The 41,534-nt window shown below is 70.1% G+C and carries 41 protein-coding genes; 20 read left to right on the top strand and 21 right to left on the bottom strand.

Annotated features, from left to right (window positions below; all coding sequences use genetic code 11):
* The coding region (locus E2493_RS02430; protein WP_167737344.1) for a phage integrase N-terminal SAM-like domain-containing protein at positions 1-221 on the bottom strand (221 nt) is incomplete at its 3' end.
* Positions 222-522: 301 nt separating this feature from the next.
* Between E2493_RS02430 and E2493_RS02425 the strand changes: the two genes are divergently transcribed.
* Positions 523-2,847: a GH92 family glycosyl hydrolase gene (locus E2493_RS02425; RefSeq protein ID WP_135083344.1), complete on the top strand. Its 2,325-nt coding sequence runs from the start codon at positions 523-525 to the stop codon at positions 2,845-2,847.
* A gap of 4 nt (positions 2,848-2,851) precedes the next feature.
* On the opposite strand, the gene E2493_RS02420 is transcribed toward E2493_RS02425, so the two are convergent.
* The 5 genes from E2493_RS02420 to E2493_RS02400 form a co-directional block, all read right to left on the bottom strand.
* Positions 2,852-3,058, bottom strand: coding sequence for a hypothetical protein (locus E2493_RS02420; protein ID WP_135083342.1), 207 nt, complete (start codon positions 3,056-3,058; stop codon positions 2,852-2,854).
* Between the two features lie 2 nt (positions 3,059-3,060).
* Positions 3,061-3,840 (bottom strand): Crp/Fnr family transcriptional regulator, encoded by a 780-nt coding sequence (locus tag E2493_RS02415; protein ID WP_135083340.1) that lies wholly within the window; start codon positions 3,838-3,840, stop codon positions 3,061-3,063.
* A gap of 126 nt (positions 3,841-3,966) precedes the next feature.
* Positions 3,967-4,215, bottom strand: coding sequence for a DUF6894 family protein (locus tag E2493_RS02410; protein WP_135083338.1), 249 nt, complete (start codon positions 4,213-4,215; stop codon positions 3,967-3,969).
* A 133-nt stretch (positions 4,216-4,348) separates the two neighbouring features.
* Complete coding sequence (locus E2493_RS02405) at positions 4,349-4,966, bottom strand: flavodoxin family protein (protein WP_135083336.1); 618 nt, start codon at positions 4,964-4,966, stop codon at positions 4,349-4,351.
* Positions 4,967-5,033: 67 nt separating this feature from the next.
* On the bottom strand, positions 5,034-5,954 hold the full coding sequence (locus E2493_RS02400) for an SDR family NAD(P)-dependent oxidoreductase (protein WP_225421093.1): 921 nt from the start codon (positions 5,952-5,954) through the stop codon (positions 5,034-5,036).
* A 153-nt stretch (positions 5,955-6,107) separates the two neighbouring features.
* Here E2493_RS02400 and E2493_RS02395 point away from each other — a divergent pair, with 153 nt between their 5' ends.
* The 3 genes from E2493_RS02395 (at position 6,108) to E2493_RS02385 (ending at position 8,461) form a co-directional block, all read left to right on the top strand.
* Positions 6,108-7,556, top strand: coding sequence for a sensor histidine kinase (locus E2493_RS02395; RefSeq protein ID WP_318531671.1), 1,449 nt, complete (start codon positions 6,108-6,110; stop codon positions 7,554-7,556).
* Positions 7,553-7,939, top strand: coding sequence for a response regulator (locus tag E2493_RS02390; protein ID WP_135083331.1), 387 nt, complete (start codon positions 7,553-7,555; stop codon positions 7,937-7,939). The genes E2493_RS02395 and E2493_RS02390 overlap by 4 nt, the downstream gene beginning before the upstream one ends.
* A 120-nt stretch (positions 7,940-8,059) precedes the next feature.
* The gene (locus E2493_RS02385; protein WP_135083329.1) at positions 8,060-8,461 is read left to right on the top strand and encodes a sensor histidine kinase; all 402 of its coding nucleotides are present in this window, start codon (positions 8,060-8,062) and stop codon (positions 8,459-8,461) included.
* 28 nt (positions 8,462-8,489) lie between these two features.
* On the opposite strand, the gene E2493_RS02380 is transcribed toward E2493_RS02385, so the two are convergent.
* Complete coding sequence (locus E2493_RS02380) at positions 8,490-9,263, bottom strand: Crp/Fnr family transcriptional regulator (protein ID WP_167737342.1); 774 nt, start codon at positions 9,261-9,263, stop codon at positions 8,490-8,492.
* Positions 9,264-9,505: 242 nt separating this feature from the next.
* Between E2493_RS02380 and galA the strand changes: the two genes are divergently transcribed.
* Positions 9,506-12,025: a beta-galactosidase GalA gene (galA, locus tag E2493_RS02375; RefSeq protein WP_135083325.1), complete on the top strand. Its 2,520-nt coding sequence runs from the start codon at positions 9,506-9,508 to the stop codon at positions 12,023-12,025.
* Positions 12,026-12,115: 90 nt separating this feature from the next.
* Positions 12,116-15,337, top strand: coding sequence for a PAS domain S-box protein (locus E2493_RS02370; protein WP_167737341.1), 3,222 nt, complete (start codon positions 12,116-12,118; stop codon positions 15,335-15,337).
* A 53-nt stretch (positions 15,338-15,390) separates the two neighbouring features.
* Here the strand turns inward: E2493_RS02370 and E2493_RS02365 are convergent, their stop codons facing one another.
* On the bottom strand, positions 15,391-16,089 hold the full coding sequence (locus tag E2493_RS02365) for a pirin family protein (RefSeq protein ID WP_135083322.1): 699 nt from the start codon (positions 16,087-16,089) through the stop codon (positions 15,391-15,393).
* Positions 16,090-16,305: 216 nt separating this feature from the next.
* On the opposite strand from E2493_RS02365, the gene E2493_RS02360 reads away from it, so the two are divergent.
* The gene (locus E2493_RS02360; RefSeq protein ID WP_135083320.1) at positions 16,306-17,253 is read left to right on the top strand and encodes a 3-keto-disaccharide hydrolase; all 948 of its coding nucleotides are present in this window, start codon (positions 16,306-16,308) and stop codon (positions 17,251-17,253) included.
* 63 nt (positions 17,254-17,316) lie between these two features.
* A complete protein-coding gene (locus E2493_RS02355) occupies positions 17,317-18,384 on the top strand; it encodes a DUF5694 domain-containing protein (protein WP_225421092.1) in 1,068 nt (355 codons plus the stop codon).
* Positions 18,385-18,396: 12 nt separating this feature from the next.
* Here the strand turns inward: E2493_RS02355 and E2493_RS02350 are convergent, their stop codons facing one another.
* Positions 18,397-19,638, bottom strand: a complete 1,242-nt coding sequence (locus tag E2493_RS02350) for a glycoside hydrolase family 18 protein (protein ID WP_135083317.1) — start codon at positions 19,636-19,638, stop codon at positions 18,397-18,399.
* A 143-nt stretch (positions 19,639-19,781) separates the two neighbouring features.
* Between E2493_RS02350 and E2493_RS02345 the strand changes: the two genes are divergently transcribed.
* The 4 genes from E2493_RS02345 (at position 19,782) to E2493_RS02330 (ending at position 24,520) form a co-directional block, all read left to right on the top strand.
* Complete coding sequence (locus E2493_RS02345; protein ID WP_225421091.1) at positions 19,782-20,369, top strand: RNA polymerase sigma factor; 588 nt, start codon at positions 19,782-19,784, stop codon at positions 20,367-20,369.
* 73 nt (positions 20,370-20,442) lie between these two features.
* Positions 20,443-22,212 carry a vWA domain-containing protein gene (locus E2493_RS02340; RefSeq protein WP_225421090.1) on the top strand — a complete coding sequence of 590 codons (1,770 nt, stop codon included), beginning with the start codon at positions 20,443-20,445 and terminating at the stop codon, positions 22,210-22,212.
* Positions 22,213-22,376: 164 nt separating this feature from the next.
* Positions 22,377-23,510, top strand: coding sequence for a tetratricopeptide repeat protein (locus tag E2493_RS02335; RefSeq protein WP_135083313.1), 1,134 nt, complete (start codon positions 22,377-22,379; stop codon positions 23,508-23,510).
* 59 nt (positions 23,511-23,569) lie between these two features.
* Positions 23,570-24,520 (top strand): PAS domain-containing protein, encoded by a 951-nt coding sequence (locus E2493_RS02330; RefSeq protein ID WP_225421089.1) that lies wholly within the window; start codon positions 23,570-23,572, stop codon positions 24,518-24,520.
* Between the two features lie 33 nt (positions 24,521-24,553).
* Here the strand turns inward: E2493_RS02330 and E2493_RS02325 are convergent, their stop codons facing one another.
* Positions 24,554-25,537, bottom strand: a complete 984-nt coding sequence (locus E2493_RS02325) for a DMT family transporter (protein WP_135083377.1) — start codon at positions 25,535-25,537, stop codon at positions 24,554-24,556.
* Positions 25,538-25,612: 75 nt separating this feature from the next.
* Here E2493_RS02325 and E2493_RS02320 point away from each other — a divergent pair, with 75 nt between their 5' ends.
* The 6 genes from E2493_RS02320 (at position 25,613) to E2493_RS02295 (ending at position 32,366) form a co-directional block, all read left to right on the top strand.
* Positions 25,613-26,101, top strand: coding sequence for an Lrp/AsnC family transcriptional regulator (locus E2493_RS02320; RefSeq protein WP_135083310.1), 489 nt, complete (start codon positions 25,613-25,615; stop codon positions 26,099-26,101).
* Between the two features lie 226 nt (positions 26,102-26,327).
* Positions 26,328-28,910, top strand: coding sequence for a TonB-dependent receptor (locus E2493_RS02315; RefSeq protein ID WP_225421088.1), 2,583 nt, complete (start codon positions 26,328-26,330; stop codon positions 28,908-28,910).
* 142 nt (positions 28,911-29,052) lie between these two features.
* Positions 29,053-30,180 (top strand): ATPase, T2SS/T4P/T4SS family, encoded by a 1,128-nt coding sequence (locus tag E2493_RS02310; protein WP_167737339.1) that lies wholly within the window; start codon positions 29,053-29,055, stop codon positions 30,178-30,180.
* Positions 30,177-30,986, top strand: a complete 810-nt coding sequence (locus E2493_RS02305; RefSeq protein WP_135083304.1) for a phosphate signaling complex PhoU family protein — start codon at positions 30,177-30,179, stop codon at positions 30,984-30,986. The genes E2493_RS02310 and E2493_RS02305 overlap by 4 nt, the downstream gene beginning before the upstream one ends.
* On the top strand, positions 30,976-31,668 hold the full coding sequence (gene phoB, locus E2493_RS02300) for a phosphate regulon transcriptional regulator PhoB (RefSeq protein WP_135083302.1): 693 nt from the start codon (positions 30,976-30,978) through the stop codon (positions 31,666-31,668). Before E2493_RS02305 ends, phoB begins: the two co-directional genes overlap by 11 nt.
* Positions 31,669-31,919: 251 nt before the next feature.
* The gene (locus tag E2493_RS02295; RefSeq protein ID WP_135083300.1) at positions 31,920-32,366 is read left to right on the top strand and encodes a DUF983 domain-containing protein; all 447 of its coding nucleotides are present in this window, start codon (positions 31,920-31,922) and stop codon (positions 32,364-32,366) included.
* Between the two features lie 52 nt (positions 32,367-32,418).
* Here the strand turns inward: E2493_RS02295 and E2493_RS02290 are convergent, their stop codons facing one another.
* The 7 genes from E2493_RS02290 to E2493_RS02260 form a co-directional block, all read right to left on the bottom strand.
* Positions 32,419-32,592: a DUF465 domain-containing protein gene (locus E2493_RS02290; protein ID WP_135083298.1), complete on the bottom strand. Its 174-nt coding sequence runs from the start codon at positions 32,590-32,592 to the stop codon at positions 32,419-32,421.
* A 44-nt stretch (positions 32,593-32,636) separates the two neighbouring features.
* The gene (locus E2493_RS02285; protein ID WP_135083296.1) at positions 32,637-33,044 is read right to left on the bottom strand and encodes a hypothetical protein; all 408 of its coding nucleotides are present in this window, start codon (positions 33,042-33,044) and stop codon (positions 32,637-32,639) included.
* A gap of 5 nt (positions 33,045-33,049) precedes the next feature.
* Positions 33,050-33,577, bottom strand: a complete 528-nt coding sequence (locus tag E2493_RS02280) for a hypothetical protein (protein WP_135083294.1) — start codon at positions 33,575-33,577, stop codon at positions 33,050-33,052.
* A 13-nt stretch (positions 33,578-33,590) separates the two neighbouring features.
* The gene (gene ybaL, locus E2493_RS02275) at positions 33,591-35,261 is read right to left on the bottom strand and encodes a YbaL family putative K(+) efflux transporter (RefSeq protein ID WP_135083292.1); all 1,671 of its coding nucleotides are present in this window, start codon (positions 35,259-35,261) and stop codon (positions 33,591-33,593) included.
* A 54-nt stretch (positions 35,262-35,315) separates the two neighbouring features.
* A complete protein-coding gene (locus E2493_RS02270; RefSeq protein WP_135083291.1) occupies positions 35,316-35,627 on the bottom strand; it encodes a hypothetical protein in 312 nt (103 codons plus the stop codon).
* Positions 35,628-35,702: 75 nt separating this feature from the next.
* Positions 35,703-36,098, bottom strand: a complete 396-nt coding sequence (locus tag E2493_RS02265; protein ID WP_135083289.1) for a hypothetical protein — start codon at positions 36,096-36,098, stop codon at positions 35,703-35,705.
* Between the two features lie 79 nt (positions 36,099-36,177).
* Positions 36,178-37,065: an EamA family transporter gene (locus E2493_RS02260; protein WP_135083287.1), complete on the bottom strand. Its 888-nt coding sequence runs from the start codon at positions 37,063-37,065 to the stop codon at positions 36,178-36,180.
* A 106-nt stretch (positions 37,066-37,171) separates the two neighbouring features.
* On the opposite strand from E2493_RS02260, the gene E2493_RS02255 reads away from it, so the two are divergent.
* Positions 37,172-37,654, top strand: a complete 483-nt coding sequence (locus E2493_RS02255) for an Lrp/AsnC family transcriptional regulator (protein ID WP_135083285.1) — start codon at positions 37,172-37,174, stop codon at positions 37,652-37,654.
* Positions 37,655-37,668: 14 nt separating this feature from the next.
* Here the strand turns inward: E2493_RS02255 and sugE are convergent, their stop codons facing one another.
* The 3 genes from sugE to E2493_RS02240 form a co-directional block, all read right to left on the bottom strand.
* Positions 37,669-37,989 carry a quaternary ammonium compound efflux SMR transporter SugE gene (gene sugE / locus E2493_RS02250; RefSeq protein WP_135083283.1) on the bottom strand — a complete coding sequence of 107 codons (321 nt, stop codon included), beginning with the start codon at positions 37,987-37,989 and terminating at the stop codon, positions 37,669-37,671.
* Between the two features lie 146 nt (positions 37,990-38,135).
* Positions 38,136-39,479 carry a sensor histidine kinase gene (locus tag E2493_RS02245; protein ID WP_135083281.1) on the bottom strand — a complete coding sequence of 448 codons (1,344 nt, stop codon included), beginning with the start codon at positions 39,477-39,479 and terminating at the stop codon, positions 38,136-38,138.
* The gene (locus tag E2493_RS02240; RefSeq protein WP_135083279.1) at positions 39,476-40,150 is read right to left on the bottom strand and encodes a response regulator transcription factor; all 675 of its coding nucleotides are present in this window, start codon (positions 40,148-40,150) and stop codon (positions 39,476-39,478) included. Before E2493_RS02240 ends, E2493_RS02245 begins: the two co-directional genes overlap by 4 nt.
* A gap of 314 nt (positions 40,151-40,464) precedes the next feature.
* Here E2493_RS02240 and E2493_RS02235 point away from each other — a divergent pair, with 314 nt between their 5' ends.
* On the top strand, positions 40,465-40,749 hold the full coding sequence (locus E2493_RS02235) for a PepSY domain-containing protein (protein WP_135083277.1): 285 nt from the start codon (positions 40,465-40,467) through the stop codon (positions 40,747-40,749).
* 154 nt (positions 40,750-40,903) lie between these two features.
* Here the strand turns inward: E2493_RS02235 and E2493_RS02230 are convergent, their stop codons facing one another.
* Positions 40,904-41,461, bottom strand: a complete 558-nt coding sequence (locus E2493_RS02230) for a sugar O-acetyltransferase (RefSeq protein ID WP_135083275.1) — start codon at positions 41,459-41,461, stop codon at positions 40,904-40,906.
* Positions 41,462-41,534 lie beyond the last annotated feature (73 nt).

Raw genomic sequence — 41,534 nt, 5'->3', positions numbered from 1 at the left:
TTGACGGTGGGTGCCTGCGCCCCGCTCTCGGCCTGGTGGACCTGAAAGCGGCGGATATCCTCGGCCGTGGCGGTGTCGGGAGGCCGCCCCAGGAAAGCGGCGAAGCTGCGCACGAAGCGGATGTAGTCGCGCTGCGTGCCCTCGCGCAGGCCGCGCATCGCCATGTCCTCGAGCATACGCTGGCGGAGCGGGGTGATCGGACGGGGGATCTGTGTCGTCATCGCGTCTTCCTCTCGAGCTGAAGGGTGACCCCTCAGGCTCGGAGGACGACTCCGACGCGCTCAAGCGCTATCGATGACCCGCGGCCTCACCGCCCTCACCAATCCCGCGCGAGCGGGTTCGTGCTTTGGCGCTCAGCGGTCGCGCCGGCGCCGGTGAAGCGCCGCCGGCGATGCGGGCACGCGCCGAGGCGCGGCGCAGGCCCCGCGCCTGTCACCGGTTCCCCGCGCATCGTGCCGCCGATTGAAAAGCCGCGCCGCGGCGGGCAGGTTCGCAGCCATCGTCCTCTGCCGAAGGCCCGACATGCCCCTGCGCGCCACGCTCGCCCTCCCCGCCCTGGCGCTCGCGCTGGCCGCGGCGGCGCCGCCGCCGGGCGGCACGCTCGCCGACGTCGACCCGTTCATCGGCACCGGCGGCCAGGGGCACACCTTCCCCGGCGCGGTGGTGCCGTTCGGGATGGTGCAGCTCAGCCCCGACACCGACACGGCCTGCGTGATCCGCGCCTGTTACGATCACGCCGCCGGCTATCGCCATGACGACCCGACGATCCAGGGCTTCTCCCACACCCATTTCTCCGGCGCCGGCCATTCCGACCTCGGCGACATCCTGGTGATGCCGGTGAGCGGCGAGGCGGTGCTGCTCGAGCCGGGCGACGCCGCGAGGCCGGGCTCCGGCTATCGCTCGCGCTTCTCGCACGACGAGGAGACCGCCTCGCCCGGTTATTATGCGGTGACGCTGGCCGATGCCCGGGTCCGGGCCGAGATGACCGCCGGCACAAGGATCGGCGTCCATCGCTACCGCTTCCGGCCGTCCGACGCCGCGCACCTCGTCCTCGACCTGCGCTCCTCGCTGTACGATTACCCCGGCAAGATCCTGTGGTCGTCGCTGCGGCTGCACCCCGACGGCACGATCACCGGGATGCGCGAGACGCGCGGCTGGGCGCCGGCCCGCAAGCTGTTCTTCGCGATGCGATTCTCCGCGCCGCTCACCGGCCACGCCTTCGTCAGCACCGAGGAGGATGTCCCCTACAAGGGCTTCCAGGGGCCGGGCCGCGGCTCCGACGCCGTCGCCGAGCGGGCGGGGCGCGCCCTGGTCGCCCGGCTCGATTTCGGCCGGCTCGACCGTCCGCTCGAAGTGCGGGTGGCGATCTCGTCGGTCGACGCGGCGGGCGCGCTGGCCAACCTTGCCGCCGAGCCGGGCGATTTCGACGCGGTGCGGGCCAGGGCGCAGGAGGCCTGGTCGCGCGAGCTCGGCCGGATCGAGATCGACGCGCCCACGCCGATGCGCCGCATGCTCGCCACCGCGCTCTACCACAGCCTGATCGCGCCCTCGATAGCGGGGGATTCGGACGGCCGGTTCCGCGGTCCCGACGACCAGGTCCACCAGGCGGACGGCTTCACCTTCCGCTCGACCTTCTCGCTGTGGGACACGTTCCGCGCCGAGCACCCGCTGCTGACGCTGATCCAGCCGGAGAGAGTCAACAGCGACATCGTCCGCTCGCTGGTCGCCAGCCAGGAGGCGAGCCCGCACTCCATCCTTCCGGTCTGGCAGTTCCAGGGGCGCGAGACCTGGACGATGATCGGCTATCATGCCGTGCCGGTGATCGCCGACGCCTATCTGAAGGGCATCAGGGGCTTCGACGCCGCGGCCGCGCTCGACGCGATGGTGAAGAGCGCCCGCTACGCGCCCTATGGCGGGCTCGGCGACTATATGGCGCGCGGCTATGTCGCCATCGATCGCGAGCCGGAGGCCGCGTCCAAGACGGTCGAATATGCCTATGACGACTGGACGATCGCGCGGATGGCGCGGGCGCTGAGCCGCGGCGACCTCGCCGCCGAGTTCGACAAAAGGGCCGGCTATTGGCGGAACACGTTCGATACGCGCACCGGCTTCGTCCGCGCCCGCAAGGCCGACGGGACATTCCGGGCGCCGTTCGATCCGACCGCGATCAACTACGGATCGGACTACACCGAGGGCAATGCCTGGCAGTACAGCTGGTTCGTCCCGCACGACCAGGCCGGGCTGTTCCGGCTGATGGGCGGCGACCGGGCGGTGATTGCCAGGCTCGACCGGATGTTCGAATTCGACACTTCGAAGCTCGACTACAGCCATGCCGAGGACATCGCCGGGCTGATCGGCCAGTACATCCACGGCAACGAGCCGAGCCATCACGTCGCCTATCTCTACAATTATGCGGGCGCGCCGTGGCGGACCCAGGAGCGGCTGCGGCAAATCGTCGAGAGCCAGTACAAGCCGACGCCGGACGGGCTCTCGGGCAATGACGATCTCGGCCAGATGTCGGCCTGGCTGCTGTTCACCGGCCTCGGCTTCTACCCGGTCGCGCCCGGCAGCCTCGAATATGTGATCGGCCGGCCGTTCGTGCACCGCGCGGCGCTGACCCTGCCCAACGGCAAGAGGTTCACGATCGTCGCCGACGGGCTCGACGACAGCCGGCCCTATGTCGGCGCGGTGACGCTGAACGGACGCCCGCTCGCGCGCAGCTTTCTGCGCCACAAGGAGATCATGGCCGGGGGAGAGCTCCGCTTCCGGATGCAGGCCGCGCCGAACCGCAGATGGGCGACCGGCCCGAGCGCCCGGCCCTATTCCGCCTCCTCACCGCCGCGATGAGCCTTCACTCCTCGTGGAGCGCGGCGGTCGGCGAGGGCGCGCTGACGTCGCCGACCTTGCGCGCACCGCACCAGAGCTCGCCGCCTTCGGCGGACACCTTCGCGCCGGCGAGCCGCAGCGCCTCCGCATCGTCGAGAGCGTGGAAGTCGCTCATGCTGACGAAATGGCCGCCGCGCAGGAGGTACAAGCGATAATAAACGGGTGCGGCCATGGTCAGGCCTCGTCGTCCGGGACGACCTGCTGCGGCTTCAGCGGCGGCAGCACGCGGGCGAAATGCTCCTCCACCACCCGATAGCATTCGCAGGCGAGCTCCTCGAGCGTCGCGCGGCTGAGAACGCGGATGGTGCCGCGCTTCAGCTCGACCGCGCCGCTGTTGCTGAGCGTCTTCAGCACCATGTTGGTGGTGGTCCGCTGCACGCCGAGCATCTCGGCGAGCACCCCCTGCGTCACCGGAATGTCGTCTCCCGCGGCGCGATCGTGCGAGGAGAGCAGCCAGCGGCAGAGGCGCGCCTCCAGCGCATGGCTGGCGTTGCACGCGACCGACTGCATGACCTGGGCGAGCAGCGCATCGGAATAGCGGCAGAACAGGCTCTTGATGTGCGCGGATCGCGCCTTGGCGGCTTCGAGCTCGGCGAGATCGACGCGGATCGCCGCTCCGCCGACCTGGACGCTGGCGGTGCCGAAAGCGTGGGCCGTGCCGCAGCTGACGATGCCGCCGGCGGCGCCCTCCTTGCCGATCGTGGCGACATCGACGCGCGCGCCGTCGGCGAGATCGACGGCGAGCGAGATCTGGGTCCCGGCGCAGGGGAAGTAGCTCGCCGGGATCGCCTCCCCCGGCTGCCACAATATTTCGCCCTTCCTGAGGCTGACCGGCAGCGCCGCGCCGGTCAGCAGCGCCCGCTCGGCCGGGCTGAAGGTGGCGAGCAAGCGATTGCCCGCGAAGTTCACCTTGGCAGCGTCCCCGTCGGCACGCGCAGCGCCATTCTTGATCATGCCATTTCCCCGCCACACGAGACCTGCGGCCACGTCCCTCCCATTGAATAGCGGCTGGGGAGCGGCGAGTCTGTCCGGGAGTCGACATTCGCCGAAGAAAAATTCACCCGCCCGGAGGCGGCATCCTCAGTGCGGGGTCGAATCTATGCGGACAGCCTCGCCGAACGGCACCGTCCCCACGATCGCCGAGGCCTCGTCCGCGATCACCACCCGGCCGCCGATGCCGAGCGCGCCGCTGCCGATCTCGTCGCGCAGGATGTCCCGGATCACCTTCACCGCCGACGCGCGGGCCGCCTCGACGCTCGGCAGCTCCTGCCCCTCCTCGTCCCGGGTGATCCCGATCGCATTGTAGAGGTGGAAGAAATAGCGAGGCATCAGGCCGGCCGGTGCAGTGGAAGAGCGTGCGGATAACGCATGCGGCGCGCCACGGTGGCGCCGGTCCGTCGCGTTTCGCCGGCCGCCCGCCGCCTGTACCATCTTTGGGCATCGCGACTTTCGCCCACGCCGCTCAGCCGCCGACGCCGGGATAAGGCTGCTTCGCGAGCAAATTTGCGAGGTGGGCGGCGTTCGACGCGACCATCGCGGCGGTGGACCGCACCTTTTCCGGAACCTCCGGCAGCTCCTTGAAGTCGGTCTTGCCCATCGCCTCGCCCACCCAATAGCTGACCGCCGCCGCCGGGATCGTCCAGCCGGTATCGCTGAGGCCCTGGTAGAGATCGGCGCTGATGCCGTGCGCGCCGTCCTCGTTGCCGACGATCGCGGCGACGGCGACCTTGCCGTAGCTCGGCATCCGCCCCTGCTCGTCCGTCTCGCTGAGGAAGGCGTCCATCCGCTCGAGGACGCGCTTGGCGACGCTCGACATCTGCCCGAGCCAGACGGGCGTGCCGAAGATGAGGATGTTGGCGGCGAGGATGCGGCGGCGGATGTCCGGCCAGGCGTCCCCCTCGCCCTCGTCCGAGGTGACGCCGGGCCTGACGTCATGATCGACGATCCGGATCGTCTCGACGAACGAGACGCCGTGGGCGGCGAGCGCGCTCGCGACCAGGCCGATCATCTTGTCGGTCGACGATTGCTCGCCGGCCCGCCCCTTGAGGCTGCAGTTCAGTGCGATTGCCTTCAGCGTCACGCTTCGTCTCCTGTCCGTGGGAACGACCGGGGCCGGGCGCTTCGCGCGCCCAGGCCCCGGCAGCCCGTCATTCCGCCTCTTCCAGCGCCCTGCTCCGCCGGCCGACGCCGACGGCCGCGGCGACGCCGACCGCGGCGAGAGCGATGCCGCCCGCGATCGCCGCCGCGCCCGGACCGCCCGACCGGGCCGCACGCCGATCGTTGGGCTCGGTCATGCCGCGATGGACCCTGGCGAGCGCCGGACTCGGCAGGACGTTGGTCACCAGGCCCTGGACCTTCGTCTTGAGGCTGCCGGTGAAGACATGATGGCGATCGGCCATCAGCGCCTTGAAGGCCTGGTGGGCGACCTGCGCCGGATCGTCCTTCTTGCCCTCGCCGGCCGGAGTCTCGTCCATGCCGGCGCGATGGAAGAAATTGGTGTCGGTCGGCCCCGGCATGAAGCCGGTGACGACGACGCCGCGGTCCGCCCATTCGTTGCGCAGCGCCTCGGCGAACGAATGGACGAAGGCCTTCGAGGCGGAATAGACGCTCTCGAACGGCCCCGGCATCATCGACGAGATCGACGCGGTGAACAGGATCCGCCCCTCGCCGCGCGCCGCCATCGCCGGAAGGATCAGCTTGGTCAGATGAACCTGGCTGCGCACGTTGAGGTCGATCAGGCGCAGCTCGGAGTGAAGATCGGTCTCGGTGAAATCGCCACCGCCCATGCCGACGCCGGCGTTGGCGCAGAAGATTGCGACCGGACGCCCGCTCGCCGTCGCCTCGCGGTGGAAGCGCTCCACCTCCTCGGGACGGGTGAGGTCGGCAGCGACGGTGACCACCTCGGCCCCCTCGCCCCGCAGCGCCGCCGCCGCGGCGGCGAGCTTGCCCTCGTCCTGGCCGCCGATGACGAGATCGTAACCGGCGCGGGCGAACTCCCGGCCGAGCTCCAGGCCGATGCCGGTCGAGCCGCCGGTGATGACTGCGAGGGGCTTTTCTCCGAATTTCATTCTCATCTCCTGCATTCGGCCGACGGCCTCTGCGAACAAGACGCGGGGAGCGTCGGAGCGTTCCTCGTCCGGCGGCTTCCGCCGCAGCCCGTCGAAAGCGAAACGGCCTCCGGACCTGTCCCCGGGGCAGAGCGTTGGGCTATGATCGGCATGATGCGAGAGAGCATGGACGACGCCGCCAAAGCGGATATCGGCACGGCAGAGGCCGGCGGAGGGCCAGGGACGCCGGCGGCGCCCACCGCCGAGGACCGGTTCCGCGCGCTCGCCACCGCAGGCGCGCTCTCGGTCTACCGGATGAGCCCCGAGTGGCGGCTGATGTACCAGCTCGACAGCGACACGCTGGCGGTGACGTCGGAGGCGACCGAGGACTGGGCCGATCACTACATCCTGCCGGAGGACCGCGAGCGGGTGGGCGCGGCGATCCGGGAGGCGATCGCCACCGGGACGATCTTCGAGCTCGAGCATCGCGTCCGCCTCGCCGACGGGAGCATCGGCTGGGTGCTCTCGCGCGCCGTGCCGCTGCGCGGGCAAAACGGGCGGATTGTCGAATGGTTCGGCGCGGCGCGGGACGTCAGCGACCGCAAGCGGACGGAGGAGGCGCTGCGCGACAGCGAGGCCAAGTACCGCCGCCTGTTCGATTCGATGGACGAGGCCTATGCGGTGGTCGAGGTGCTGAAGGACGAGACCGGGCGCTGGGCGGACTTCCGCTTCCTCGAGGTCAATCCGGCCTTCATGGAGCATACGGCGATGCCCTACCCTGTCGGCAGGACGGCGACCGAGCTGCTCGGCACGCCCAATCCGCGCTGGGCGGCGCTGTACGGCCAGGCGCTGGATAGCGGAACGGCGCTGCGCGTCGAGGAGACGGAACCGGCGCTCGGCCGGGTCTTCGATCTCAACATCTTCGCCCTGGACCGCGCGCAGAACCGTGTCGCGGTGCTGTTCACCAACGTTACCGAACGAAGACGCTCGCTGAACCTTCAGGACACGCTGCTCGCCGAGCTGCAGCACCGGGTGCGCAACATCATGGCGGTGATCCGATCGATCGTCCGGCGCTCGCACGATGAGGAGAGATCGGCGGAGGATTACGTCCAGCACCTGGAAGGCCGGATCGCGGCGCTGGCGAGGACGCAGGCTCTGCTGACGCGGCGGCCCGGCGTCGGGGTCGATTTGGAGGAGATCGTGCGCGACGAGCTGCTCGCGCAGGCCGCCTCCGAGGACCAGGTCTCGATCCGCGGGCCGGACGTGGCGCTGGCGCCGAAGGCCGCCGAAGTGCTGACGCTGGCCCTGCACGAGCTGGCGACGAACGCGACCAAATACGGCGCCTTCTCGCACAGGGACGGGCATGTCGACATTGCCTGGCGGGTCGAGCCGCGCGACGGGCGGGACTGGCTGGTCCTGAACTGGGCGGAGAACGGCGTGCCGATCCTCGTACCGGGGCCGCTGCGGCGCGGCTTCGGCACGGAGCTGATCTCCAGCCGAATTCCGTATGAGCTGAGAGGCCGGGGCAGCTTCGAGCTGCGGCCCGGCGGGCTGCGCAGCGAGATCGAATTCCCGCTGGTGCCGGGCGGAAGCATCCTCGACATGGATGGCGGCACGATATGACCACCAATCCGGCGGCCGGTGTGGCGGGCGCGCGCGTGCTCGTCCTGGAGGACGATTATTATCTGGCGACCGATCTGCAGGAGGCGCTGGAGCAGGCCGGGGCGACGGTGCTCGGCCCCTGTTCGACGGCGACCGACGCGCTGCGGCTGATCGAGGAGAAGAGGCCCGATTGCGCGCTGCTGGACGTCAATCTCGGCCAGGGCCCGTCGTTCGACCTGCCCAAGGAGCTGTCGCGCCTCGGCGTGCCGTTCGCCTTCGTCACCGGCTACGAAGGGAACGTCATACCGGAAGCCTATGCGCAGACGGAGCGGCTTGAAAAGCCCGTCGGCCCTGGACAGGTCGTCTCCACCACTTCGCGCCTGCTGACCGGCGCCGGCGCCTGAACACCCCACTCGTCGGGGCGGAATGACTCCGGCGATGCAGCCTTAAGCTGTGCGGCATGGACGTCGTAGCGGACCCTCAGCGATCCCGCGCTGGTTCGGGGGTCTCTCCAGCCGTGCGAGATGCTGCCGGTGCAGCACGCGCATCCCTGGAACTGCCACTGGAGCTGCTCCGCCACCTCAAACGGGCGCCGCTTCGACGTGCAGCCACTGCCCTATCGGAGCGTCGACAATATCATCGTCGGCAGCGTGATCATCGGCTGGCACGTCAGCGGGGACGGCGCGCAGCGGCGGGTGCGGATGACCTTGGCCGAGACCGGCATGAACATCGCCGAGGACGCGCCGCGCCGACAGGGCTTCGGCACCGAGCTGATTACCCGCCGTCTCGCCTACGAGCTGCGCGGCACGAGCACGCTGGAGGTTCGGCCTGAGGGCGTGCTCTGCACGCTGGAATTCCCGCTGCTCACCGGATCGAGCATTCTGCAGACGGACGACAAGGGCGTCGCGGCGCGCGATCTTCCCTGACGGCGCGCGGTTTCGTGGCGCCGGTCGATCAGGACCCCTGCACCGAAAGCGCGGGCGTGGCGACGCGGGATTCGGGCAGACCAAGATAGGACGGATCGAACTCGGCGGCGGCGGCCAGCGCGTCCCAGTCTTCGATATGCACCTGGCCCTTCGCCAGGCTGGCGAGGCCCTCCTCCCGGAGCGCCTTCAGCGTCCGGTTCACATGCACCGAGGTGAGGCCGAGGGCATCGGCAAGCTGCTCCTGGGTGATGCGGATGGGATAGCTCCGCTCGGACGGCCGCTCGCTGCGGCTGATGCGGACGGCCAATTCGCAGATCAGATGCGCGAGCCGGCCCCGCGCCTCGCGCCGGCCGACGTTGAGCAGCCACTGTCCCATCACGTTGCCGTCGACGACGCAATCGCGCCAGAAGGCCGCGCCGACGGCCGGATAGCGCGCCGTAAGCTTGCGCAGCGCGGCGTGCGGTATCCGGAGGACCGTCGCCTTGGTCAGCGCGTGCAGCGCCGACGGCGCCTTGGGCATCATCAGCGAATAGAGATCGGCCATGTCGCCGGGACTGTGAAGGCCGATGGTCTGACGGCGCCCGTCGGAAAGCTGCGCAAAGCGCCCGACCAGGCCATCGAGCACCAGGCAGGCATGGTCCACGTCGTCGCCGAGCCCGACGATGTCGCGATGCGCCTCTACCCGCTGCGGCTGGCCGGGCAGAGCGAGCAGCGCCTCGCGCTCCTCGCCGTTCAGATCGGAACGCAGGCTGAGGCGCTGCAGGAACAGCTGCAGTCCCTGTCTTCGAGGTCCAATCTCCAATTGCATCTCCTCCACCAGCAAACCGATCTGACTATGTATCGATCGAGCATGCGCTAACATGGATTGGTTTTTTGGCGGGGCGTGGGGGGAGGTGAGCGCGGATCCACGGCAGTCGTTCGGGAACGGATCATTCCCCGGCGGAGCCCGGAGCGTCTTCCCAAGGCTCGTCCCCCGGGCACCCGCTGCCTTGACCGCTCCTTCGACCTCGGCTGAGATGGCGCGACACAAAGGACGGGGACCAGATGAATCGCCGCGACTTCCTGGCCTCCGCAGCCATTGCGGCGAGCGTTCCGATCGAATGGGATCTCTCCGCGGCCGCGGCGGCGGCGGCGGCCGGAGCGCCGCCGTCCGATTTCCCGATGCCGCCGCCGCGCGCCGTGATGCCGGTGCAGCCGTTCGAGAGCGAGCCCGGCCGCCTCACGCTGGACAAGGGCTGGCGCTTCCACGCCGGCGACCTGGAGGTGCCGCTCCCCCAGGGCCACAATGCCACGTACGAGGCGACCAAGGCGGGCGCCGCCCGAGGTGCCGCGGCGATCAAATATGACGATAGCGACTGGACGACGGTCGACCTGCCGCACGACTGGGTGATCGAGCGGCCCTTCGATCCCGAGGCGAACGTCTCCCAGGGCTATCGCCGGCGCGGGATCGGCTGGTACCGGCGGACGCTGCGGCTCGAGGAGAGCGACCGCGGCCGGTATCTCGAGCTGCAGTTCGGCGCGATCGCGACGAACGCGACAATCTGGTTCAACGGCTCGATCGTCTCGCACAATTGGAGCGGCTACAATTCCATCCATGTCGATGTGACCGATCTCGCCCGCTACGGGGATGCGCTCAACACGATCGCCGTCCGGGCCGACGCCGATCCGATGGAAGGATGGTGGTACGAGGGCGGCGGGATCTATCGTCACGTTCGCCTGGCGAAGCGGCCGCCCGTGCACATCACGACCGACGGCATCCATGCCGATCCCCGCCGCCGCCCAGACGGCGGCTGGACGGTGCCGGTCGTCGCCACCCTCGGCAACATCGGCGAGGCCGCGGCGGAGGCCGAGATCGAGGCGGTGCTGCTCGATCCCGCCGGCAAGACGGTGGCCGGCGGCCGCACCCGAGCGCAGGTGATGCCGCTCGGCCGGGCGGAAGCGCGTATCGCCCTCCCGGTGCCGGCGCCGCAGCTCTGGTCGGCCGACACGCCGCATCTCTACACGCTCGTCACGCGCCTCGTCGGCGATGCGGCGGCGGCCGACGAGCGGCGGCTCGAGCTCGGCTTCCGCACGATCCGGTTCGACGCCGAGCACGGCTTCTTCCTCAACGAGCAGCCGACCAAGCTGAAGGGCGTGTGCATCCACCAGGACCATGCCGGCGTCGGCGTCGCCGTGCCGGACGCGCTCTGGGAGTGGCGGATACGCCGGCTGAAGGCGCTCGGCGCGAACGCGATACGCTTCGCGCACAACGCCCCGCCGACCGAGGCGCTCGACCTCTGCGACCGGCTCGGCATGCTGGTGATGGACGAGAACCGGCAGTTCAACACCAGCCCCGATTATCTCGCCCAGCTCGAATGGATGGTGCGGCGCGACCGCAACCGGCCGAGCGTGATCCTCTGGTCGGTGTTCAACGAGGAGCCGATGCAGGGCACGCCGCAGGGCTATGAGATGGTGCGGCGCATGGCCCATGTCGTGAAGCAGCTCGACGACCAGCGGCCGGTGACCGCCGCGATGAACAACGGCATGTTCGCGCCGAGGACCGTCAGCCAGGCGGTCGACGTGGTCGGGTTCAACTACCAGGCCGACCAATATGACAAGTTCCATGCCGCCTTTCCGGACAAGCCGCTGACCAGCTCCGAGGACACCAGCGCCTTCATGACGCGGGGCGAGTACAGGACCGATCGTGCCCGCCATGTCATGGCCTCGTATGATGAGGAGCGGGCCGACTGGGGTGCGACCCACCGCAGCTCGTGGAAGGCGATCGCCGAGCGGCCCTGGCTCGCCGGAACCTTCGTCTGGACGGGCTTCGACTATCATGGCGAGCCGACGCCGTTCGAATGGCCGAGCGTCTCCAGCCTGTTCGGGATCATGGACCTGTGCGGCTTTCCGAAGACCGCTTTCCATCTCCGCCGCGCGCAATGGGTCGACGACACGCCCCTGCTCGATCTCGCGCCGCACTGGACCTGGCCGGGCCGCGAGGGCGATCCGATCAAGGTGATGGCGTTCACCAACGTCGAGCGGGTGGCGCTGATCCTCAACGGACGCCGCCTCTCGGAGCAGGCGGTCGACCGCTACGAGATGCCGTCGTGGAGCGTGCCGTACGCGCCGGGGCGGCTGGAGGCGATCGGCTATCGCGGCGGACGCGCGGTCGTGCGGGCCATGGTCGAGACGACCGGCGCGCCCGTCGCCCTCCGGCTCACGCCCGACCGGCCGATGATGGCCGGCGACGGCGAGGACGTGCAGCCGATCACCGTCGACGCGGTCGACGCCAAAGGCCGGCACGTGCCGACCGCGAACCTGCCGGTCGACTTCGCGATCGCCGGCGGCACGATCATCGGGCTCGGAAACGGCGATCCGCTCAGCCACGAGCCCGAGAAAGGAAGCAGACGGAGCCTGTTCAACGGACTCGCCCAGGTGATCGTCCGCGCCGACGAGGGTGCCGGGCCGCTCACCCTCGCGGCCACCGCGCCGGGTCTCCGCACCGGGCGCCTGAGCGTCAGGCGGGTGCAGAGTCCGGCGCGGCAGAGCGTCGCGGTGGTGACGGACGCCAAGGCCGGCGGCTGAGGCCTTTCGCCCCGGGGGATGCGGGCGCGCTCTATAATGGTTCAGGCGCCATGCCGCGCGCAGGCCGCGCCCACAGCAGAACGAGACCAGATGCTCCACCAGCCGCTCAGCCCATCGGAAGCCGATCACCTTCGCGAGCGCGTCCGCAGGCTCGAGGCGCTGGCGCGGGTGCAGTCGCGCCTCGCCGAGGCGGAGCTTGACCTCGACGAGTTCATGCAGCTGGTCATCGACGAGCTGGAGCAACTGGTCGGCGCGGCCGGCGTGGTGCTGGAGCTCGCCGAGGGCGAGCACATGGTCTACCGCGCGGTCAATTCCGCCTTGGCCGGGTTCAAGGGCCTGAGGATCGGGCGCCGCGGCAGCCTCTCCGGCCTGTGCGTCGACCAGGGCGAGATGCTGCTGTGCGGCGACACCGCGGACGACCCTCGGGTCGATCGGGCGGCCTGCGAGCGGACCGGGATAAGATCGATGATCTGCGCCCCTCTGGTCCAGCGCAGCCGCACGGTGGGCGTGCTCAAGATCTCCTCCGATCGGCCGCACGCCTTCGGCGAGGACGACGTCCACGCGCTTCGCCTGATCACCGCCGCGCTGGCCGCCGAGATGCACAAGCAGGTGCGCTTCGACGGCGCCAAGCGAACGCTCGCCGAGCGGACCGAGACCTCGCGCACGCTCGCCCGCGAGGTGACCGAGCGCACCGCGCTCGAAACCGAGCTGCGCGCCAAGGAACAGCGGCTCGCAGGCATCATCGGCAATGCGCACCAGGCGATCGTCACCATGACCGGAGACGGCCTGGTCACGTCGTGGAACCGCCAGGCCGAGCTCACCTTCGGATGGAGCGAGGACGAAGCGCTCGGGCAGGACATGGCCGATCTGATCGTGCCGATGGAAATGCGCGACATGCACAGCGCCGCGCTCCGCCGCTTCCTCGAGACCGGAGAGGGCCGGCTGATCGGCCGGCGCATCGAGGTCCAGGCGCTGCACAAGAGCGGCCGCGAGATCCCGGTCGAGCTCGCCATCACCGCCGCCGCGATCGGCGACGCCTGGGAGTTCACCGCGCTGCTGCACGACATCACCGAGCGCCGCAGCAGCACCGAATTGTTCGAGAATGCGTTCAACCACGCGCCGATCGGCATGGCCCTGGTCGGTCTCGACGGCGCGCTCCTCAAGGTCAACGACGCCTTCTGCAGGATCATCGGCTATTCGCCCGAGGAGGCCCAGCAGCTCGACTTCCAGTCGATCACCCATCCCGAGGACCTGGCGCGCGACGTCGCCGAGCTCGAGCGGCTGCTCGCCGGCGAGGGGCGGAGCTATCGCGTCGCCAAGCGCTACATCCGCAAGAGCGGCGGCGCCGTCTGGGTGCGGCTGTCGGTCTCGGTGGTCGATTCCGACGAGGGGCAGCCGAAGCATTTCATCGCCCAGGTGGAGGACCTCACCGCGGAGCGCGAGGCGGAGAGCCGCTACCGGCTGATGGCGGAGAATTCGACCGACATGATCGCGACCAGCGATCTCGCCGGCGTGCTGACCTTCGTCTCGCCGGCCTGCGAGCGGATCCTGGGCGTGGCGCCGCAGGCGCTGATCGGCTGCACGGCCGCGGAGCTCATCCATCCGGACGACATCGCCGGCTTCAAGGACGCGTTCCGATCGTTGCTGAAGACCGGGGTGACGAGCCGCGTGCGCTGGCGGGCGCTCGGCGCCAGGGGCGAGTGGGTGTGGCTCGAATCGAGCCCCGCCCTGCTGCTCGACGCGCAGCACGAGGGCGTCACCGGGTTCATCGACGTCATTCGCGACGTTACCGACCGCAAGCGGCGCGAGGACGCGCTCGCGGAGGCGCGAGCCCGGGCCGAGGAAGCGGTGAAGTCCAAATCCGATTTCGTCGCCAACGTCAGCCACGAGCTGAGGACGCCGCTCAACAGCATCATCGGCTTTTCCCGGCTGCTCACCGAAGCGCCCGAACTCAGCGACGAGACCAAGCGCAGGGTGTCGCTGATCCACAGCGCCGGCCAGGCGCTGCGCGGCGTGATCGACAACGTGCTCGATTTCTCCAAGCTCGAGGCCGAGGCGCTGGAGCTCAACCAGGCCGATTTCGACCTTCACGACCTCATCGGCCAGACGATCGGCCTGATGGAGCCGCAGGCCGTCGCCAAGGACCTGTCGCTCAACGTGCTGCTCGCCTCCGACCTGCCGGTCTACGTCCGGGGCGACGAAGGCCGGCTCCGCCAGGTGCTGCTCAACCTCTTGTCCAACGCGGTGAAGTTCACCCGCGAAGGCGCGGTGACGCTGAGCGCCTCGGTGACCGCGCGGTCGGAGCACAAGGCCCGGCTGCGGATCGAGGTGAAGGACACCGGCGCCGGCATCCCGGCCGACCGGCTCGACACCTTGTTCGGCCGCTTCGTCCAGGCGGGCCCGTCGGTCGCCTCGCATTACGGCGGCACCGGCCTCGGCCTCGCGATCACGCGCCAGCTGATCGAGCTGATGGGCGGGGCAATCGGCGTGCGCAGCGTTCCGGACCGGGGCTCCACCTTCTTCCTCGAGATCGAGCTGCCTCTGGCCGTTTCCGCAGGGCGGGACCAGGCGGGCCGCTCCAGCCTCGGCCCGGACTCGCTGCACGGCCGGCGCATCCTGGTCGTCGACGACGTCGATCTGAACCGCGACCTGATGCTGGCGACGCTGTCGCGCTACGGCGCCGCGATCGCGGCTGTCGGCGACGGCGAGCAGGCGGTGGCGGCGATCCTCGGCGGCGATTTCGACCTCGTGCTGATGGACTGCCAGATGCCGGTCCTCGACGGCTTCGCCGCCACCCGCCAGATCCGCGCGTCCGGAGCCCCGCAGGCGCGGATCCCGATCGTTGCGCTCACCGCCAGCGCCCAGCCCAGCCATATCGACCGGTGCCGGAGCGCCGGCATGGACGACCATCTCACCAAGCCGCTCGACGAAGCGGCGCTCGAGCGGGTGCTGCGGCGCTATCTCGCGACCGGGCACGCCGCGGCGCCCGGGGCCGCAGCCCCGCCACCGGCGCCGACGGACACCGCCCTCCCGCCCGCGCTGGAGGCGCGCTATGCCGCGCGCAAGGCGGCGGCGCTGGAGACGATCGTTGCGGTGATCGCGACCGGCGGCCTGACGGAGCGCGCGATTGCCGAGATCAAGACGATCGCCCACCAGCTCGCCGGCACTGCCGGCATGTTCGGCGATGCGCCGCTCGGCGAGGCGGCGCACGCGCTCGAGATCGGCCTCGAGAGCTGGCCGGCCGCCGACAGGTTCGAACGCGTCTGCGCGGCCTACTGGCGGCTCAAGGAGCTCGCCGGCCCGGCAGATTGAGCGAAGGCGCGGCGGCGGCGCCCGGCGTGCGCCCCTGCGCCCGCCATCGCAACCTAAGCGAGATCCAGAAGGACCAGCTCGGCCTCCGTCTCCGCCTCGATCTCCAGCAGGGTCTCGCCGGACAGTGCGGCGCCGTCGCCGGGCCGCATCTCGGTGCCGTTGAGGCCGATCAGGCCCGACGCGACCTGCACCCAATAGCCGCGCTCGGGCGAGAGGGGACGGGCGAGCGTTGCGCCCTCGTCCAGCCGTGCGACCTCGATCGCGGCGTCCTGGTGGAGGCGGAGCGAGCCGGCGCGTCCCTCGCCACTGGCCACGGTGACGAGCCGGTTGCGCAGGGCGTCGGGCGGGAAGCTCTTCTGCTCATAGGACGGCGCGAGGCCGAACTCGGACGGGATGATCCAGATCTGGAGGGCGTGCGCCTGCTCCTCGCCGCTCGGGTTCATCTCGCTATGGGTGACGCCGGTGCCTGCGCTCATCCGCTGCACGTCGCCGGCCCGGATCACCGCCTCGTTGCCGAGGCTGTCGCGATGCGCCACCGCGCCGCTCAGGACGATGGTGACGATTTCCATGTCCTGGTGGCCGTGCTCCGGAAAGCCGGCGCCGGGCACGACCCGATCCTCGTTGAGCACGCGAAGGCTCCTGAAGCCCATGTGGCGGGGATCGTGATAGTCGCCGAAGGAGAAAGAGTGGCGCGCATCGACGAGCGCACCGCGATGATGGCCGCGGGCGCCGCGGTCGCGGAAGACGATCATGCGCCTTTCGACGGCCGCGCCGCGGGGAACTCCGGCCGCTTCGCGGCCGCGGTGCGGATCTTGCGGCACGGGCAGGTGAGGTCGAGCATCGACGCTCCTTAGCACGGCCGCCGGCGCGCGACAGCCGCGGCTTCGTCCCTCGTGATCGCCTGGCGGCCCGTGCTTGTCGGCGATCGATGCACCGCATAGGGTCGCCGCCGATCGATGGGGGACATGATGATCGTGACGCGTGCCTTTCTCGCCCTGATGCTCTTGCCCGCGGCGGCGCTGGCCCAGGGTTCGACTGAGCAGGCGCGGGCCATCGCCGGCGAACCCGCCGCGACCGCGCAGCGGCTGACGCTGGCCGAGCTGCCGCAGCCGGCGGGGAAGAAGGTCCTCTTGTTCGACGGCAAGAGCCTGAGCGGGTGGCAGGCGTGGCTCGGCTATGCCGATCCCTCGATCACCTACAATGCCGGGGCCGGCGCCGTGCCGATCGGCACCGGCCGGGATACGAGCGGCGACTTCGCGGTGCGGCAGGTGGACGGACGGCCGGCGATCTGGGTGAGAGGCGAGACCTGGGGCAGCCTGGTCCATCAGGCGGACCTCCGCGACTATCACCTGCGGCTGCAGTTCAAATGGGGCGAGAGGACCTGGGCACCGCGCAAGACGGCGCCGCAGAACAACGGCCTGCTCTACCACAGCCATGGCGCGGCCGGTGAGGTGTTCGGGACGTGGCGGCCGTCGGTCGAGTTCGAGATCATGAAGGGATCGACCGGCATGATCGTCATGGTCGGCAGCAAGGTGCGGGCGCGCACCGAGGTGGCGTTCGATCCCTCGCTGATCGCGCCGCACCTGCGGTACCGCGCCGGCGGGCGGGCGATCGACATGGTGAACGGCACCCCGACCTGGAATGTCGAGGCGGCGCGCGATGCCGAGCGGCCGACCGGCGAATGGAACACGCTCGACCTCTACGTGCTCGGCGACCGCGCGATCCACGTGGTGAACGGCGTGCCGGTCGCGGAGGTCCGCGACATGGCGACGATCGCGCCGGACGGCACGCGGACGCCGCTGACCCATGGACGCATCCAGCTGCAGTCCGAAGGCGCCGAGACCTGGTTCCGCGACATCAGCATCGAGCCGATCCGCACCCTGCCCCGCATCGTCGTCTCGGGGGCGCAGAGGTAGCAAGCCGGCATTGACCTCGCTGTATTAGACACATAATACAGGCCGGCAATCGGCGGAGGGATGATGCGGGGGATCGTGATCGCGATGCTGGCGGCGCTCGGCGTCGCCTCGGCAGCCAAGGCCGGCGCCTTCGATCCGCGCCGGCACAAAGCGGAGATAGCGGGCGCGCCGACGCAGATACTGGTGCTCGGCAGCCCGCACCTTTCCGGCATGCCGCCCGGCTTCCGGGCCGAGCTGCTCGAGCCGCTGCTCGCCCGGCTCGCCGCCTTTCGTCCGCAGGTGATCACCATCGAGGCGCTGTCGGGTTCCGATTGCGACATGCTGCAGCGCTTTCCGGCGCTCTACGGCAGCGCCTATCAGGACTTCTGCCGCGGCACGGCCGAGGCGCAGAAAGCGACCGGCCTGTCCGTTGCCGAGGCGCTGGACGCCATCGACAAGACCTTCGCGACCTGGCCGGCAGCGCCGAGCGCGGCCGAGAGGCGCCGGCTCGCCGCGCTGTTCCTGGCCGCGGGCGACCGCGCCTCGGCGATGGTCCAGTGGCTGCGCCTCTCCCCGTCCGAGCGCCGCCCGACGGACGGCCTCGAGGCCGCCCTGGTCAAGATCCTCGAGCGCAAGGATGCGAAGCTCAACGAGAGCTTCGAGGTGGCGGCCACGCTGGCGGCGCGGCTGGGGCTCGAGCGGGTCCATCCGAGCGACGACCACAGCGCCGATGCGATCGTTGCCAAGGCCGACGACAGCTTCGGCGCGGCGCTGGGCGAGATCCGCGGCACGAAGGCCGCGGAAGCGGGACGGGCCGATTACGAGCGGCGGGTCGCGGCCCTCACCGACGGAGACGCGGTGCTCGGCTTCTACCGGCACATGAATGCGCCGGCGACGCAGGACGCCCTGATCGCGGCCGATTTCGGCGCCGCGGCCCGGCACCACAGCCCGGCGCTCTTCGGACGCCAGTATCTGGCGTGGTGGGAGACACGCAATCTGCGCATGGCGGCCAACATCCGCGCAGCATCCGGAACCCGGCCCGGCGCGCGGGTGCTCGCGATCGTCGGCGCCTCGCACAAGGCCTATCTCGAAGCCTATCTCGAGATGATGCAGGACGTCGCCCTGGTCGATGCCGAGGCCGTGCTCAAGTAAGGGACCGCGCGTTCAGCGCCGCTCCCCGGGACCCGCTGGCGCATCAGGGCATCGCCCTTCGACACTCGCGCGCATCGCCGGGATCAGGGTGCTGTCGTCCTGCGAGGCTTCCCAGGCGAAGATGCCGGCGAGGCCGTGGCGGATCGCCCAGCGGCCCTTGGCGCAGATCGAGCGGGGATCGTCGAACGAGAGGAAGGCCGCGCCGTCGGCGACATAAGCGGCCTCGGCGGCGGCGTCATAGCCCCTGCCCGCGCGGGCGCCGAGCTGGCGATAGGGGATGGTGCCGACGAAGCTGCCTTTGGGCGTGGCGGCGGGGAAGGTGCCGGCCGACCAGTCCACGTCCTTCCACGCGCGGGCGTAGAGCGCGGCGCCGATCACCATCTTGGCGCGCGGCACGCCGGCTTCGGCGAGGGTGCGGACCATCGCATCGGCGCCATAGCCTTCGGTGGCGGGAGAGGCGTGGAGGTTGGTGTGGTGGCCGGGCGGGCCGCCGCCGCCCGAGAAGTCGCCGCGAACGGCGAACGCTTTCTCGGGCGTGAAATCATAGGTCATCACGAACAGATAGTTGAACCAGCCCTGGGTGCCCGGCCAATCGACGCCGCGGACGCTGCGCTTATAGCCGGCGACGGCCGCGGTGAGCTGATAGGGCCGGCGATGGCGGCGGCCGAGATCGTCGAGCGTGGCGCGCAATTCCCGCGCGAGGGCGCGGAAGGCTTCCGCCTCCGCCTGCCGCTCCGCCTCGGCCAGCAGCGGACGCACATTGTCGCCGCCGCCCGGATATTCCCAATCGACGTCGACCCCGTCGAAGGGCGGGTGGGCGCGCAGGAACGACGCGACCGAGCGCACGAAGGTGGCGCGCGTCGTCGCGTTGCGGATCATGTCGGGGTAGAGCGGCATGCCCCAGCCGCCGACCGAAAGGATCAGCTTCAGATCGGGGTTGCGCGCCTTAAGGGCGGCGAGAGCGGCGAGCTCGGCGCGCGTGCCCGCATCGCCCGGCAGCGTGATCTCGAACGGGCGGCGGCCGCGGCAGTGGCGGGCGCGCTCGGCCGCCGCCTCGGCCGGGATGCCGGCGTGGCGGCCGCACATCGTCGCGAAGGCGTAGACGAGATGGGTCAGCTGCTCCGCCGGGAGCGACGCCGCCGCCTCGGCCTTGCCGCTCGCCGCATAATAGACGCCGACCACCCGCTCCGCCGGGGCGGGCCCGGCCAGCCCGAGGAGGAGAAGAGCCGCCGCGACGCGGCAGAGGGCCCGCATCGCGGAGCACCGGTTCGATAGCACCTGCCGAATTCCCGAATCGTGTCGCAACAGCGCGCATCATGCGGAGGCGGCCGGGCGAGGCAATCCTCCCGATGCCGCACGATGGCGCCGCCGCAGGGACTGAGGCACATAGGGCGAATGTGGGGGGATGCGATCAACGCGAGTGGAGGCGGAGGCTGAGGGCCGCCGGCGTCGGCGAGGATCCCGATGCGGCGCTCGTCGCGGGCGCGGTCTCGGGCGATCGCGACGCCTTCGGCCTGCTGCTCGAGCGCCATTACGACCGGATCCACCGCCTGGCGTGGCAGCTGACAGGTTCCCGGGCCGATGCCGAGGACGTCGCCCAGAGCGTCTGCTGCGCCCTGGTCGAGCGGATCGCCAGCTTTCGGGGCGAGGCGAGGTTCGCGACCTGGCTGTGCGGGATCACGGTCAACGCCTGCCGGGACCTCCATCGCCGCCGCAGATCGTTCGGAGGCCTGACGCGGCAGCTCGCGGTGATGGCCGGGCTGGCGCGCGGGCCGGACGGCCGCGACATGCACGACGCGCTGTGGGTGAAGAGCGCGATCGCCCGGCTGCCGCCCGCCTATCGCGAGACCGTTGTGCTGGTCGCCGGCGAGCAGCTCACCCACGCCGAGGCGGGCGCGATCCTCGGCGTCGCGGAGGCGACCGTCTCGTGGCGGATGCGCGAGGTGCGGCGGATGCTCGCCGACCAGGGGCGCGAGGACGCATGAGCGCGCTCCACAAAAAATCTTCGGGGCCACCCAAGGATCTCCCGGCGCGGCGCGTCGAAGGGAGGAGCGGACGATGATCGCCGCTGCAACCGAGGAGAACATCATGCCCCGTTTGTGCCAGACACTCGCCACCGGCCTGGCCCTCGCGCTGGTCGCGTCCTGCGCCCGCGGCGACGAACAGGTCGCTTCATCGGCCGAGCAGGCCGCGCCGGACGCCCTCGCCTCCGAGTCGGAGATCGTCGTCACGGGAACGCTCCACAGGAGCGCGCCGATGACGTCGTCGAACGCGATCACCGTCGTCGACGCCGCAAGAATGGCGCGGCCGTCCGCGCCCCCGCCGCCGCCACCCGTCATCGCGCAGGGGATGTTCGCCCCCAAGGGCGAGCCGGTGCGGCCTTATTATCAGGACGTCGGCCGGGACAAGTTCGCCGCCGCCGCGGAGAATGCCTTCAAGGTGGTGCGCGAGGAGCCGGTCTCGACCTTCTCGCTCGATGTCGACACCGCCTCCTATTCGTTCGTCCGCGCCTCGCTGAACCAGAACACCATGCCCCAGCCGGCGGCGGTGCGGACCGAGGAGATGATCAACTATTTCCCCTACGATTACCCGATCGCGCGGAGCGCCGACCAGCCGTTCAGCACCAGCGTCGCGGTGATGCCGAGCCCGTGGACGCCGGGGCGGCAGCTCGTCCGGATCGGCGTCAAAGGCTATGAGATCGCGGCGGCGACCCGGCCGCGCGCGAACCTGGTCTTCCTGATCGACACGTCGGGATCGATGAACGCGCCGAACAAGCTGCCGCTGGTCAAGCAGTCGCTCGCGATGCTGCTCGACCAATTGGGCGGCGAGGACCGGGTGGCGATCGTCACTTATGCCGGCAGCGCCGGCGTGGCGCTCGAACCGACCCCGGCGAGCCGCAGGAACGAGATCCTGGCGGTAATGGACCGGCTCGGCGCGGGCGGCAGCACCGCCGGGGGAGAAGGGATCCGCCAGGCCTATGCGCTGGCACGGCAGAATCTCGACCCGAAAGGCGTCAACCGCGTGATCCTGGCGACCGACGGCGATTTCAACGTCGGCATCACCGACCCGAACGAGCTCAAGGGCTTCGTCGAGCGCGAGCGGGGCAGCGGCGTCTTCCTGTCGGTGCTCGGCTTCGGCATGGGCAATTACAACGACGCGCTGATGCAGACGCTCGCCCAGAACGGCAACGGCGTCGCCGCGTACATCGACACGGCGAACGAGGCGCGCAAGACGCTGGTCGAGGAAGCGAGCTCGAGCCTTTTCCCGATCGCCAAGGACGTGAAGATCCAGGTCGAGTTCAACCCCCGGGCCGTGGCCGAATACCGGCTGATCGGCTACGAGACGCGGCTGCTCAATCGCGACGATTTCGACAACGACAAGGTCGACGCCGGCGACGTCGGATCGGGGCGGACGGTGACCGCGCTGTACGAGGTCGTGCCGATCGGAGGGCCGCGGGCGATCGGCGACCTGCGCTACGCCGAGCCGAAGCCGGTGCCCGCCGGCCCGGCGAGCGAGCTCGGCTTCATCAAGATCCGCTACAAATTGCCCAAGTCCGACACGAGCCGGCTGATCTCGGTGGCGATCGATCGGCGGGTGCAATACGCCCGCTTCGAGGACGCGCCGCAGGACGCGCGCTTCGCGGTTGCCGTTGCCGGCTTCGCCGAGCTGCTGCGCGGCGGCCGGCACACGGGCGCGCTCGGCTATGACGACGTGCTCGCGATGGCGAATGGCGCGCGCGGCAAGGACGAGTTCGGCTATCGCAGCGAGTTCGTCCAGCTCGTCCGCGCGGCGAAGAGCGCCCGGTCGATGGCGGCGCTGGCGCAATGAGGGCAGGGAGGGCCTCGCGGCGCTGCGGCGGCGCCCTCCTCCCCCGGTCGGGCGATCGTCGCTTCGGCCGGGCCCGCATTGGCTCTATAGGTGGTCGAATGTCGCCGCCTCTCCCTCCCTGCTCCGGCGCCGGCCGCACGCCGGCCGCCCTTCGGGAGCAGTGAATGGACCGGGACGAGGATCTCGCCGGCCTGCTTCCCGATCCGCCGCCGCCGCGGCCGGCCGGACGCGAGGCGGCGATCGCTCTGGCGCTGCGGCGCTTCGACGGCGACGACTCCCCGGCGACCGCGGTACCGCCCCGCCGCACGGCGGACTCGGGGCTGCGGCGAGGCTGGCGGCCGCTGGCCGCCGCGGCCTCGGTTCTGCTCGTCGCGCTGTTCAGCGTCCAGATCGCGCTGCGCACCCCCGGCGGCCCGTGGAGCGACGTCGACCGCCCCCCGCCTGAGGCGGCGAGGCCGAGCGATCCCCAATACCCTAATCCCGAGGCAGAGCCGCCGCCGCGCTGCACGGGAGCCGAATGTGCAGGCGCTCGGGCGGCGAGTCCCGCCCCTGCCGTCGAGCCCCCCGCCAAGACCAGCGGCGCGGCGGCTGCACCGTCGGCGGCGGTCCGTGCAACTCCGGGCGAGAGCCCGCCAGCGCCCGTCGCCCCCGCTTCCGATTTCGCTCCGCCTCCGCCCCCACCGCCGCCGGCTCCCGCGCAGGCGCGGAGCCCCGCGGACGCCGAGCGGGAGGCGGTCACCGTCACCGCACGCCGCGCAGCCGGGGCGGCCAGCAAGAGCTCCGCGTCGCCGGTGACGGTGATCGCGGAGGAGGCGCTCGGCGACGAGCAGATCGTGGTGACCGGGACGATGCACAGGAACGCGCAAGCGGTGAACCGGCGCGGCGACTGGAATGCCTGCACCGTCAACGATCCGGCCCAGAGTCTCGAGGCCTGCAAGGCTGCTCTCGGAACGGGGGCGAAGGGCGCGCGAGGCGAGGCCGCAAGCCATCTTTCCGCCGGGCTCACACAGGCATGGCAGCAGGATTGGCGCGGCGCGATCGCCGCGTTCGACCGGGCGATCGCGCTGCAGCCGCGGCTTGCCCTCGCTTATCTCAATCGCGGCCTTGCCTATCAGCAGATCGGCGATCCCGACCGCGCCGCCGCCGATCTCGACCGCGCCGTGCGCCAAGGCCGCTCCGCCCGCGCCTATCACAATCGCAGCGTGCTGCGGAGGATGCGCGGCGACGTCCGCGGGGCGGACGCGGACGCAGCCCGCGCCGAAGCGCTCGATCCGCGCTACCGCGCCCTGGCCGACTGACCAGGCCCGCCTTTCGCCCGATTGACCGCAAGCGGCTCTTCTGCGCCTATTCCGTTCCAATGGAGACCGCCGGGGGGGAGCTCAAAAATCGGTTGGCGGTGCCGGGGCTCGCGGGAGCCGCCGGTGCCTGCATCGTCGCGTCCCTGTTTCCCGCTGCGCCGGACACGATCCTCAAGCTGTCCGCGCTCGCGCTCCTGCTCGCCGCGGCGGTCGCAGCGTGGCGCGGACCGCAAGGCTCGGACGCGCCGCTCGAGGCGGTGCTGGAGGCGGAGGCGCGGCAGCGTGCGATCATCGACGGCGCCGGCGAGGCGATCCTGGTGATCGACGAGCGCGCCACCATCCTGACCTTCAACCGCGCCGCGGAAAGGATGTTCGGCTACGGCGCCGAGGAAATGATCGGCACCAGCCTCGAGCGGCTGATGACCGAAGGCGGCCGGCGCGCGCATGCCGCCTATCTGGCGGCGAACGGCGTCACGGCGATGGTCGAGGCGGCGCGCCTCCGCTCGGTCCACAAGGGCGTGCGCAAGCGCGGCGACGTCTTCCCGTTCGAGCTGACCATGACCGAGTGGCAGGACGGCGGGCGCCGGCTGTTCACCGGGGTGATGCGCGACGTCACCGATCACGAGCGCAACGCCGATGCCCTGCGCGAGAGCGAGGCGCGGTTCGTGGGCCTGTTCGAGAACAGCGCGCACCCCTTGTTCATCTTCGCTCTGTCCGGCGGCGGCGAGTTCGTCCTCGAGACGATGAACGAGGCGGCCGAGCGCTTCGCCGGCCTCTCCCGCTACGCCGCGGGCGGCCGGACCCCGGAGGCGCTGGCCGGAGCCGACGCGCGCGAGCTCAAGCGGGCGCTGCTCGAATGCCTGAGCACCGCCGTCGCGGTCCGCGGCGCGATCCGCTTCGCCGGCGAGAACGACCCGGCAGCGCTGCCGCTGACCTTCACCCCGATGCGCAGCGCCTCGGGCGAAATCCGCGCCGTCCTCGCCACCGGTGACGTCACCGCCGTCGCCTGATCTGCCGGGCGCCTGGCACCCGGCCTGTGTCGATCAGGCCGCCGCGGCGAGCGCCGCCGCGGGCCGGCGATGCGCGGCGAGGCAGGTGAGGACGCTCAGCACGACGAGGACGAAGGCGGCGGCCTCGAGCGGGGTCGGCAGGCGCTGCTCCCAGAGGAAGCCGTAGACCAGAGCGAACAGGGTCTCGAACAGAATCATCTGTCCGACCAGGGTGAGCGGCAGGAGCCGGCTCATCCGGTTCCACAAGGCATTGCCGCCGATCGACGCGAGCAGCGCGACCGCGAGCGAGACGCCGGCGAAGGCGGCCCAGTCGCCCGGCCCGTTGCCGCGCGCGCCGAGCAGGAACGCGGCCGGCGCCAGGATCAGCGCCTGCGCGCCGGTGACGATCCCGATCAGAAGATTCCAGTCGTGCGCCGAGACGCCGCCGAGGCGCACGAGCCAGCGGCTGTTGCCCACCGCATAGGCCGTCCACGAGACGAGCGCGCCGATCGCACAGGCAAGGCCGGCGAGCTGCGCGCCAACGGAGCCTGCGCTCGGCGCCGCGATCGCCTGCCAGCCGATGCAGACCGCCCCTGCCGCGCAGAGCAGGAGCGACGGTGCGAGGCGGCCGAGCGGCACCGCGCCGGAGTCGCGGCTGCCGATGATCGTCACCGCGACCGGCAGGAATCCGATGACGAGCGAGGTCATCGCGATACCGCCGGTCTGCACGGCGCTCGACAGCAGGATGTAGTAGAGAGTGTTGCCGGCGAGAGCGAGCCAGGCGAGCGCCCGCCACTCCCGCCCGCCGAGCTTCGGAAGAAGGAAGGCGAGGCGCGGCGCGATCAGCACGGCCGAGATCAGTCCGAAAGCGAGATAACGGCCGACGGTCAGCTCGAGCGGCCCGAAGCTGCGGACGAGCTCCGGCGCGAGGAACACCAGCCCCCACAGCGCGCCCGCACCGATCCCGCAGGCGACGCCGCGCGCCGTCGGGCTGCGCCCCGCCCCGCCATCCGCCGGTCCCTGCTCCCGATCGATCATGGCGGCGAGGATTATCATCATCGAAGCGAGCCGTGCGCTCTTGATTGGCGCCCGAGATGCAACAAAAACTCGCGAATGATCCAGAAGCGCCCCCGCTCCGCCGCCGCCCCCGACGCGTTCGATCGCGCGATCCTCCGGATCCTTCAGCGCGACAACAAGACGCCGCAGCGGACGATCGCCGAAGCGGTCAACCTCTCGGCGGCGGCGGTGCAGCGGCGGATTGCCGCGCTCGAGGAGGCGGATGTGATCACCCGCAATGTCGCGATCGTCGATCCGGACGCTCTCGCGCTGGCGATCACCGCGATCGTCGAGGTGCAGCTGCGCGACGAACGCGCGGCGACCGTCGACGCGGCCAAGGCGCTGTTCCGCGACACGCCGGACGTCCAGCAATGCTATTTCGTCACGGGAGGCGTCACCTTCGTGCTGATCATCGTCACACGCGACATGCGCAGCTACGAAGCCCTCACCCGCCGGCTGTTCGCCGAGAACGAGCTGGTCGAGCGCTACCGCACGCTGATCGCGCTCGATCGGGTCAAAGCCGACACGGCCTTGGTGATTCCCTGACCCACGTACGTCGGTGACGGAACAGCGTCGCTTTCGTGACGAAGCCATTACAGCAACAATAGCGCATATTACAAAATCCGGTTGTCACAATAATATCATCGAACACCCCTAGCCGCAGCGGCGGAGGCGGACAGCAACAGGCGGTTCCGACCTTCTCGATCTTCGCGACTCTACGGGGGAATTATCGATGCCTGCCTTCAACTTGTTTTCCGCTTCGACCTCCAACGTGGCGTCGACAACTCGCGCATGCCGCGGCAGGCGCACCCTTCTGCTCGCGGAAGCGGGCCTGCTGCTGGCGTCATGGTCCGCGACCGCGAGCGCTGAAGGCGCAAAGGAGGCTGCCGAGGAGCTGTCCGGCACGATCTCGCGCGCCGCCGCAACGTCTGATGACGGCGAAGCGGCGCCGGTGGAGGTGGCCGCAGCCGAGATCGGGAGCGTGGACGATCAGCTCGGTGAGATCGTCGTCACCGCGACCAAACGTGCGACCAACCTCCAGGACACGCCGATCGCGATCTCGGTGATCGGCGAGCAGATGCTCGAGGATCGCCGCGCCCAGAGCCTTCTCGACCTCACCGACGGCGCCGTACCGTCATTGCGCGTCGCCACGTTCGAATCGCGCCAATCGGCGCTGACGGTCGGGATTCGCGGCATCGTGCCGTTCGACGCGAACCAGACTGCCCGCGACCAGGGCGTCGGGGTCTATATCGACGGCATCTATCTGGGTCGCCAGCAGGGCCTCAACGCCGCGCTGTTCGACATCGAGCGAATCGAGGTGCTGCGCGGGCCGCAGGGCACCTTGTTCGGCCGCAACACCGAGGGCGGCGCGCTCAACATCGTCACGCGTGCGCCCACCGGCGCGTTCGGCGGCCGGGTCTCGGGCGGCGTCGGCAATTTCGGCAGCTACAATGCCGAAGCGCATATCGATCTGCCCGCGTTCGCCAACCTCGCGTTCAAGCTGGACGGCCTCGTCCAGCATCAGGGCGCCACGACGAAGAACCCGCTTCAGGGGGAGAAAGGCTGGAACTATTATCACCGCGTCGGCGGCCGGGCGGCGGCACGCTGGCAGCCGGTCGACGGCCTCACCGTCGACCTTTCGTACGACAGGGCTCGGGACGAAAACACGCCTTTCTACAGCCAGCTGATCAACTTCAATCCCAATGGCTACAACGTCGGCAGCTACGGCGGCACCAGCGGCACGCAGCTTCGCTTCAACAATGCCCCATGCAATGTCGTCGTCGCCGGCACGCTCACCAATCCGTGCATCGCACCGCTCTCGCCGCTGGTGGTGGTGAGCGGCGACCGACGCCAGAAGGAGGCCGAGATCGGCGTTCCGCAGCAGCCCAGCGTCGACGAGACGCAGGGGCTCACGGCTGCCATCCGCTACGCGCTTACCCCCGATCTCGAGCTGCGCTCGATCTCCGGCTGGCGCGAGGTGGAGACCCACCAGTTCGACAATTCGGGCGGCGCGCACCGCACCACGTTCGTCCCGAACGCCAACTTCAGCCGTTACAGCCTGTCCGAGCTTTCCCAGCGTCAGTGGAGCCAGGAATTCCAGGCGGTCGGCAGCGTCGCCTCGCTCGATTACGTGCTCGGCCTCTATTATTTCACCGAGAAGGTCCGCGAGACAGCGGCCACGCCGACCACCAATCGCTGGAATTCGGCCGGCACAGGCTACACGATCAACAGCCCCGACGTCCTGCCGCCGATCAGCTCGTCCAATCAGGGATGGCAGCGCGAGGACTGGTTCGTCGCGCGCGACAGCCAGGCGACGGCCAAGAGCTATGCGGTCTTCGGCCAGGCGACCTGGACTCCGCCGGGCCTGGAGGCGCTCCACGTCACCGCCGGCGCACGCTACACCTATGACAAGCGCGACGGCGCGCTGACCGTGTTCAACAACGTCGCGGTGAACTTCCCCTTCCGCTATCGCGAAGGACGGATCGATCCGATGGTCACCCTGGCCTTCGACGCGGCGCGCGATCTCCATCTCTACGCCAAATATGCGACCGGCTTCCGCGCCGGCGGCGCCAACAGCCGCTCGCAGACCTTCAGCGCATTCGGCCCCGAATCGGTGGATTCATTCGAGCTCGGTGCAAAATCCGAGTTTCTCGATCGCCGGGTGCGGCTGAACGTCGCCGCCTATCTGATGAATCGCAAGGGCACGCAGACCGACTTCGATTTCGTGGACGTCCGGCGCACCCTCGCCGACGGCTCGCCGAACCCGAACTTCAACCGGCATTATGAAGAGACGGCGAACGCGCCGGGGACTTCGAAGATCAAGGGCTTCGAGGCCGATTTGACGGTCCAGCCGATCGACGAGCTCCAGCTTTCGGCGAGCTACGCCTATACCGACATCAATGTGCCGCCGACGGCGAACCCGTTCCTGCCGGGCAACCCCCTGTTCCAGGTCTATACGGTGTTCACGCCGAAGCACGCGGCATCGGGCGCGATCGACTATGAAGTGCCCGCCGGCTTCGCGGACGCGAACATCCGCCTGCACCTCGACGCGAATTACGCCGGGCGGCAGTACAGCTTCCAGTCGGAGCCGGTGCGGACGGACTCGAGCTTCATCGTCAACGGCAGCCTTGCGCTGACCGACATCACGATGAACGACGGCGAGGCCCAGCTCCGGCTGGCGCTTTGGGCGCGCAACCTGCTGAACGAGACGCACATCTACCGGCGCTCGGCGGCCAATTCCTCACCGGTGATCGACTCGATCACGGGCATTCCAAGCTACAGCGGCGTGCTCGGCGATTATGGCAACCTCAACGCGCCCCGCACCTTCGGCGTGGAGGCGCGGATCAGCTTCTGACCGCCCGCATAGGGTAAGGAGATGCGAGGGGCCGCACGGGATGGTGCGGCCCCTTTGTCATCAAAGCGTCATCCGCACGTCACCTGCCCGACGCGGAGGCGCGCCACATCCGTCCTCGGCGAGACGAGGAGCGACGCACGACATGGCAGCAACGCGACCAGCGGCGATCGACGACACGCGACGCGAGAGGAGCAACCCGGCCCGCGACAGCGTCGAGGCGCTCGTCGACCAGGCCCAGAGGCGCGGTGCCTCGCACGTCCACCTCGTTCCCCGGGCCGACGGAGTCGCCGTGCTGATGCGGGTTCGCGGCGCGCTGATCGAGCATCTGCTGCTCGACCCTGGGGAAGGCGCGCTTCTCACCGCTGCGGCCCGAAGGCGCAGCAGCACGGAGGAGGCGATCCGATGCACGGCGAGCGGCGACGGTGCGCGGATCGTCATCCGCGTCGATCCGCGTCCGGGGCGGAAAGACTTGCTCGCCGGCCTCGGCATGCCGCAGACCGTGGAGCAGGTGCTCGCCGACGCACTCGATGGGGCCGGGGGCCTCGTGCTCTTTGCCGGTACCGCCGGATCGGGCCTCTCCACCTCCTTGCAGCATGCCGTCGCGGCCAGAGACGATGGCATCCGCGCCGTGCTCGAGGCACCCGGGCAATGCGGGGACGCGGTGCTTCGCGACCTCCTCGCGCTCGATCCGGACGTCCTCGCCATCGACGGCCTGGCCGATCCTGCCGCCGCGACGGTGGCCGTCGAGGCCGCACGGGCCGGGCGGCTGGTGCTCGGCGCGATCCGCACCGCCGGCGCGATCGCCGCGATCGCCGCGCTGAAGGCGATGCGTATCGCACCGTTCCACATCGCCTCCGTGCTCCGCCTCGCGATCGGCCAGCGGCTCGCGCCGAGGCTGTGCGCCGACTGCGCCGAGCCCGTCCAGGGCGACAAGGCCGTTACGGCGCGGCTCGGCTTCGAGCCCGGGACCATTCTGCACCGGCCCAAAGGTTGCGCGCGCTGTGCGTACAGCGGCTATCGCGGTGTGACACCGTTGTTCGAAGCCGTCGTGATCGACGATCCGATCCAGCTCCTGATCGATCGTGGTGGCGACGAGGCGGTGATCGCCAGTCACGCTTTCCGCGAGACGCGGAACCTCGCCTCGACCGCGCGCGCGCTCGCGCTCGACGGCACGATTACCGCTGAGGAGGCCATCCTGATCTCCCGGCCGCCGGATCAGCCCGCCCGGCCCCTCGCGGACGCAGCGCCTGCCCGGGAGGGCGGACGATGACCGGCTTCCGGCAGGAATTCGCGCCCGCCGCGGCCGCAGTCACATGGCTGTCATCCTATCCGCGCAGAAGCTGTGGGGGACTATTCGCGGAGGGCGGCATGAGCGGTGTCGGCACGCATATCGTCAAGGCGTTCAACGAGGACCTGGCATCGTTGCGCGGCGACGTTGCCGCCATCGGCGGCCTCGCCGAAGCCGCCGCGTGGGATGCCGCCGAAGCGGTGATCAAGGGCGATCCGGACCGCGCGGCCCGGTGCCGGGAGGCGATCGCATTGCTTCTGCGCAGCGCAGCGGCGGCCGAGAAGAGCGCGCTGTGCGTCCTCGCCCTGCGAGCACCGGTCGCGGGCGATCTCCGGCAGATCATGGCGATCCTCAAGATCGTCGCGCTGCTCGAGCGGACAGCGGCGCAGTCGCTGAGCATCGTCGCCGCCATCCCGCAGGTGACGAGGCCGCTGCCCTGCCCCAGGGGGTTCGGCAACCTTGCGCGCCTCGCCCGCGATGGGATGCGATGCGCGATCGACGCGTTCGTAACGGGCGACGCTTCAGCTGCGGAGACGCTTGCCGCCCTGGCCAATGACTCCGAGCGGCTTCATCTCGCCCTTCTGGAGGAATGCGTCGCCGAGATGCGGCTGGACCGTGGCGCTGCTGCCAGCGCGGTGGCCGTGCTGCTGATCTCGAGAAGCTTCGCACGCATCGCCGAACATTCGGCCGCCATCGCCGCGGAGGTTTGCGCCGCCGCGGCCGGAACCGCCTTGGCGCCAACCGCCCTTCCGCCCCTTTCCTTCCCGGAGCAGACGAATGCCGCGTAAGAAATTGCTGCTGCTGGAAGACGACCTCGGGCTCGCCCAGCTGGTCCGGTGGCATTTCGAGCGCGAGGATTTCGACGTCACCCAGACCGCCAGCGGCGAGGAAGGCCTGATCCTCGCCGAAGAGCTGGAGCCCGACGTGATGATCCTCGACTGGATGCTGGAGGAACTGTCCGGCCTGGAGGTCTGCCGAAGGCTGCGGCGGGATGCCCCGACCGCCAATCTGCCGATCATCATGCTGACCGCCCGGGGCGAGGAGGCGGATCGGGTGCGTGGTCTCGAGACCGGAGCAGACGATTACGTCACCAAGCCGTTCAGCCCCAAGGAGCTGGTGGCCCGCGTCAACGCGGTGCTTCGGCGCGTGCGCCCTGCCCTTTCCGGCGCGACCCTGCGCTACCACGACCTCGAGCTCGACACGGCCAATTACAAGGTGCGCCGCTCCGGCGGGCCGATCAGCCTGGGGCCCACCGAGTTCAAGGTGCTGCGGCACCTGCTCGAGCATCAGGGGCGGGTGTTCTCGCGCGAGCGGCTGCTCGACGCCGTCTGGGGACAGGATGCGGTGATCGAGATCCGCACCGTCGACGTCCAGATCCGCCGGCTGCGGCTGGCGCTGAACGCTCATGGCGGCAAGGAGCTGATCCGCACGGTCCGCGCTGCCGGCTACGCCCTGGACGCCGGCGATTGAGCCCTCGTCTTCGCCTCAGCCAGCGTCAGACGACGGGCGCTCGATCGCGACCGCCATGCAATCGGGCGCGGCGCGAGTCGGTGGACGCGACAGGCCTATGCGCCGACCGCGCCGACCAGGTCGGCGACCTGCTGCGAGTGATTCGGCCGGTTGCCGCCCGCTGTGGGACAATCTGTCCACTTTCCACGGCCTTGCCATGAGCGTAGGCGCGATCAAACGGCGTGCAAGTCCCGCGCGACGCGGAGTTCATGATGACCGACGAGATTGCCGAGGCGGAAGCCTGGCCGAAGCTGCCCCCTGTGCAGACCGGGCTCCGCGGGCGCTGCCCGCGCTGCGGGAAAGGCCATCTGTTCGCCGGTTTCCTGAAGCTCGCACCCGGCTGCGAGGTCTGCGGGCTGAGCTACGACTTCGCCGACCCGGCGGACGGCCCCGCTTTCTTCGTGATCACCTTCGGCTGCGTGCCCGCCGTCGTGTTCGCCGTCATGCTGCAGATCTGGGTGGACCCCCCGATGTGGGTGCATTTCGTCACCAGCCTGCCGTTCCTGGTGATCACCTGCGTGCTGCCCCTCCGACCGCTGAAGGGCTGGCTGGTGTGCAGCCAGTTCTTCTACAAGGCGCGGGAAGGACGGATCAGCGGCACCTGGCGGCCCTATGGAGACGAAGGCCCGGAGCTGAAGTCCGAGCCTCATCCCTGGTGAGCCGATGAGGCCTATGGGGCCGGCGCCCGCGACAGGCGCCGGCCCCTCCCCGTTACGAGGCGCGCGATCTGCGCATCAGCGCCGCGAGGCGATCCTTCACCGCGAGGCGCAGCTTCTTCAGCCGCAGCAGCTTGAAGCTGTCCGGCCGCCGGCGCCGCATTTCCTTGCTGATCGCGTCGTCGAGGCTGCGGTGGATGAGGGTCAGTCGATAGGTTGCAGATGACATGATGTTTCTCCGGTTGATGGTCTGACGGAGCCGCATTGCGGCGGTCAGCCCGCCGGAGGGGCGCGTGCCCGATAGGGTGCGGCTGCCCGGCCGGGCAGGCCGGCGAACGCGCCGGGCGTGAATAGTTGGCCGGGCCGCGTCGCGAGACGCTCGACCACGATGTTCGGCGAGGGCGGCGGCCCGAGCGAATCCGCATCCGCCGGTGCGGCATCGGTCCAGAGGCGGTTGCCCTGATCGCTGCGGAGCAGCGAACGCGCCGGCCCGCCCTGTCGAAGCGCGTTCGGCCGCGCCAGCGGATCGCCGGCGGCCGGGACCGTCCCCGGTCCGCCGGCCAGCATCAGGCCGAGCAGGATCAGGAGCGCGGCGAAAGGGCTCTTCCGCGCGGCGCGCGAGGAGCGCGCGGGCTCGGCGCAGGCGGGTTGCGCCGCAGCCTGGCGTCGAGGGGCGCCCACCCGTCTCACCGCATCCACCGGCCCGCGCGCGTGTCGTAGCGCCTGAGCAGCGCCGTGGCCTCACGGGCGAGCGCGTCGGCGCGATCGCGATGAACCTCCGGGAAGAGGACCGACCAGGTCGCGCCGCCATGCTCCACCCAGGTGCCGCACCCGCCGGCCGGGCCGGTCGCGCGCCGGCAGAGAACGAGCGAGCGGCCGTCGCGTCCATAGGTCACGTCGTGGCCGGCATGATCGTTGACCGAGAAGATGTGCGGCACGCCGGTCCGGTCGCGCCGCCCCGTCGCGCGCGCATCGTGGACGATCTCGAACGGGCGGTCCACGGGCCTGATCCGGACGAACAGATGCGGATCGCGAGTGTGCGCGGACAGCTCGCCGGGCGGAACGACATAGGTGCGGCCGGCGACGGCGACCGCCTGATCGTCCGGCCGATGGAGCAGCACGCCGGCGCCGGCGAGGGCGGCGGCGGCCGCGAACATGCCGGCGAGGAGGCCGGGGCCGAACCAGCGGGGCGGGTCTCGTCTCGATCGGCGCATCGCTCTCTCTCTCCTAGGCGGGAACCGGGGCGGGAACGGGGGCAGGCCGGGCGACGCTGGACAGATCGAACATCCGCCTTGCGGTCTCCCGCTCGCCCATCACGACATGATCGGCGCCGAGCCGCTCGAGATGCGCCACCTCGGCATCCGAATGGGCCCGGGCGACGACGGTCAGGGCAGGATTGAGGCGCCGGGCCCGCTCGGCGATGGCGCCGCCTTCGAAACCCTCGGGGATCGCGATCAGCAGCCTGGCGGCGCAATCCAGGCCCGCCGCGCGGAGCACCGCCTCGTCGGTCGCATTGCCCCGCACGACCCGCAGGCCGGCGGCCGTTGCCTCGCGCGCCACGTCCGGCTCGTCCTCGACGACGACCAGCGGCCGCCCATCGGCGAGCAGCCGCGCGGCGATCAGGCGGCCGACCCTGCCGTAACCGATCAGCACGACATGCTCGTCGCGGAGGCGCTGCATCCGCTGCTCCTCGGGGCTCGGCTCCGGCGTGGCCGAAGCCGGGCTGCGCCGCGCGAGCAGGGCGAAAAGGAAGGGATTGGCGCAGATCGACAGGATGGCGGCGGCGAGGATCAGGTCCCGCCCCTCATCGGGAAGGATGCCGAGGCCGGTGCCGAGGCTTGCGAGGATGAACGAGAATTCGCCGATCTGCGCGAGGCTGACCGAGACCGTGGCTGCCGTCCGGCCCGGGTGCCCGAAGGTGCGGACGATCGCGAAGGCCGCGAGCGACTTGCCGACGATGACGATCCCGACGGTGGCGAGTAGCGGCAGGGGCTGCTCGGTGAGGACCGCGGGATCGAACAGCATGCCGACCGAGACGAAGAAAAGGACGGCGAAAGCGTCGCGCAGCGGCAGCGTCTCCTCGGCCGCACGGCGGCTGAGCTGCGTCTCGCCGAGGATCATGCCGGCAAAGAAGGCGCCGAGCGCGAACGAAACGTCGAACACGAAAGCCGCCCCGAATGCGACCCCCAGAGCGATGGCGAGGACCGCCAAGCGGAACAGCTCGCGCGAGCCGGTATGGACCACCCAGTGCAGCAGCCAGGGGATCAGGCGGCGCCCGACGATCAGCATCAGGGCGACGAAGCCGGCGACCTTCAGGAACACGCCCGCGACGGTGGCGACGATCGCCTGCCCTGCCTGGGCGTCCGACGCGGCGGCGATGCCGGCGACCACCGGCAGCAGCACGAGCGCGAGCACCATCGCCAGATCCTCGACGATCAACCAGCCGACCGCGATCCGGCCCCGCTCCGTGTCCAGAAGATTCCGCGCCTGCAGCGCACGCAGCAGCACGACCGTGCTCGCCACGGAGAGCGAGAGGCCGAAGACGAAGCCGGCGAGCGGAGTCCAGCCGAGCAGCCAGGCGAGCGCCATGCCCATCACGGTCGCGGCGCCGATCTGGACGACGGCGCCGGGAACCGCGATGTTCTTCACCGCGAGCAGGTCTCGCAGCGAGAAATGCAGCCCGACGCCGAACATGAGCAGGATGACGCCGAGCTCGGCGAGCTCGCTGGCAAGGCCGGCATGGGCGACGAAGCCGGGCGTGAACGGCCCGACGAGAATGCCGGCGAGCAGATAGCCGACGATCGGCGGCAGGCGCAGCCGCTGCGCCAGGGCACCGAGCAGGAAGGCCACGACCAGACCTGCCACGATGGTTCCGATCAGGGGCGTGTGATGGGGCATGGTCGTTCCTTCAGCAGGCGCCGGCGCAGGCGGACACGAGAGTCCGCACGCGGCTCAGCGCAGGCCCGCATCCCCCAGCAGGGTGCAGGCGAGGACGATGATCAGCACGAGCGCCGCCACGACCAGATATTCCTTCGTCCCGAGGGAGAAATGATCGGAATGATCGGCGTGGAAGCGTCGCAGGTGCGGCTGCAGATCAGCGTGCGAGGTGACGAGCCATGCCTCCGCGGCCGGCCCCTTCTTGAGAAAGCGCAGGATCTCGGCGTCCTCGGCCGGCGTCACATCGGGATATCTTCTGAGAAGAGACTCGATGTGCACGCGCCGGTCGCGGGCGGGAGGATTCCGCTGCGCGATGGGCTTGTTCATTCACTCGATTCCTTGGCGGTGGGGACGACGCGTCAGGCGTCCGACGCCGCGTCCCGGGTTACCGTTGAGAGGAGATCAGAGTGAGGGAGGCGCGCGCGGAGCGAACGGCGAGACGTCCGCGCCAAGCGGGGCGAGGCGCGACGCCGACGGAGCGGCAACCGGCCCGGCCAGTGGCGCAAAAGCGACAGGCGAGAGGACGGCTGCGGGGGCGAGAGGAGGATCGTGCGGAGCCGCGTCGTCGAAGCGAGGCTCGTCCGCCGCTTTCAGCTGGGGCGACTTCTTGGCGGCGGGGGACCGGCTCGGCGCCAGCGAGACCTCGGCGGTCGCCGCGCTGAACGCCGATCCGGAGATCTTGTGGAGCGGGGAGCCGGCCGGAACGAAGGCGTGGGTGAAGATCGACAGGAGCAGGAGCCAGAGCGCCAGCCCGTGTGTCCTCGCCACGCCGTCGTCCAAGGCCCCGCGGTGCATCATCTCCGACAATCTAGGGCAAGCGCCCGCGATTGAAACCCCATTCGAGGCCCGGCGACGCCGTTTTGCGCCCGCCGGAGCGTCAGGGCTGTTCGCTTGCGGCCGCACCCTTCGTGCCCATCGCCGCGCCGACGGAGGAACAGACGATCAGGCCAACGGCGAGCCACTGGGGCGGCGACAGCAATTCGCCGAGCAGGACCATGCCCATCAGTCCGCCGATCGCCGGCTCGGCGCTGAGCAGCGTACCGAAGGTGTTCGCCGGCAGCCGCCGCAGGGCGATCATCTCCAGACCGTAGGGAACGGCGCTCGACAGGATGCCGACGGCGACCCCGAGCGCCAGGACCTCCGGGCGCAGCAGCGCCGTGCCGGCCGAGGCGATGCCGATCGGCGCCGCGAGCAGGGCGGCAATGATCATCCCGCCCGCCGCCGCAGCCGGTCCGTGGGCGTGGCCGGCGCGCTTTCCGGTGAGGATGTAGGCCGCCCAGCAGGCACCGGCGAACAGCGCGAGAAGGACGCCGCGCCAATCGAGCTGCCCGGCTCCGCCGCGTAGCGGGAGGAGCAGCAGCAAGCCTGCCACGGCAAGGCCGATCCACAGGAAATCGGCCTTGCGCCGCGAGGTCAGCAAGGCGACCGCGAGCGGCCCCGTGAACTCGATCGCGATGGCGATCCCCAAGGGGATGTAGGCGAGCGCCTTGTAGAAGCTGAAGTTCATCGCGCCGACGGCCAGGCCATAAGCGAGCAGCGACGGCCAGCCGGCCCTGAGGTTGATCCGCCACGGACGGAAGATGGCCGAGAGCACGGCGGCGCCCACGATCAGGCGGATGGCGGTCGCGCCTTCGGGTCCCACGGTCGGGAACAACCCCTTCGCGAACGAGGCTCCGCAGGTGACGGAGACGAGCGAGAGAAACAATGCGCCGCGGGCGGCGAGATCGACCCGCCGGGGCGGGGCGGCGGCAACGAGATGATTCATGGCAGGACTCGGGAAACGGTGGGCGCCGAGGTTTAGAGGCAGAGGCGGATAAACGTGCTCGATTTTGGTGCGGCGGCGATAATCTTTATCAGGTAGGGCCGGTGCGATGGCAAAGAACGTCGCCCTGGACGATTTCGACCTGAAGCTGCTCGAGCTGCTGCAAGCCGACGCCCAGCGGCCGGTGCCGGCGCTGGCCGAGGCGGTCGGCCTCTCGGCGCCGGCCTGCTACCGCCGAATCCGGCGCCTGCGCGAGACCGGCGCGATCGCGCGCGAGGTCGCCGTCGTGCGTCCCCGCACTCTGGGCTGGCCGCTCTCGATGATCGTGCTCGTCACCCTGGAGCGCGAGAACGCCCGCACGGTCGACGAGATGATGCGGGTGCTCGAGGCGGTGCCGGAGGTGGTCGAGGCCTGGAACGTCACCGGCGATCATGATTTCGCGGTTCGGATGGTCGCCCGCGACATGGAAGGCTATGACGCGCTCGCCCGCCGGCTGTTCGCGGCCGACGAACGCGTGCGCAGCTTCAAGACCCTGGTCGTCATACGTCAGGTCAAGGAGCGCAGCCCGATCCCGGTTGCCTGGGAGCGCTGACCGGCGCCTCCCGATCAGCCGGGGCTGGCGAGCTTCATCAGGACGAGGCCGCCGACGATCAGCAGCGCCGCCAAGAGGCGCATCGGATTGACCGATTCGCCGAGCATCACGATCCCGACCGCGAACGCGCCGACGGCGCCGATGCCAGTCCAGACCGTATAGGCGGTGCCGAGCGGCAGCGTTCGCATCGCCCAGGAGAGCAAGGCGAAGCTCACCCCCATTGCGGCGAGGGTGACGAGCGACGGTCCCAGCCGGGTGAAGCCTTCGGACTGCTTCATCGAAAAGGCCCAGACGACCTCCAGCAGACCGGCGATGATGAGGATAATCCATGCCACGGCAGCCTCCTTGTCCTGGCTGCCGGGCCGTCCCGGTCTTGAATCCCCATCAAGGGGGCGGGAACGTGGTCGCCGCCCGTCCGCTCTAGCAGGCCGCGAGCGTTTCAACGCCCGAACGCCGGCCGCGAGAGCCCGCACCGGCGCTTCTATGCCCGCGGCAGCCGCCACTCGACCCGCAGGCCCGGCGCGTTGTCGAGAAAGCGAAGCTCCGAGCGATGATGACCGGCGACGGCGGCAACGAAGGCGAGACCCAGGCCGAAACCCGGAGTCCCCTCGCCCCCCGGGGCGCGGAAGAAGCGCTCGGCGAGCTTGTCTCTCAATCCCGCCGGTACGCCGGCGCCGTCGTCGGCCACCGTCAGGAGGACATCGCCGCCGACAGTCGTTGCCGAGACCGAGATCCTGCGCCCGGCGGACACGTATTTGACGGCGTTGTCGAGCAGATTGCTGACCGCCTGGAACAGCAGATGGCGATCGCCGGAGACGATGAGGCCGGAGCCGATCGCCGTGTCGACCGTCAGCGCCTTGCCTTCCGTGGCGGGCTCGTGGAGATCGACGGCGTCGCGGAGCAGCGCCCCGATGTCCACGGGCGCGGCCTGCTCGGCATGGCGGCGTGCCTCGATCCGGGAGATGCGCAGCACCGAATCGAAGATCGCACCCAGCCGTGCCGTTTCCCCGATCGCCCGCGACAGGCGCTCTTCGGGCCGATCGGCCTCGAGATCGAGGAGCTCCGCGCGCAGCCGCGACAGCGGCGTTCGAAGCTCGTGCGCGACGCTGTCCGAGACCCGCTGGATCGCCTCGATCGACGCTTCCAGCCGGTCAAGCATCGCGTTGAGGGTTAAGGCGAGCGTATCGAAATCGTCGTTGCTGCCGGTCACCGGCACGCGCTGCGACAGATCCCCCTCGATCACCTGGCGTGCGGCCGAGGACACCGCTTCGATGCGCTTGCCGATCGCTCGGCTCATCAGCATGCCGCCGACGATGGAGAGCAGGACCAGCGCGGGCAGCAGCCAGGCCGCGGTGTTGGCGATGCCTTCCTCGAGCTCCTCGAGATCCTCGATATCGCGGCCGATCAGCAGGCGCGTGCCGTCGGGAAGGACCTGATCGAGGACCATCGCCTCATATTCATCCTCATTGCCCTCCCGCGACACATCGGCCTCGATCCGCAGCCATTTTCCGGTGCGCACGCTCGGCCAGCTCGGCAGGTTGGCGACCACGGTCTGGCCGCCCGGCGCGAGCAGGGCGTGGTAGGCCAGCCGCGGTGCGGGCGCGGCGGCGCGTCTCTCCAGCGCGGCCGCCAGAGCCTCGGTGCCGGAACGCGCCTGAAGGGCGGCGAGGCTGTCCCCTTCCTCGCGCAGGCCGGCTTCGACACGCTCGAGCGGGCCCCGGATCGCGCTCCAGTAATAGACGCCGGCAAGCACGCCGACCGACGCGGTGAACAGCACGCCATAGATGACGGCGAGGCGGAAGGAGAGGCTTCGGAACAGCTTCACGGGCGCGCGATCATGTAGCCGGCGCCCCGCACGGTCTGGATCGCGGGCTGGTCGAAGCCCTGGTCCAGCTTCTGGCGAAGCCGGCTGACATGCTGATCGATGATGTTGGTCTGGGGATCGAAATGATAGTCCCAGACGTGTTCGAGCAGCATCGACCGGGTCACCACGCGGCCGGCGTGGCGGGCAAGGAATTCGACGATCCTGAACTCTCGGTCGGTCAGCGCGATCGCGGCGCCCGCCCGCGAGACGCTGCGGGCGAGAAGATCGACGACGAGATCGCCGACCTCGATCCTGGTCGGCTCGGCCCGCGCCGGGCCACGGCGCGAGAGCACCTCGACCCGCGCCAGCAGCTCCTGCATCGAGAACGGCTTGGGCAGGTAATCGTCGGCGCCGGCGCGCAGGCCCTTCACCCGTTCATCGGTCTCGCCGAGCGCGCTCAGCACCAGCACCGGCGTCTGATCCTCCATCGCCCGGATCGTCTGGAGGATCCTGAGGCCATCGATCCCGGGCAGCATGCGATCGAGCACGATCACGTCGTAGCTCTCGCTCGATGCCTCGATCAGGCCCGCCTTGCCGTCGGCGCGATGCTCGACGACGTGCCCCGCCTCGCCGAGGCCCTTGGCGATGAACGACGCCAGCCGCTCGTCATCCTCGATCAGCAGAACGTGCATCGGCCCTCCAGCCCCCGTCATCGGCGGAACCGCGCAGCGCGTCCACCTTCCACGCGCACGCCTCCGTGCACATTGCGAAGATCAAATGTTCCGGCAAGCCGCAGGCGATCCGACAGCTTTAGTCCCGTCTCCGGAAGCTGGAAACACAGGATGAACCCATCGCCGTCGATCGGCACGAACGGTTACCGCGAAAGCTGCGGCGCCGTCACGCTGGCGGCGGTGGCGCTCTTCGCCTGGGCGAGCCGCCGAGCGGCACCGCCCGAGGAGCCTTCGCATCGACCCGTCTCCGCGGATCGCAAGCCAGGAGAAAGACCATGAGAAAGACCACGACCGTCGCCGCCATCGTCGCGATCGGAATCAGCACCACCCTCTTCGCCGCTCCGGCCTCGGCCGATCGCGCGCCCACGGCAGACGAGCGCGCCGCGGTCGAGCGCGTGCTGCGGGCCGGCGGGTACGTCAGCTGGGAAGAGATCGAGCTGGACGACGACGGCCCCCGCTGGGAGGTGGACGATGCGCGCGCCCAGGACGGCCGCCGCTTCGACATCAAGATCGATCCGAAGTCGATGCGGATCATCCGCGCCCAGCTGGATCGCGACTGATGCCGGCCAGCGGTCGTCAAGGAGCGGCGGCATGATCTGGTGGATGGTGTCTCTCGCCGCGGCGGGCGCCGCGATCGTCCTCGGTGCGGCACTGGTCCGCCGGATGATCGACCACGTGTTCCGCGCGTTCGGCGCGGCGGGCGACTAGACGAGCCTAGGCGTCGCGCCGCCGCGCGGGATTGCCGACCACGGTGACGCCCGCGGAAACGTCGCGGGTGACGACGCTGCCGGCGCCGACGATCGCATCGTCACCGATGGTGATGCCCGGCAGAAGGATCGCGCCGCCACCGATCCAGACATTGCGTCCGATCACGATCGGGCGACCCCATTCGGCCCCGGTCGCGCGCTCGGCCGGGTCGCGCGGATGGTCGGCGGTGAGGATCTGGACGCCCGGGCCGATCTGGGTTCCGTCGCCGATCGTCACCGCGACGACGTCGAGGATGACGCAGTTGAAGTTGAGGAAGACGTCGCGGCCGAGCCGGATGTTGTAGCCATAGTCGCAGTGAAACGGCGGCCGGATCATTGCACCGGGGCCGACCTTGCCCAGCCCCTCGCGAAGCAGCGCATCCCGCTCGGCCCGCGGCAGGGTGCGCGAGACGTTGAACCGCGCCATCCAGGCCGCGGCGCGCGCCTGGTCCGCGACCAGCTCCGCATCGCCGGCGCGATAAGCCGCACCGGCGAGCATCTTCTGCTTCTCGGAACGTTCGTCCATCCCTCGTCTCCCAACTGTCCGCACCCGGACACGGCCGTCCGGCGCCGGACGTCACGACGGCCGCTCCCATACG

The sequence above is a fragment of the Sphingomonas parva (ex Maeng et al. 2020) genome (genome assembly GCF_004564275.1).
Lineage (GTDB): Bacteria > Pseudomonadota > Alphaproteobacteria > Sphingomonadales > Sphingomonadaceae > Allosphingosinicella > Allosphingosinicella parva.
This window is presented reverse-complemented; position numbering and strand designations above follow the sequence as displayed.

What these genes read in the sequence shown, in the direction of transcription:
- E2493_RS02425 (WP_135083344.1), top strand. Translation starts at nt 523, where the DNA reads ATGCCCCTGCGCGCCACGCTCGCCCTCCCCGCCCTGGCGCTCGCGCTG.
- E2493_RS02420 (WP_135083342.1), bottom strand. Translation starts at nt 3,058, where the DNA reads ATGGCCGCACCCGTTTATTATCGCTTGTACCTCCTGCGCGGCGGCCAT.
- E2493_RS02415 (WP_135083340.1), bottom strand. Translation starts at nt 3,840, where the DNA reads ATGATCAAGAATGGCGCTGCGCGTGCCGACGGGGACGCTGCCAAGGTG.
- E2493_RS02410 (WP_135083338.1), bottom strand. Translation starts at nt 4,215, where the DNA reads ATGCCTCGCTATTTCTTCCACCTCTACAATGCGATCGGGATCACCCGG.
- E2493_RS02400 (WP_225421093.1), bottom strand. Translation starts at nt 5,954, where the DNA reads ATGAAATTCGGAGAAAAGCCCCTCGCAGTCATCACCGGCGGCTCGACC.
- E2493_RS02395 (WP_318531671.1), top strand. Translation starts at nt 6,108, where the DNA reads ATGCGAGAGAGCATGGACGACGCCGCCAAAGCGGATATCGGCACGGCA.
- E2493_RS02390 (WP_135083331.1), top strand. Translation starts at nt 7,553, where the DNA reads ATGACCACCAATCCGGCGGCCGGTGTGGCGGGCGCGCGCGTGCTCGTC.
- E2493_RS02385 (WP_135083329.1), top strand. Translation starts at nt 8,060, where the DNA reads ATGCTGCCGGTGCAGCACGCGCATCCCTGGAACTGCCACTGGAGCTGC.
- galA (WP_135083325.1), top strand. Translation starts at nt 9,506, where the DNA reads ATGAATCGCCGCGACTTCCTGGCCTCCGCAGCCATTGCGGCGAGCGTT.
- E2493_RS02370 (WP_167737341.1), top strand. Translation starts at nt 12,116, where the DNA reads ATGCTCCACCAGCCGCTCAGCCCATCGGAAGCCGATCACCTTCGCGAG.
- E2493_RS02365 (WP_135083322.1), bottom strand. Translation starts at nt 16,089, where the DNA reads ATGATCGTCTTCCGCGACCGCGGCGCCCGCGGCCATCATCGCGGTGCG.
- E2493_RS02360 (WP_135083320.1), top strand. Translation starts at nt 16,306, where the DNA reads ATGATCGTGACGCGTGCCTTTCTCGCCCTGATGCTCTTGCCCGCGGCG.
- E2493_RS02355 (WP_225421092.1), top strand. Translation starts at nt 17,317, where the DNA reads ATGCGGGGGATCGTGATCGCGATGCTGGCGGCGCTCGGCGTCGCCTCG.
- E2493_RS02350 (WP_135083317.1), bottom strand. Translation starts at nt 19,638, where the DNA reads ATGCGGGCCCTCTGCCGCGTCGCGGCGGCTCTTCTCCTCCTCGGGCTG.
- E2493_RS02340 (WP_225421090.1), top strand. Translation starts at nt 20,443, where the DNA reads ATGATCGCCGCTGCAACCGAGGAGAACATCATGCCCCGTTTGTGCCAG.
- E2493_RS02335 (WP_135083313.1), top strand. Translation starts at nt 22,377, where the DNA reads ATGGACCGGGACGAGGATCTCGCCGGCCTGCTTCCCGATCCGCCGCCG.
- E2493_RS02330 (WP_225421089.1), top strand. Translation starts at nt 23,570, where the DNA reads ATGGAGACCGCCGGGGGGGAGCTCAAAAATCGGTTGGCGGTGCCGGGG.
- E2493_RS02325 (WP_135083377.1), bottom strand. Translation starts at nt 25,537, where the DNA reads ATGATCGATCGGGAGCAGGGACCGGCGGATGGCGGGGCGGGGCGCAGC.
- E2493_RS02320 (WP_135083310.1), top strand. Translation starts at nt 25,613, where the DNA reads ATGATCCAGAAGCGCCCCCGCTCCGCCGCCGCCCCCGACGCGTTCGAT.
- E2493_RS02310 (WP_167737339.1), top strand. Translation starts at nt 29,053, where the DNA reads ATGGCAGCAACGCGACCAGCGGCGATCGACGACACGCGACGCGAGAGG.
- E2493_RS02305 (WP_135083304.1), top strand. Translation starts at nt 30,177, where the DNA reads ATGACCGGCTTCCGGCAGGAATTCGCGCCCGCCGCGGCCGCAGTCACA.
- phoB (WP_135083302.1), top strand. Translation starts at nt 30,976, where the DNA reads ATGCCGCGTAAGAAATTGCTGCTGCTGGAAGACGACCTCGGGCTCGCC.
- E2493_RS02295 (WP_135083300.1), top strand. Translation starts at nt 31,920, where the DNA reads ATGACCGACGAGATTGCCGAGGCGGAAGCCTGGCCGAAGCTGCCCCCT.
- E2493_RS02290 (WP_135083298.1), bottom strand. Translation starts at nt 32,592, where the DNA reads ATGTCATCTGCAACCTATCGACTGACCCTCATCCACCGCAGCCTCGAC.
- E2493_RS02280 (WP_135083294.1), bottom strand. Translation starts at nt 33,577, where the DNA reads ATGCGCCGATCGAGACGAGACCCGCCCCGCTGGTTCGGCCCCGGCCTC.
- ybaL (WP_135083292.1), bottom strand. Translation starts at nt 35,261, where the DNA reads ATGCCCCATCACACGCCCCTGATCGGAACCATCGTGGCAGGTCTGGTC.
- E2493_RS02270 (WP_135083291.1), bottom strand. Translation starts at nt 35,627, where the DNA reads ATGAACAAGCCCATCGCGCAGCGGAATCCTCCCGCCCGCGACCGGCGC.
- E2493_RS02265 (WP_135083289.1), bottom strand. Translation starts at nt 36,098, where the DNA reads ATGATGCACCGCGGGGCCTTGGACGACGGCGTGGCGAGGACACACGGG.
- E2493_RS02260 (WP_135083287.1), bottom strand. Translation starts at nt 37,065, where the DNA reads ATGAATCATCTCGTTGCCGCCGCCCCGCCCCGGCGGGTCGATCTCGCC.
- E2493_RS02255 (WP_135083285.1), top strand. Translation starts at nt 37,172, where the DNA reads ATGGCAAAGAACGTCGCCCTGGACGATTTCGACCTGAAGCTGCTCGAG.
- E2493_RS02240 (WP_135083279.1), bottom strand. Translation starts at nt 40,150, where the DNA reads ATGCACGTTCTGCTGATCGAGGATGACGAGCGGCTGGCGTCGTTCATC.
- E2493_RS02235 (WP_135083277.1), top strand. Translation starts at nt 40,465, where the DNA reads ATGAGAAAGACCACGACCGTCGCCGCCATCGTCGCGATCGGAATCAGC.
- E2493_RS02230 (WP_135083275.1), bottom strand. Translation starts at nt 41,461, where the DNA reads ATGGACGAACGTTCCGAGAAGCAGAAGATGCTCGCCGGTGCGGCTTAT.